This is a genomic window from Hyphobacterium marinum (genome assembly GCF_036330325.1).
Lineage (GTDB): Bacteria > Pseudomonadota > Alphaproteobacteria > Caulobacterales > Maricaulaceae > Hyphobacterium > Hyphobacterium marinum.
Genome location: NZ_JAZDRO010000009.1, coordinates 1 through 46918, shown reverse-complemented (window position 1 = coordinate 46918; position 46918 = coordinate 1). Strand labels below are relative to the sequence as shown.

Here is a 46918-nt window from a genome sequence, read left to right as displayed (position 1 = left end):
TCCTCATCGACCTCAACTAGTCTGCACCAACAGACAACGCATAAAAGTGAAGCGGCCCGGGGAAACCCGGGCCGTTTTGCTTTGCTGAGGGTCAGATCGGGTGAACACGCACCGGTGACATGCCTTGACCGCGGACGGGCGGGGTATCAGAAACAGGCGCAGGAAATTACCCGTCCCCGAACAGTCCGGAGCCCGCCATGAGCAAACCCGAAAAGCCGTATCGCAAGCGTGAGATCGGGGGGCATGCCCTGTCGCCGGAAACCCTGATGATGAGCTATGGCTTCGATCCGAAACTGTCGGAGAATTCGATCAAGGCCCCGGTCTTCCTGACGTCCACCTTTGCCTTTGATACAGCCGAGGACGGGGCGGCCTTCTTCCGCATCATGGGCGGCAAGCGCCGGGACGGGGATCCGGAAGCGGCCGGCCTGATGTATTCGCGGTTCAACAACCCGAATGTCGAGGTGCTCGAAGACCGGCTGACCCTGTTTGACGGTGCGGAGGAAGCGGCTGTCTTTTCCTCGGGCATGGCCGCGATCTCGACCTCGATCCTGGCGCACGCGAAAACCGGGTCGGTCATCCTGCATTCCTCGCCGCTCTATGGAGCGACCGAAAATTTCATCCGCAAATACATGCCCAGCATCGGTGTGAAGAATGTTGAATTCTTCGCCAGTGCCGGTGAGGCGGAGATTCGCAAGGCCGCCGAAGAGGCCATGGCCCTCGGCCCGGTATCGGTCATCTATACCGAGACGCCGACCAACCCGACCAACAATCTCGTGGACCTGGTGGCGTGCGTCGCTATGGCCGGCGAGATCGAGAAGAAACAGGGCAGCCGTCCGGTCATCATGACCGACAACACCTTCCTGGGACCGATCGGTCAAACACCGCTCAGCCTGGGCGTCGATATCGTCATCTATTCCCTGACCAAATATGTAGGCGGTCACAGTGACCTGATTGCCGGCGGGGCGCTGGGATCGACCGCGGCGCTGGCCCCGGTTCGCGCGCTGCGTTCCATGATCGGTACCAATCTCGATCCGCATACGGCCTGGATGCTGATGCGCTCCCTCGAAACCGTGAAGCTGCGCATGACAGCCGCCTTCGACAACGCCCGGTCGGTCGCCGAATTCCTGCGCGATCACCCCAAGGTCGACAATGTCCGCTATCTCGGCTTCCTCGAAGAGGGCTCACGCGACGCGACCGTACATGCCCGTCAGTCAAGCGGTGACGGGTCGACCTTTGCCTTTGATGTCGAGGGTGGCGAGGCGGGAGCCTTCCGCATGCTCAATGCGCTGAAAGTGATCAAGCTGGCCGTGTCGCTCGGCGGGACGGAGAGCCTGATCTGCCATCCCGGATCGACGACCCACGCCGCTGTTGACGAGGATTTGCGCGAGCGCCTCGGTTTCACGGCAGGCCTGGTGCGCATGTCGATCGGGCTGGAAAACCCCGACGACCTGATCGCTGACCTCGCACAGGCGCTCGACGCGGTCTGAACCACTCACCCGGCCCCACCCCGATCACGACAGGCAGGAGGCATCCGTGCCGCAGGCCCTTGATTTAAACCCGGACGAACGAGCCGCGCTCGACTGGATCGACACACGCGCTGACGGCATGATTGCGACCGTTAAGGACTGGGTGCGGATCAATTCCGGCAGCCGCAATGCCGAGGGACTCGAGGCGATGCGGCGCGAGCTGGAACGGGTGTTCGCCGAGACCGGCGGTACGATCCGGGCCGTTGAACTCGATCCCGTCACGTCGGTCAGCCCTGAGGGCGTCGTCGGCGAGCAGCGTTTTACACCTTCCTTCCATTTGAGTGTGCGTCCGGAGGCACCGGTGAAGATTGTCCTGACCGGGCATCACGACACCGTGTTTCCGGTATCCGACAGCTTCCAGGACTGGCGGATGCTGGATGATGACACGATCAACGGGCCGGGTGCGGCGGACATGAAGGGCGGGATACTGGTGATGCTGCATGCCCTGCTGGCGCTGGAGCGATCCCCGCATGCGAAACAGATCGGCTATGACGTGCTGATCAGCCCCGACGAGGAGATCGGTTCGCTTGGTTCCGGCCCGGTGATTCATGCGCTCGGGTCGAAAGCCCATGTCGGCATGACCTATGAACCGGCTCTGGCCGACGGCTCACTCGCCGGCGCGCGCAAGGGATCGGGCAACTGGTCGCTGAAGGTCAGCGGCAAGGCCGCCCATGCGGGCCGGGAACACCATTTGGGGCGCAATGCAATCACCGCCGCGAGCGCGTTCGCGCTCGGGCTGGACGATCTCAACCGCCAGCGCGAAGGCGTGACATTCAATGTCGCGCGCATTGATGGCGGTGGCCCGCCCAATGTCGTGCCGGCCAATGCCGTCGTCCGTTTCAATGTTCGGGTCGGTGACACGCAGGACCAGGCCTGGGTAAGCCACGAGCTCGACCGCCTGACACAGGAAACCGGTCAGCGCGATGGCATTGCCGCCGAGCTCCATGGCGGTTTTACCCGGCCCGCCAAGCCGATGACGCCGGCCAATGCCAGGATGTTCGAATGGACACGGGCGGCCGGATCGGCGCTCGGTCTCGACATTCGCTGGAACGATACGGGCGGGGTCTGTGAAGGCAATAATCTGTGGGCGGCCGGATGCCCGAATGTCGACACGCTCGGCGTGCGCGGCGCGGCCATTCATTCCCACGAGGAAATCGCCATTCTTTCAAGCTTTCCCGAACGCGCGAAGCTGTCGGCCGTGATGCTGATGAAGTTCGCTTCGGGACAATTCGATGCGCGCGAGGCCCGTTCTCTCGCCGCGTCGGTTTAGGGGACCCACATGCTGATTGTCCGCGCGGCGCGCCGCGACGATATCGACGATTTTGTCTCTCTGGCCGCTGCGGCCGGGACCGGTTTCACCAGCCTGTCGCTCAGCCGGGACGACCTGGCCGAACGCCTGGAAAAGTCGGCTGTGGCGTTCGAAACTTCGCCCGATGGCCCGGGCGAGGAAATCTATCAGCTGATGCTGGAAGACAGCGAGAGCGGCCGGATTCTGGGGTGCGCGGCGGTCAAGGCGGCGGTCGGCATTTCCAAGCCCTATTTCGACTTCAAGATTCTGACGATGGCGCAGGCTTCAAAGGAAGCCGATCGGCGCTTCGACATGGATTTCATGATGCTGGTCAACGATTTCGCTGGCGCGACCGAAGTCGGCTCTCTGTTTGTGAGTGAAGCCGCGCGGGGGACCGGTGCCGGGCGGCTCGTGGCCCAGACGCGGTACCTCCTCATGGCGGCGGACTACGGCCGCTTCGGTGACAAGGTGCTGGCCGAATTGCGCGGCGTGGTCCGCGAGGACGGGTCGTCACCCTTCTTCGATCATGTCACGCGGCCCTTCTTCCGCATGACGTTCGACGAAGCCGACCGGATGAGTGCGGCGACGGACAACCAGTTTATCCTCGATCTCATGCCCAATCATCCGATCTATCTCGACCTGCTGCCGAAGGAGGCGCGCGAGGTGATCGGCATCACCCACGACCAGGGCGTCGGGGCTCGCAAACTGCTGGAATGGGAAGGCTTCACCTATGACCGCTATATCGACATTTTCGATGGCGGTCCGCTGATGTCGGTTCCGACCCGCCAGGCCCGCACGGCGCGCGAGAGCCGCCGGGTGACGGTACATGCGGCGACAGCGATCGACGAACCGGTCCAGGCCATTGTCTCCAATGACTTAGTGGACGGGTTCAAGACCACCGCGGTTCTGATCGAGGCGGATGCCGAGACCGCCCGAATTCCGGCCCCGGCCATGGCCGCGCTTGGCCTTTCTGACGGGGACCAGGCCCGTATCTGGACACGCGAAGGATAAATCATGCTCACCGGACAATGCTTCATCGCAGGACGCTGGCAGACGGGCAGGGGAGAGGCGCTGGTCTCGTCCGACCCATCAAGCGGTGCCGAGGTCTGGTCCGGGGCGATGGCGGACAGTGGCGATGTGGACGCCGCCTTTACGGCAGCGCGCGCGGCCTTCCCCGGCTGGGCGCGGCGTCCCTTTTCCGAGCGCCGCGATATCGTGGAACGCTTTGGAGCACTTCTGGCCGACCGCAAGGACGATCTGGCGCAACTGATCGCGCGGGAAACCGGGAAACTGCTTTGGGATTCGCAAGGCGAGGCCGCGGCGATGGCCGGCAAGATCGCCATATCGCTCAAGGCCTATGATGACCGGACCGGAAGCAGCGAAAGCGACACCGCATTCGGTCATGCGCAACTGCGCCACAAGCCGCTGGGCGTCATGTTCGTCCTCGGCCCGTACAATTTTCCGGGGCACCTGCCGAACGGTCATATCGTTCCGGCCCTGATCGCGGGGAATACTGCCGTCTTCAAGCCGTCCGAACTTACACCGGGTGTCGGGGAATACATGGTCCGGCTATGGGAAGAGGCAGGGCTGCCCGCGGGCGTTCTCAACTTTATTCCCGGCGGGCGCGACGCGGGGGGCGCGGCACTCGACCATTCCGATCTCGACGGCGTCCTGTTCACCGGCTCGCATGCGACCGGGCAGTTCATCCATCGCAAGTTCGCCGGCCGCACGGGCATCCAGCTGGCGCTGGAAATGGGCGGGAATAATCCGCTCATCATCTGGTCCGCCGGAGACAGTGATGCGGCGGCGCGCATGGCCGTGCATTCGGCTTACATCACCACCGGCCAGCGCTGTTCCTGCGCCCGGCGCCTGATCATTCCGGGCGGCGCGCCCGGAGACGCGATCGTCGACGCGCTGGCGGACTATGCGCGCCGCCTGCCGGTCGCGGCCTGGAATGATCCGGGCGAGGCCTTCATGGGGCCGCTGGTTTCCGCGCAGGCCGCGCGAACCGTTCTGGCGGCGCAGGCTTCACTGATCGCCAAGGGCGCACGCCCCATTGTCGAAGCGGAACGGCTCGAGCAAGGAGAGGCCTTTGTCAGCGCCGGTCTCGTCGATGCGACCGGTCTTGATCTGCCGGACGAAGAAGTCTTCGGGCCGCTGCTGACCGTTTACCGCGCTCCGGATTTCGACGCGGCGATCGAGCTGGCGAATGATACGGCCTATGGCCTGTCGGCGGGACTGGTCAGCGAAGAAAGCCGGCTCTGGGACGAATTCTGGACCCGGTCACGGGCCGGGATCGTCAACTGGAACCGTCCGACGCCGGGGGCGGCCAGTACCATGCCCTTTGGCGGGCCCGGCCAGTCCGGCAATCTGCGCCCCAGCGCCTATTACGCGGCGGATTATTGTGCCTATCCGGTGGCAACCCAGGCCGCCGACACGGTCGAAAGCCTGCCGATCAAGGGGCTCGAATGAGCGCCGTCGAAGCCAATTTTGACGGCCTTGTTGGACCGACCCACAATTATGGTGGCCTGTCGGACGGCAATCTCGCCAGCGCGAAGAACAAGGGGCTGATCTCCTCGCCGCGCGCTGCGGTGATCGAGGGCATCGTCAAGGCCCAACGCCTGTCCGAGGCCGGACTTGTTCAGGGTTTCCTGCCACCGCATGAGCGGCCCTTCCTGCCCTTCCTGCGTCAGGCGGGTTTCAGCGGGAGCGATACGCAGGTTCTTGAAAAAGCGTGGAAAACCGTACCGGGCCTGGTCCGGAATGCCTATGCCGCCTCGCCGATGTGGGCGGCGAATGCGGCGATGGTGTCGCCCTCGGCCGATACCGGCGACGGACGGCTGCATTTCACGCCAGCCAATTTGCACACCACGCTGCACCGCTCGCTGGAGGGCCCGCAAACCCGCCGGTCGCTGCAATGGGCGTTCGGCGATAAGGATCGCTTCGCGGTGCATGATCTGTTGCCCGCCCAGCCCGCCTTTGCCGATGAAGGCGCGGCGAACCATGTCCGCCTGTGCCGGGCGCATGGGGAGGCGGGCGTCGAGATATTCGTTTATGGACGCGAAGCCAGTGAAGCCTGGAGCGGGGCCTTCCCCGCGCGCCAGACGCTGGAAAGCTGTCAGGCGATTGCCCGCTCGCACGGGCTGGATCCGAAGCGGACGGTGTTCATCCGCCAGTCACAGGACGCGATTGATGCCGGGGCGTTTCACAATGACGTCGTCTGTGTCGGCACGCGCGAAACGCTGTTCTTCCATGAAAAGGCTTTCGCCGACCGCGAAGGCGCGATGGACGCGATCCGCCGCGCAGCCGACGGCCTGTTCGATCCGGTCTTCGCTGAAGTGCGCGAGGAGGACGTGCCGATCCGCGACGCTGTGACGAGCTATCTCTTCAATTCCCAACTCCTCGTCTGGCCGAATGAAGACCGGCTGGTGCTGGTCGCCCCGGTCGAGACCGAAGAGACGGAAACGACACGGGCGTATTGCGAGGCGCTGGTCTCAGGTAATGGCCCTGTCGGCAAGGTGGATTTCGTTGATGTGCGTCAATCCATGCGCAATGGCGGCGGGCCGGCCTGTCTGCGGCTGCGTGTCGTGCTGACCGCGGCCGAACAGGCGGCGGTCAAGCCACAGGCTTACATCACGGCGGACCGGGCCGATGCCCTGATTGCCTGGGCGGAACGCCATTACCGCGAAAGCCTGGCACCGGACGAATTGCGCGACCCCGCCCTGATGGAAGAAAGCCGCGCGGCGCTGGATGCGCTCACGCGGCTTCTCGATCTGGGCGACGACTTCTATCCCTTCCAGCGGAGCTAGAGCGCGGCGGCCTGGATCACTCGCTTGTCGTATCGTCGGCCGTCACTGAAAAGCGGATTTGTTCAGAATTGGCTTCGTAGACCTGGATGACGATGTCACGGAAGCGGATGGTCTGAGACGAGGCCGGATAAGTCAAATCCTGGAAGAATGACTGCCTCGCCAAATTGGCATCGGTGTATTCGCGGTAACTCATCCGGATCGAGTTTTCGTCACGACCGGAATAGATAATTTCGTAATTTTGCCCTTCAGCCTCGATGTTTGTTCGTTCGTCGACGACGGGCTGCACCGAGCCCGGACCTCCGTCTGTCTCATAGCTGTAGACCAGATATACGGGTGGATATGCAGAGAGATTCAGGACGCTGTCTTGCAGTGCACCCGATTGATCAAACAATATCCCGTACATGCCAAATACGAAGAATTGATGCTCTTCGCCATCGAGAATCGTCCGTCCGCCAAGCCGGTAGCGTTCGCCGGCGCGGAAATTCGTATTTATACCAAATCCATTATAATAAAAGTCATTTACAATTTCAACTTCGGATGAGGAAAATCGATCTATTCTATAATCTTGGACGCGTATCATTGGATTTCCGACGAACGCGCTTGTTTCTTCATTAATGGTGTAATTTCTTTCGGAATGCTGCTCACTGCCCAAAAAGGCCGGGCCAGCGTCGTACTGGACACTGGCACATGCTGAAACCAGGCCCATCGACAGGCCTGCAATGATTGCTGACGTCCGCATAATTTCCTCCCCGAGCGGCGTTGTTAATCTGGAATTCTATAAAAGGATTTCGGGCTTATGCCACTAGAGCGCGGCGGCTTTCTTCGTCAGCCCGCCGCCATCGGCATATTCCTGCGTGCCCTTGGAATAGACCTTGTCGCCATCGAGGATATCGCGCGGGCGATTTTCGGTCAGCTTGGGCAGGCGTTCGTAGAGCGGCGCAAAGTCGGCATAAGTCGCTTCCATCAATTCGTCGAAGGAATCGATGACGAAATAGGTCTGCTGGAAATCGTCGTAGCGGTAGTCGGTGCGCATCACCCGCTCCAGATCGAAATGGATCCGGTTGGGGGAGCGGGCTTCCAGCGAGAAGATCGATTCGGCCTTGGACGAGACGATCCCCGCGCCGTAGATCCGCCGGCCCTCGGGCGTGTTGATGAGGCCGAATTCGACCGTGTACCAGTAGAGCCGCGCCATGTTCTTGATGGCGTCGAATTCCAGCGAGCGCAGCCCGCCCTTGCCATAGGCCTCCATATAGTCGGCGAAAACCGGCTGGGTCAGCAGCGGCACATGGCCGAAGACATCGTGGAAGATGTCAGGTTCGGGCAGGTAGTCGAGCTTCTCCGCGTCGCGGATAAATCGCCCGGAGACAAAGCGCCGGTTGGCGAGGTGTTCGTAGAATTCCTTTTCCGGGATCAGACCCGGCACGGTGATCACCGTCCAGCCGGTCAGCTTTTCCAGCTTCTCGTTGATCCGCCGGAAGTCGGGGATACCGCCATCATTGAGATTCAAGAGTTCGAGCCCCTTGAAGAACTCGTTGCAGGCCCGGCCCTTCAGAACGCCCATCTGGCGTTCGTAGAGCGTGGTCCAGACGCCGTGTTCCTCTTCGGAATAGAGGTCCCATTTCTGGTCGATGGAAAAATCGGCAGCGGGCGTCTGTTCGGCGACGACCGGATCATTGACCGGCATGTCAGTCTCCCAAACTGGTTACATTTGAAACTATCCTAGCGCGTTCCGGGGCGGCTGGCGAGACGTCAGGGAGTCGCGGCAGGTAGTATGATTTTAGACTACTCGCGGGAAAGCGCATTGTTCCGGCACGGGCCTTGGGGCAGAAGAATAGGCGGGCGGGGAAACACTCCGGGAGACCCGATTCATGCTCAGACCTGTTGTTCTCGCGCTGGCCGTCCTGCTGCCAGCCCTGACCGGTATCGCGGAGGCGCAAAATCGCGACCTTCGAACCGTTTTCACTGCACCGATCGCGATCGAACGGAGCGAGCCGGTCACGGAAATCCCGATAGATTTCAGGTTCGGAAAGCTGTTCATCGCGGCGCGCGTCAATGGCGAGGACAGCGAATTCATCTTCGACACGGGCTCTCCGACAATCCTGTCGCGTGCCTTAGCCGATACGCTGGATCTGGTCACCATCGGGCAGAATACCGGCGTTGATGCCAACGGAACGGCGGTGACGATGGACGTTGCCATTGCGGCATCCATCGAGCTGGGCGGCGTGCGTTTCATCGACGTGCCGGTACTGGTGTTCGACTATTCCGGCGTCGATCCCGGAGGCTGCATTTTCACGGGCGGTGTGATCGGCTCGGAAATTCTTCCCGGAAGCGCCTGGCGGATCGATATGCAGCGGATGACGCTCGGCATTGCCGAAAGCACTGATGTCTGGCCGGCGGCAGAGGATGGTATCCGGACACCGCTTCATGATTTCGGCTACCCTCACGCACCCGTCATCGACTATTCGGTCGGCGACATCTCCGACCGGGCCCTGTTCGATACCGGCAGTCCCGATCAGGTCGCGCTGTTTGCCCGCGTTGCCGAACACGAAAGTGTCCTGGACGGTTTCGTTGACGGTTCGGTGATGCGGGGACGCGGGTATGAAGGGGTGTCGGCTGGCGGAAGCGGTGATCTGGAACCACTCATCCGCGCAACGCTGAGTGATTTCCGTGCCGGGAGCCATCAGCTCGGACCAGTTCGCGCGTCCGTGCGCGGTGTTCCGCCGACCCTTCTGGGTGCCGGTATTCTTGATCGGCAAATTGTCACGCTGGACTATCCCGCCGGGCAGGTCTTGCTCGCGGCGAGATCAGAACCAGCCGAAGCCCGTCGCGAGGCCGGTTACGGGGTCCAGGCCATCGGCGGCGAGGTCCGGATCATGCGCGTCTTTGACGGGTCACACGCCGCGTCTGCAGGGCTTGAACCCGGTGCCCGGGTCCTTGCGATTGGTGACCGGTCGCTGACGAGCGAAACGCCGGAGACGCAGTGTGACACCGTGCGATGGCTGCTGGACGGTTTTGATCCAGCGGACGCCCAGTCCCTGCTCGTCGACGGGGAGGAGGGTCCGGTTGTTATCAACGTGCCGGCAACCGAGTAGAAAAATGCCGCCCCGGACAGGCCCGGTGCGGCATTCTTCAGATCGTGTACTGACGGGGTCTATTCGTTGACGCAGGTCAGATTCAGGATCGCCTCACAGCGGCCCGTCCGGCAGATGTCGTTCTCGCCGATATGGATCGTGCGATAGCGGCGTCCACGGTCAACCGTGAAGTATGCGGCCTGGCGGTAGCCCGCTTCGCGGCAGATATAGTCGGCCGCTGCCGTATCACAGTCGCGACCGCCCGAACCCAGGCACCGGTCAATGGCATAGCCACGGATTTCCGGAACCGGGAAGAAGGCCGCGCCGATCCCTTCGACTTCGCCATCAATCGGGCCCCGATAGCCGCCGCCCGGACGTCCCGGTCCGCCGGGGCCACCCGGACCTCCCGGATAACCGCCGCCAACGCGGCGCATCGAGGAGATCGTATTGTCGAAGCGGTAGGCACCCAGATCCGCGATGGATTCGGAGAAGGTCCGGCACTGGCTGCGGAAGTTGGAGTCCATGCAGAACTCCCACGTCTCGCCGCGCGCGATAGCGATGGACTCGGCACGATCATTGAAGCCGGTCCGGTTCAGGTCATAGGTGTCGGACTGGACGTCATAGCGCTGACCGGAGAAGTTGCGGCCGTCGAACAGGCGCACGCCGTCGCGCGGCTCATAGCCACTGCCCGGACCACCAGGGCCACCTGGGCCTCCGGGACCACCCGGGCCACGTCCCCCCGGTGCCGCCGAGCTGATCTCACCGGCCAGACGGATGACCGACAGGTCGCGCACGTCGCCCGTGATATCGCTGCAATTGCCGCCAAAGTTGGCGTGCTGGCAGACCCGCCAGGACCCGCGGCCGTCGAAGCGGGCCGAGCGCGCGCGATCATTGAAGCCGATGGTGTTGAAATTGCCGACAGCAGTGTCGAGCGTCACGGACTGGCCAGTATAGTTCGGCCCGGCATAGAAGGTGATCGAACCGTCGCGGCCGCCATAGCCACCGCCGCCACCACCGCCGCCACGTTGCACACGCACCGAGCTGATCTGGTTGTCGAAGCGGCCCAGATTGCGCTCATCGGACGTCACATCCAAGCACTGGCTGCGGAAATTGGCGTCCATGCAGACTTCCCAGTTTCCGGAGACAACGCGGATCGACGAGGTGCGGTCGTTGAAATTCTGGCGCTGCAGGTTTTCCGCATCGGCATTGAGCGTCAGCTCCTGCCCGCCAAAGCCGGGATAATCATAAAGGACGATTTCGGGGGGACCGGCGTAAAATTCGGCTGTCTCTGGCGGCTCCTGGGCCTGCGCCGCACCGGCGGCAAGGCAGATGGCAAGGACGCTTGTTACCGCGCCGAAGCATGTTGTCTTGTGGCTCATACTGGTCTCCCTGACTCCTTCGTGTACTGTATCCCGTGCATGGTCTGACACGGCGACATTGAATGCGGGCCAAGCCGGTCAGTCACCCGGCATTCATCCCTGTAGGGTTAATTTCCATCCCCGCCTTCCGGTTCCGAATTCTGCCGTCGTCCAAAGAGACCCCGCAACAGGGTCTCGGCCGGATCTTCAGGCTCGTCGGTTTCCTCGCCGCCGGTGCCGTCGTCATCGTCATTGCTGCCCCCCAGACCCAGCGCCGCGCCGAGTGCACCGCGTAACGCGTCTTCAGGATCCTCGCCGCCGATGGCCCCTTGCACCGCGCCCTGCAGCAGGGCGCGCCCGACAGCCTCGGTATCGATGCCGATGGACGGGTTGTTGAAGCTGCCGCGGATTCGGATCGGAACGGTAATGCCCTGCATGTCTCGGCTGCCGCCCTGGCCCTGCAGGCTGGCGACGGCGCGCGGGCGCAGGCGGTAGTCGAGTGTCTGGTCGCCGATATCGACGGTGCCATTGCCCTCAACCCGGATCAGGGGTGACAGCATCAGGAAATCGTTATTCGTCGCGACTCCGTTGGCGATGGTCACGCTGCCTTCCAGTGAGGAGAAATCGGTCTCTTCCTGGTCACCAAATCCCTGCGGCAGGCTGCCGGAGGTGAGTGAGGCCTGAACCGTTCGCAGGGCCTGGGCGAGATTGACGCCGCGGATGGCTCCGTCGGCGAAATTGAAGCGCGCCGAGCCGCCAAGCCCGTCCATGATGGTCCGTGTCGTTGCGCCGGACGTCAGCAGATCAATTTCCATACGCCCCGTGCCGGTGAGGCGGTCGAAGCCTGCGGCGGCTTCGAGGAAGGGACCGGCGGCCAGCGATGACAGATCGGCGTCGAGCGAGAAGGACGGCGTCGCGCCGCGCCCGTTGGCGACCACGACGGCGGAGCCATTGCCTTCATAGAGCGCAAAGCGCGTCAGGGTCGCCTCCAGCCGGCCATTGTCGAGCACGGCGGTCAGGGCGGCGTCCGTCACCTCGATCTCGTGAACGACGAGGCGGCCCGTTTCGACCCTCAGGTTGGCGTCAATGACGCGGAGTCCGGAGAGGTCGATTGGCGTGTCCGGCCACGGCGCGAGCCCGCCGCCACCACTGCCTTGCGACGGCGCAGGCAAGTAAGGGTTGATGTCGAGTTCGGGGATGGAAACATTCCCCGTCACGCGCGGGCGCGCCCGGTCAAGCGCGACAGCGAGATCGCCCGTCGCGGTCAAATCATCAAGGCGAACGGTGGCCCCGCTAAGGGCGATATTCGCCATCGAACCGGACAGCGTCCCGCCCGCTTCCAGCCGGTTGAGATTATCACCGGCGGGCAGGGGCGAGCCGAGGAAGCTGGCAAGCGCCCTCAGTGAGGGGACGGTCAGGTCCAGCCTGCCGTCAGCGGCGAAATTCTCGCCCTCGCGCAGCGCCCCGTCGAGTTCGAGGTCGATCAGCCGCCCGCCGAGGCGCAGGCGCAAATCGGTCTGCTGGCCCTCGAATACGCCGCGCAGCGAGCCAAGGCGCGCGTCGAACGTCAGGGCTTCGCCTTCGGCCGTCAGTGAACCGTCGATCTCGAGTGGTTCGTCCACGCCGGGCATGGCGATGGCGAGGTCGAGCCCCTCGATCCGTTTGGTCTCGCCGCCATCGGTAAAGAGGACCAGCCCGTCCTCAATGCGGATATCCCCCAGCGAGGCCTCCAGCGGCAGAGCGCCCGGGCGGCGCACGAAGCCTTCGGACGGGGGCGGGGTTTCGGCGTCCTCGCGCACCGGGCCGAGTGTCCAGTTATTCGCGCCGTTGCGCTGTTCGAGCCGGATGACCGGTTCGACCAGGACGAATTCATCGACGATGACATTGCGCGACAGGAGCGGCATCAGTTGCACCGCGATGCGCATCTCGCCCATTTCGGCAAACGGGTCGTCACCGAATCCGTCCGCATTGGCGATGGAAACGTTTTCCGCGCCGATCTCGACGCGCGGAATGAAGCGGATCGAGACGTCGCCGCCGAGTGTGACCTGGCGGCCGAGCTGGGCGCTGGCGGCCTGCTGGGCCCGGTCGCGATAGACGCTGTCGGGGATCAGGAAGGGCGCGAAGAGGGCAATGCCCACGACCAGAACGATGACGGCAATGATGATGGTCAGGATACGGCGCACGGTGAGTGTCTCCGTCGAGTCGGTTGTCAGGCCCCCGCCCGCTGGAGTCGATCCTACACCGGGCGCGCGCGAATTTCACGGCGTGACCTTGGGGGGGTGCGCCTTTATCATGCCACCCCGCCGGAGCGGCAATATATCAAGGGGGAGGAAGATATGAGCCATCCAGTCGTCCACATGGACCGGCGCAGCGTGATCATGGGGCTGGCGGCCGGGACCGTCATCCCTTTAAGCGGCTGTACCGGCGGATCGAGCGGCCTGTTTTATTCCGAGGCCGATATCATCACCCTGTCCGATCAGGCCTGGGCCGACGCGCTGCGCCGCGAGCGCCAGCTGCGCGACCCCTATTATCTATCCCGCGTCGAGCGGGTGGGGCGGGCCATGGTGCCGGCTTCGGGACAGACCCATCTCAACTGGGAATTCGTCGTCCTCGACAATGACTCGGTCAATGCCTGGGTCCTGCCCAACGGCAAGGTCGCCTTCCATAAGGGCCTGCTCGACCTGATGGACGAGGACGGTCATGTCGCCGCCGTCATGGGTCACGAAATGGGCCATGTCGCCGGCCGCCACGCGCAGGCGCGTGCCAACCAGCAGCGCGGAGCCGATATCGGCATGCAGATCGCGACCATCGCGCTGCAAAGCCAGGGCGTGGATATCGATCGCAACACCGCCGCCATCCTCGGCGCGGGCGTGACCTATGGCGTCATCCTGCCTTATTCGCGTCAGCACGAATTCGAGGCGGACCAGCGCGGTATCGACTTCATGGTCGCCTCGGGCTACCGCGCCAGCGACGCGGTCGATGTGTGGATGGCGCTTTCGACCATGCACGAGCAATCGAACTTCGAGTTCATGTCGACCCACCCGTCCGACGATGCCCGCATCGCGGCCATGCGCGAGCACATCGCCGCGCGCGGATATGCCTGACCTGTCATTCGAGTGCGCGCGGTGCCGCAACCATCTTGCCGGATGGCAAAGCGGACGCTAGTTTCCCGCGCCTTGTCCAAGGGCCGCCTTAGCTCAGTTGGTTAGAGCGCTAGATTGTGGATCTAGAGGTCCCCCGTTCGAACCGGGGAGGCGGTACCATTTTCCTATTTGAATGATCCCGATTCTTTGGGCTCCTACCCGCTAGTATTTCAGCCAACGGTCATAATCCGTTGATCGCTCCCGGTACCGAGCGAGGATCGTCATTGCTGTTTCGTAGGGTAGTATCATCCGGCGTTCGATACCGGTGCCGTAGACCTCAAAGTCAAGTTTTTCGTAAAAGGCTTCCGAGCCGCCAATTGGTTGAAGAACGATGGCATACCCGCCATTGCTCTCCAAGGCGAGCGATGCCCGTAGAACCGCATCAAGCAGTGCTTGGGAACCCAGTCCCTGCCTTTGCCTGGTTTCTGTTACGCCTAGGTATTGAAGGCGAATGCATGGGAATCCGGCGGCTCGGCCGTGCGGAAACTTCTGGCGATGTTCGCCTTGAAGATTTTTTGTGTCTTCAATCGCCAATTGCAGCGAGTAAAAGGCCTCAACGCGATTGCTGTCTCCGGGACAGGTTACACGAACCCGGCTATCGAAACGTTTGTGACGTTTTATGGCTTCGTTTCGAATCCACCGGTTGATGTCGCGCTCACCGCAATCGAATCGGCTTAAATCGTGTGTGTCATCGAGAAGCGTAAAGTCAGGCAAGCGCTAGGCAGCTTCTGTTCTTGCCTTTTCAGCGGCCAGGCGCTCATCAAGCGTATCCATTAGCGCCAAGTGCCGGGTGCGATTTTTCTTGGAGGCACGACGCACGAACTCAAAGGCTTCCTGCCGGTCGGCAAAATAGCCATGAGTGCGGTCGGTCACAAACCCGATGAGGCGTAGAAGTCTTGTCATGCAGCCTATATAAGTACCCACCGCTTTAAACTCAAATCACAAATTGGGAAGGATCGCGCCACGGGTCGCCAAGTTTCCCGCAAAGAGAATGCTTTTCAGGCTTCATGTGGCGAGATCAAAGCTGAGCCAACCGCTCCTTATCTCACCCACACCTCGTCCAGCTCACAGTTGAAGTCGGCAGTGATGTTCGAGGTTTCGCGGGCGAGGACGTTGGCGTTTTCCTGGCGCGAATTGACGTAGGCGGTATGGCAGGTGCGGCCCTCGCCGAGATTGGTCACAACAAGATATTGCAGGTTCTCGCTCGTTTCGGGGTCGGTGACATTCCAGCGCAGAACGGTCGCGAAGGGCCGGGGTGAGTCATACTCCTCCGGATAGTCCTGCCCCATGGCGGCGTGGACCATGTCGTATTTGGCAAGCCGCCACTCGATGGTGAACGGGTCGGGGATTCCATTGAAGCCGATAGGCGTTTGTTGCCAGGCCATCTCATCGCGGCCCTTCTCGCCATAGCTGACATACATGCGCAGGTGCCGCTCGGCGACCCAGACCGGGATGCCGTCATGGCCCTCGCAGCGCCAGACAAAGTCGCCGGTTTCAGGCTGGCCCTCGATGACGTCGCAATCGGTGATGGAGATGCGGGTGTAGGCGCTCGACACGCCATTGCCGTTTCCGTCGACCATCTGTGCCGCGGCCGGCGCAGCCAGGGCGGTCAGCCCGGCCAGAATCAGAGCGTGGGTTCTTATCAGTGCGTGCGTTTTCATGGATCCCGTCTCCCCTTTGCCCGGCATTCAGTATCGGGCGAAGGGGAGGGGATTGTAAAATAATATCCGGGAGTTGGCCGTCAGTCCGCGCCGTTTTCGCGTGCGGCTTCCTCGGCCGCGACGCGTTCGGCAACGATCTGTTCGGCGGCCTCGATGCTCTCGACTTCCTCGATCGTGTCGACGCCACAGCGCATGCCGTCATCGGGCATGATGTATTCAAAGCCCGGTGAGCAGATGGTGCGCGGCCCGTCGATGGAGGTCGCCACACGAACGCCGAAACGCAGGCCGCGGCATTGCTGGCGCGTCGTGACGAGATAATGCCGGCTGACGCCGCCATTGAGGACGACATGCCGGTCATCAATGACCGAATAACCGTCAACACCACGCACGCGGACGCAGTCGCCGAAGGCGGGTGCGGCGAGGGCTCCGGCGACGATACCGGCGGCGAGTAGGGTATGGAATGCGGAAACAGGCCTGAATCGGGTCATGATTTTATTCCTTTGGTGACGTAGGAACTCCCCTGATGTCCCGCGCGCATTCTACACGATTTTCCATGACAGCAGGCTGAATAAGGCTGAACCGATGCAGACTGACGCCAAATCCCAGCGGATCGCGATAGCCGGCGGCGGCGTGACGGGCCTCTCCTGTGCGCTCGAACTCGCCCGGCGCGGGGCGCGCGTGACGGTGTTCGAAGCAACCGCCAAGGCCGGAGAGGGTGCGATGGCACGCTCCGGCGGCATGCTGGCCCAGGGGTTTGAAAGCGCGAACGAGGCGCTGGGGACGGTCTTTACCGGTCTGTCGGCACAGGCCCTGTCGCTGTGGCCGGACTGGGCCGCCGGGATCGAGGAGGCGTCTGGCCTCACAACCGGTTTTCGCCAGGCCGGGTCGATTGCCCCGGCAATGAAGCCGGACGACGACGCTTGGCTCGCCGGGCTTGCCGCCCGCGCTGAAGCGCAGGGCATCGAGGCCGCCCGGCTCGATGCGCTGGAAGCCCGCCAGCTGGAGCCCGGTCTGGGTGATGGCCTGACCAGTGCGCTGCACTTCCCCGGCGATGGCGAGGTCGACAACCGCGCGCTCGGTCCAGCGCTTGTTGCCGCCTGCGAGGCGGAAGGCGTGGAGATCGTCACCAATGCCCGCTTCGACGATCCGGCGGACGTTGCGGCCGACCGTATCATCCTCGCGACAGGCTGGTTTGCGAGCCTCGCTTCGGATCGCCTGCCCGAACTCGCGGCCATCCAGCCGGTGAAAGGCGAGATGATTGCCTTTGGCGGAGGCGGGCTGACGCTCGGCCAAAGCCTGCGCGGCTCGGAAATCTATCTCTCGCAAAAGGCCGATGGGCGCATTGTCGCCGGAGCGACCAGCGAGCCAGGAGCCACAAGTCTCGACGTCACGACCCGCGCCCGCACCAGGCTCCAGACGGCTGCGGCGCGCATGCTGCCCGCGCTTGGGCGGCAGGCGGTGATCGACCAGTGGGCCGGACATCGCCCGGGTACGCCCGACGGACTGCCCCTCATGGGGGCGTCGTCCGATCCGAAAATCGCGCTGGCGCTGGGCGTATTCCGCAACGGCGTTCTGCTGGCACCGGCAGTGGCGAAAGTCATGGCCGATTATGTGCTCGATGGTATTGAGCCGGACCCGGCCTTCGCGCCGGTGCGTTTCGGTCGTTAACCATGGATTAGCGCGGCGGGTTCAGCTTGGGGGCTGATTCCAGCTTTACCGGTGCGCGCAATCCCATGAGCACGATCTCTCCCGTCAATGAACGGCCCGACGCCCTGATTGCCCAGGCCGCGCGGGAGACCGGGGCCGATTTCGACTTCATGGTCCGAACCGCTGCGCGTGAAAGCGGCTTCGATCCGCGCGCGCAGGCCCGCACGTCGAGTGCGGCGGGGCTCTATCAATTCCTGGAGCAGACCTGGCTGGGGATGATGCATACGCGCGGCGCGCAGCATGGTTATGCGGCCGAAGCCTCCGCGATTACGCGTGGGTCTGACGGGCGCTATGCCGTCACCGATCCGGCGCGCCGCCAGGACATTCTCGACATGCGGTTCGATCCGCGTGCGGCGGCACTGATGGCCGGCGAGCTGGCTTCGGCAAACTCGGCAATCCTGGAAAACCGGATCGGGCGGACGCCGACTTCAGGCGAGCTTTATGCCGCGCATTTCCTCGGGGCCGGCGGGGCTGGCGACCTTATTGAGGCCGCCGCCAGTCAGCCAACGGGCCGCGCCGATGCGCTGTTCCCGGCGGCCGCCCGGGCCAACCGGCCGATCTTCTATGATGGCGGTCGTCCACGCAGTGCCAGCGAAGTGCTGGATGTGCTGACCGGCGGCGAGGCGGCGCGTCCGCCCCAGGCCTGGCCGGTGGACGACTCGCCGCAGCGCGACCTGCCAGCGCAACGATGGGTCTTTAACGATGTGGGCGGGCAGGGCGGTGCGCGCAGCTTCTCGGCGCGGTCTTCGGTCAGCGCCACGCCGGCTGGAGCCATCCTGTCGCCGGCGGTCGTGGAAATACTCGCCTCGCTCGACGCCCCCGCCCGTGGTGAACGCGAAACGTAAACGCTTTCGGGGCTTTTAAAGACTTCGTTAAAGCACCCGGTTGATCCTGTTCCAGAAGGCGAAATCCGATTCGGGGTTCCGCAAGCTGCGAGGGATGATCCATGAGCGTCGTCGCGATGCGCGCCCATTTATCCGAGGCCGACATCCGCCGTCTCGTGAAGGGGGAAAACCCCGAGGAGCGCGCGCTCGCGGCCCGCAAGATCTGCCAGCGTGTCGATGCGCCGACCCTGTCGCGCGAGGAGCGCGAGGCGGCCAATGCCATTATCGCCATGATTGCCGACGATGCCGTGGCGTTGGTACGCCGGGCGTTGGCGGTGACGTTGCGACGGTCGCAGCACCTGCCGCGTGATATCGCCAAGAAGCTGGCCGCCGACATCGACTCCATCGCCGTACCCGTCATTTCCGGAAGCCCGGTGTTTGATGACGCTGACCTGATCGAGATCATCAAGACGCAAGGCGCGTCCAAACAATGCGCCGTCGGTGCACGCGAACATGTCTCCGGAACAGTTGTGACCGAGATTGTCGCCCATGCCTGCGAGCAGGCGGTGGGGATCACCGCAGCGAATGATGGCGCGGAGTTTTCCGAAGAGAATTACGAGGCCGCTTTTGTGCGCTTCTGCGAGTCCCAGCCGGTCATGGATGCCTTCGTCGCCCGGTCCAGCTTGCCGGTCGAATTCACCGAGAAGCTGATTTCGCGGGTCAGCGCGCAAGCGATGGATCGTCTCGTGCGCGAACACGCCCTGCCGGCCCAGCTGGCGGTGGAACTGGCCGAAGGCACACGCGAACGCGCGACGGTCGATCTCGTGGACCAGGCCGGCGTTGCCGTCGACATGCGCCGCTTCGTGCAGCAATTGCAGATGAATGGCCGACTGACGCCCTCCCTGATCGTGCGGGCGGTCCTGCGCGGCCATATCGCCTTCTTCGAGCATACGGTCGCGGAAATGGCGGCGATCCCGCACTCGAAGGCCTGGCTGCTGATCCATGATTCCGGGCCGCTGGGCCTGAAGGCTGTCTTTGACCGGACCGGTCTGCCGCCGCGCATCTATCCGGCGATCCGAGCCGCGATCGATACGTTCCATTCGCTCGACATGAATGACAGCCGCGAGGCGCGCATCACCTTCCGCCGGCGTCTGGCCGAGCGTTCACTGACGCGGTTTCAGGGGCTTCCCGAAGAGGATATGGAATACATCCTCGCCCGGCTGGACGAGGACCGGATCGAGCCTCAGCCCGCCGCGCGCATGGCCGGCTGATCTTCCCACGGGGCGGCAAAGGCCGCGACCTGGGCTTCGAGTTCCTCGACCAGCGTTTTCCCGACAGCATTGTCGACCGTCTTGATGTTCTGGCGCAGGGCTGCACGGATCGCGTGGGCATGTGCAACGGCCAGAGGTGCGGGCGCAGCGGCGCGCTTGTCCTCGGTCTCGATCATCTTGCACAGCGAGGCCGCCATGCGGGTGATGATGGGATAATTGTATGTCGTGCCAAGGCCGCGCAGATCATGCGCGACGGCGAAGAGCTTGGCTCCGGCTTCACCTTTCACGCCCTCGGCCATGACAGCCTTGCCAGCTGCTTCCAGCTTGACGACCTCGGCTTCGAGCCATTCGGTGAAGTCATCGCGCATGTTGTCGAGCGCGGCTTCGGCGCGGGCAATGGCGGCGTCATCGATCGGGCCGACACGGCCACCGACCTTCACGCGCAGCATGTTCGGCGGGGTGATGACTTCGATGGGTTGTTGCTTGGCCATGGTTCTAATGTCCCTTTCAGGCCTGAGCGGCCGTGACGGTGCCGTCGATGGTTTCGGCATTCGGGCGTATCGGTTGGGAGCGGACCGTCTTCACGGCCTCGAGCGCCTCGACCAGGGTCGCGGCGGTAAACGGTTTGGGCAGGAAGACCGATGCGCCGGCGCGCGCGGCCTCGGCCTGATAGCGCGGGTCGGAATAGGCGGTGAGCATGATGACGGGCATGTCGGCATTCGGACCGACTGCGCCCTGGCGGATCGCCTTGATCAAGGTCAGCCCATCCATCGGTTCCATCTTCCAGTCGGTGATGGTCAACGTGATTTCGCCCGAGCGCAGGATCTCGATGGCCTGAAGCGCGTCGGCCGCTTCGGCGATGCGGGAAATCCCCAGGCTCGACAGAACGGCGCGCAGGGCACCGCGCAGCGCGGCACTGTCATCCACGACGAGTACGGAAAGTCCGCCCCCAACTGCCTGATTTGTTTCGGTTTTGGCGTTCACTGGTCCACCCGCCTTTTCTATCCTTGGCCGGGAAGATAGGGCAGGATGCTTAACATGCGGCTAAACGCTCAGGACTGAAATTGCTCGATCAGGATGCGCTCGCCCAGGGCTCGGCCCTGATCAAAGAGCATGGTCAGCTGACGCCCGGATTCTTCGCGAACCTCGACCCAGGTCACGTGGCGGAATTCCTGGCTGTCCGCGACGGCGGAAACCGGCCGGTTCTCGGGGTCGACGACATCAAAGCGCACCTCGCTGCCCTGTGGCAGCAAAGCGCCGCGCCAGCGGCGGGGACGGAATGCGCTGATCGGGGTCAGGGCCAGCACGCGGGAGCTGAGCGGCAGGATCGGCCCGTGGGCTGACGCGTTGTAGGCAGTGGAGCCAGCGGGTGTCGCGACCATAATGCCGTCAGCGGCCAGCTCGGCCAGCCGTTCGCGGCCATCCACGCTGATCCTGATCTTCGCCGTCTGGTGGGATTGACGCAGCATCGACACTTCGTTGATGGCCAGGGCTTCGAACGGGTGACCGTCTATGGTCTCGCCGCGTGCTCTCAGGGGCCGGATTTCCGCGCGTTCTGCCGTGGCCAGCCGGTCCAGCAGGCCATCCTCGGCATAGTCATTCATCAGGAAACCGACCGAGCCGAAATTCATGCCATAGACCGGGATTTCGCGCGGCATGGCGGCGTGAAGGGCGGCCAGCATCGCGCCATCCCCGCCCAGCGTGACCAGGATGTCGGCCTCGTCGACCGCGACGGCACCATAGCGCCGCTCCAGTGCAGCTTTCGCGGCCTGTGCATCGGCACGCGGGCTCGCCATGAAGGCAAGGGCCGGTGTGAAGTCTCGGGTCATGGGGTGCTGACAGGTCCGCCTTGGTTCACGCGGACCATTCAAGCGCTGTCCGCCATGCGGCGCAAGGAATCGTGTGCCTTGCCGGGCGTGTAGTCCCGGAAAATGCGTGCGGCACCGGCCATCGCCTGGTCCTCGATACCGTCATGGATTCGTCCGGATTTCTGCATAGCACGAAGGACAGTCGGATAGATTGATCGGTCTATGCGTGCAGCACGGCAGGCGAGGGCGAGAGTGCGGGCACCGGACAATGCCAGGACCTTGCGCCAGTCGTCGACCGAAAGGCCGCACAGGGCGGCGATCGCATGGTCAAAGACGATCTCCCGTCCTTCAGACAGGGTTTTCACGGCAAAGCCCGGATTGAGCTTGCCGGCGAATTGCAGCTTTTCGATCAGGCTTGCAGCACTCGTATCGCCGTCATCCGCGCGGGCGGCTTCAGCGGCGAATTCCGCTACCGGAGCAATTTTCGCCGGGTCAAGATTGAACCGGTCCAACAATTGGTCGCGTACCGTTGCGGACACCGTCGCGTAGAGTTTGCGTGCAATGGCTTCGGGCAGGTCGTGACGCCGGCTCAGGGTCTCGCCGCAGTCTGAATCGCAAATGGCGAATTCGGCACATCGAGTGAAACCGGTCTCGGTCAGGCTCGCCGTGGCGTTGTTGATCAGCGCGCGCATGACGTCAGGCTCGACCCGGTGGCAGAGCGCATCGCTGACAGCACCGGAAATACCGGGGCGCTCGGCGATCAGACAGCGGTGTGCCAGGCTTCTCGTTTCGGTCAGCTCGACCAGATCGGCCTCGGTCAGTCGCAGGCTGCGCAGGATGATGTCCCGCGCAACCGCCGGCGCATCAAAGGCGAGAAACCGGACAATGCCATGGGGGGCCCAGTCGCATTCGGCGAGTGCCGCGGCCATGGCGATGCGGACTTTCTCCTCGGCTTTGCGGGCCAAGGTAACGAGGATTTCGCCAGCAAGCGGCTCGGCCCGTTCTGACAGGGGGTTGGCGATGCAGATGTCGGTGATCGACAGGGCCAGGCGGCCATGGCTTTCGGGGTCGCGCAAGCGCGCCAATCCTGCCAGTGCTATCGCTGCATTGCCCATGACAAGGAACCGTCCGTCCCGTGAACCGTTTCGCGAATCATTGGTGAGTCGCTATGGTTTACGGCCCGTTAAGTTTCGCCGTCGGGAGGGCAATCCGTGCTGACTAATTCTCCGCCCGCAGCCCGGCTGCTAGACGCATTCGAGACGGTGCGGGCCCGGACGGAAGCCTTGGCCGCGCCGCTGAGCCCGGAAGACCAGTGTGTTCAGACCATGCCCGATGTCAGCCCGACCAAATGGCACCGGGCGCACACGACCTGGTTCTGGGAGACCTTCCTGCTCGGGGAGTTCAACAAGGATTACAAACCGTTCGATCCGGATTTCTGTTACCTGTTCAACTCCTATTACGAGCAGGTCGGCGAGCGCCATCCGCGCGCCGAGCGGGGGCAGATCACACGGCCCTCTTGCAGTGATGTTGCGGCCTACCGGGTATACGTGGACGCGGCTGTCCGGAACTTCCTGTCCAACGCCCCGGACGACCTGATCAGCGCCGTGACTCCAATCATCGAGCTGGGCGTAGGTCATGAGGAGCAGCACCAGGAATTGCTGCTGACCGACATCAAGCATGTGTTGTCACGCAATCCCCTGTCGCCCGCGGCCTATCCCGCGCCGGATTCCGCGCCGCGTGAAAACCCGGACCTGACTTTTACGGCGGTCGACGGCGGACTGGTCGAGACTGGTCATGCCGACGATGGATTTGCCTATGACAATGAAAGCCCGCGTCACAAGGTCTGGCTGGAGCCGTTCGCTCTTGCTGACCGACCCGTGACCAATGGGGATTGGCTGGACTTCGTGCAGGCCGGCGGATACCGGACCGCGACGCTGTGGCTGTCCGATGGCTGGGCGACGGTCCAGGCCGATGAATGGAGGGCCCCGCTGCACTGGCGTGAACGCGACGGTGTCTGGCGCGAATTCACGCTGCACGGGGAAACAGACCTCGATCCTGCTGCCCCGGTCTGCCACATCAGCTTCTATGAGGCGCAGGCCTATGCCGAATGGGCCGGGCTTCGTCTGCCCACAGAACATGAATGGGAACACGCCGCGGCGGAAAAGGCCGGGCTGGACGGACGCTTCATGGACGCTGGCCAGTCAGCGCACCCGGGGCCCGTCCCAGGCGGCAAATCGCTGGCGCAGATGTTCGGGGGTGTTTGGGAATGGACGCGATCGGACTACGCACCTTATCCGGGTTTCCGGACACCGGACGGTGCGGTGGGCGAGTACAACGGCAAGTTCATGTGTGGCCAGTATGTCCTGCGCGGCGGCTCATGCGCCACGCCGCCCGGCCATGTCCGGCGGACCTATCGCAATTTCTTCCCGCCCGATGCCCGCTGGCAGTTTTCCGGCGTCCGGATGGCACGGGACGCCTGACAGGTTTGCCTGAACGGATTTGACAGTGAACGCTGTTCAATCCGATGCTGAGGCCCGCACGCCAGCCAGGGAGAGCGCCATGGATGATCAGGCCGCCGTCAAGGATATCGTCAGTGCCGAAGAGTGGAAGGCGCGCTGCGACCTGGCCGCCCTCTACCGCCTGGTGCGGATGCACGAATGGGACGATCTGTTTTTCACCCACATTTCCATGCGCGTGCCCGGACCGGAGGAGCATTTCCTCCTCAACCCGTTCGGCCTTCTTTATGAGGACGTGACCGCGTCAAACCTCGTGAAGATCGACCTGGAGGGGAATGTCCTGCCGCCCTCGCGCTATGGCATCAATCCGGCGGGTTTCACCATCCACTCGGCGATCCATGCCGCCCGCGAGGACGTCATGGTCGCCATGCATCTGCACAGTGATGCCGGCGTTGCGGTCGCCGCGCAGAAGGGTGGTCTGCGCCCGATCTCCCAGCTGGCCATGAACGTAATGAATGATGTCGCCTATCACGACTATGAGGGCATCGCCCTGATCGAGGACGAAAAAGTCCGTCTCGTGGCCGATCTGGGCGACAAGAATTTGATGATATTGCGCAACCACGGGACGCTGTCTGTAGGCGATCATCCGTTTTCCGCGTATATAAGGTTGTATTTGCTGGAGCGCGCCTGCCGGATTCAAACCATGGCGCAAGCCGGGGGGGAGCTTCTGGAATGGGACCAGTCCATGCAGGACAAGGTGTTCGGCCAGAGCTCGGAAATCGCCGGCAACGAGTTCTTCAAGGAGATCGCCTGGGCCGCACTGCTCGATCGCGTGAGGCGGGAGTCGCCGGGCTTCGATACCTGATCGCCATTGCGGTCGGCGCAGGGGCTTCCACGCCTGTCCATGCCGGGGCCTGGCCCCAGCCCAAGGGCGAAGGCCTGGTCATCTCCTCGATCCTCTACGACCGGGCCGAGGGGTATTTCGACGATACTGGCCAGCATTTTGACGGCGGCTATTACGAGAAGCGCGAATACGCCACCTATGCCGAATACGGGCTGAGCGACCGGATCACGCTCGTGGGCCGGGTGGCCTGGCAAGACGTCGCCCTGACCGAGGCCGGTATTCCTGACACGGCGCAGGGCTTCGCCGCCAGCGAACTGGGTGCCCGGCTACTGGTTGGACGCAGCGGCCCGGCCGTCCTGTCCGTGCAGCTGTCGGGCATCCTGCCCGGTGGCGGTGAGAACGTCGCCGACCGGCCCTTGGGTGATGGCGGGCTGGGAGCGGAAATCCGGGTTCTCACTGGTATGGCCATGGGAGAGGCCATCTTCGTCGAATTGCAGCCGGCCTATCGCTGGCGCGATGACGGGTTTCTGGATGAAGCCCGCCTTGACCTGACGGCCGGATGGCGGCCGCGTCCGGACATGACGGTCATGGTGCAGAGTTTTTCGACCTGGAGCGTTTCCGATCCGGTCGCCGGGCAGAGGCATTTCTCCCAGCACAAGGTTCAGGCGTCGCTGGGCTTTTCAACCCGGTTTGGTGAACTCCATGTGGGGGGCTGGTTCACTCCCGCGGGCCGCAATGCCATCGACGAACGCGCGGTATTTGCGGCGATCTGGCAGCGCTTCTAGGCTCGCTGATTTATTTGTGCATTTCCGATCACAAGTAATTTTCTTTGATTGATGGCGCTTTCGGGCCTATCTCGCCCGCAAACAGGAGTCTGAAGTCCATGCGCCGCGCTGCTTTTCTGATCGTCATCATTGTTATTTTTGCGGCCATGGCCGCCTTCGTTGTCGTCCGCGAGATCACGCGAGGCGATGGCGGCAATCAGGGATTCGGCGGGTTCTCGACGCCTGTTGCGGTCGCGACAGTGGAACCGATGGAGTTTGCCGATGTGGTCTCGGCCCTCGGGACCGCGCGGGCAAATGAGTCGGTGACGGTAACGGCGAAAGTGTCCGACACGATTTCGCGCATCGCCTTTGATTCCGGCCAACGGGTAGAAGCAGGCCAAATTCTTGTCGAACAGACAGACCGCGAGGAAGCGGCTTCGCTGAACGAAGCGCGGGCAACCCTGCGTGAGGCGCAACAGGAGCACGAGCGGTTCCAGGATCTTGCCGCGCGCGGTATCGCGCCGACCCAGCGTTCCCAGGAAACCCAGGCGGAACTGGACCGGGCGTCGGCCCGTGTGCGTGCTGTCGAGGCGCGTATGGCCGACCGCATCATCCGCGCCCCCTTTGCCGGTCGGGTCGGTCTGCGCAATGTCAGTCCCGGCGAACTGGTCGGGCCCGGCGATGTGATTGCCACGCTCGACGATGACAGCGTGATCAAGCTGGATTTCACGATCCCGGAGCGCTTCTTCTCGGCTGTGGAAACGGGGCTGGAAATTCGGGCACGTTCGGATGCCTATCCCGGCGCGGATTTCACTGGCGAGATCACGGAAGTGGAATCGCGGATTGATCCTGTCACGCGCGCGGTCACGGTTCGCGCGGAGATCGCCAATGAAGACGGCCGGCTACGTCCGGGCATGCTGCTGACGGTTGAAATCCGCCGCGGCGAGCGAACCCGCCCCGCCATCCCTGAAGGTGCGCTGATCCGCGTTGCTGAAGACGCTTTCGTCTATGTGATTGCGCAGGGCGACAACGGCACGACAGCCCGCCGTCAGCCCGTCGAGGTGGGAATGCGGACCGGTGGCATGCTGGAAATCCTCTCCGGTCTCGAGACCGGCGAACGGGTCATCTCGGAGGGCACGCACCGGGTCCAGCCCGGCGCGCCGGTCCAGGTTGTGGGGGATACGGGCCCGGACGGGCCGGGAGGTGAGGCATGACGCTCTCCGACATCGCCGTAAAACGCCCGGTCATGGCCGGGGTGTTCAGCGCGCTCATTGTTGTCATCGGCATTCTGGGTTTTCGCAGCCTTCCGCTGCGCGAACTGCCCAATGTCGACCAGCCGGTTGTCTCGGTCTCGACCAGCTATCCCGGTGCCAATGCCGAAGTGGTCGAGAACCGGATCACGCAGGTGATCGAGGACCAGCTGTCGGGGATTGAGGGCGTCGAACTGATCAGCTCGTCAAGCCGCGACGGGCGGTCGAACATCTCGATCACTTTCAACCTGTCGCGCAACATGGAAGCCGCGGCGAACGATGTCCGGGACGCGGTATCCCGTGTCTCGTCCCAGCTGCCGCAGAACATCGATGCACCGCGGGTGGCCAAGCAGGATTCCGACGCCCAGCCGATCATCTGGTATTCACTGATCGGCGACGGCATGTCGATGGAAGAGCTTTCCGACTATGCCGACCGCTTCATCGTCGATCGTCTGTCGACCATTGACGGCGTTGCCAATGTCCGGATTGGCGGTCAACGGCGCTATGCCATGCGCATCTGGCTCGATCCGCAGGCGCTCGCGGCGCGGCGGCTGACCGTCGACGATATCGAACGGGCGCTGCGATCCCAGAATATTGAACTGCCTGGCGGTGCGCTGGAGGCCCAGGATGTCGACCTGACGGTGCGCGTCGAGCGCAGCTACGCCAACGAGGACAGCTTCCGCCGTCTGCCTGTTGGCAGCTCTACGGACGGGCACGTCATTCGTCTTGGCGAAGTCGCCGATGTCGAGGTCGGTCCGCAGGAGGAACGCGCCCTGTTCCGCGGTAATGGCGTCACCCGCATCGGGTTGGGCGTGGTGCGTCAGAGCCAGGCCAATGCACTGGATGTCGCCAATGGTGTCCGCGCGGAAATGGATCGGATCCGCCCGGGCCTGCCGGAGGGCATGGATATCATTGTCACCTATGACTCCACGGTCTTCATATCCGAATCCATTCGCGAGGTCTGGCGCACGCTAATAGTGGCCGCGCTGCTCGTGGTCGCGGTTATCTATCTCTTCCTGGGGACATTCAGGGCTGCTGCCATTCCCGCCATCGTCGTGCCGGTCTGCCTGATTGGCGCGTTCGGTGTGCTGGCGTTGTTCGGCCTTTCGATCAACATCATCACGCTGCTGGCGCTGGTCCTGTGTATCGGCCTGGTGGTCGACGATTCCATCGTGGTTCTGGAGAATATCCAGCGCCGGGTGGATCTCGGCGAACGCCCGGCACTGGCCGCCTACAACGGCGCACGCCAGGTCTTCTTCGCGGTGATCGCGACGACCGCCGTTGTTGTGGCGGTGTTCGCACCATTGGTCGTGCTGCCGGGCATAATCGGGCGCATCTTCACGGAACTGGCCATCACGATGAGCGGGGCGGTGATCCTCTCCAGCCTGGTGGCCCTGACCCTGTCGCCGATGATGGCGTCGAAGATGATCCGCCCGGCCTCGAAATCGTCCGGCGTAGCGAAATATGTCGATCACGCCTTTACCCGTCTGCGCAAGGCGTACCGGGACTCGCTCGAAATTGTTCTCAAAGCGCCATGGGTTGCGATCCCGCTGATTGTCGCTGCGCTGGCTGGCTCGCTCTTCCTGCTCAACCGGCTGCCCAATGAACTGACGCCGTCGGAAGATCGCGGCTTCTTCTTTGCCTTCTTCCAGGGACCTGAAGGGGCGGGCTTTGACTACATGGCCGAGCAGGCCGAAGAGATTGAGGCCATCCTTGCCGACTTCGTTGAACGTGACGAGATCCGCCAGGCCGTGGTCGTCGTGCCCGGTTTTGGCGGGGGCGGCTTTAACAGCGGCGTGACCTTCGGAGCCATGGCCCCCTGGGATGAGCGGGACCGGTCGGGACAGGAAATCATCGGCGAGATCAATGGCCGTTTCGGCATGCTCACCGGTGTGCGGGCCTTTGCCGGCGGCGGGTCGTCGCTGGGACGGGGCGTCTCAGGCAACGAGATCGATTTCGTGCTGGGCGGCTCTGACTATGAGGAGCTGAACCGCTGGGCCGATGAAATCCTGCAGCGGGCGCGGGAGACCAATCCGAACCTGTTGCGGGCGCGCAAGAGCTATGAGCCGAATTCGCCGCGCCTCGTGGTCGACATCAACCGCGAACGAGCCGCCGCGCTGGGCGTGTCGGTGGAATCCATCGGCCGTGCCCTGGAAGCGCATCTCGGCTCACGCCGCGTTGGCACCTATGTCGATCGGGGCGAGGACTACGACGTCATTCTGCAGAACCGCCGCGAGGACCGGTCGAGCCAGAGCGACCTGGCGATCCTGACCGTGCGGGCCGATTCCGGCGCTCTGATCCCCCTGTCCAACCTGGTTTCGCTAAGCGAGATCGGGGAATCCTCGGACCGGCCGCGTGTTGACCGCCTGCGAGCGGTGACGATCAGCGCGACGCTGGCCGAGGGCTATACGATAGGCGAGGCCATCGAGTGGTTCAGCCAGGCCGGCGCAGAGATGCTGCCGCCGACGATCCAGACCGATTTCATCGGTTCGGCGAAGGATTTCATGGACTCCAACTCGGCGACGCTGTTCGCCTTTACCATGGCGCTGCTCATCGTCTTCCTGGTCTTGGCCGCCCAGTTCGAGAGCCTGATTCAGCCCTTCGTCATCATGTTGACCGTGCCGCTCGCCGTCGCCGGCGGGCTGTTCGGCCTCTACATCGTCGGCTCCTCGCTGAACGTCTACAGCCAGATCGGCCTGATCGTGCTGGTGGGGCTGGCGGCCAAGAACGGCATTCTGATCGCTGAATTCGCCAATCAGTTGCGCGATGAGGGGATGAGTGTGCGCGATGCGACATTGGAAGCTGCGGACACGCGGCTCCGCCCGATCCTGATGACCGGTATCTCGACCGCCATCGGTGCCCTGCCACTGGTCCTCGCCTCCGGGGCCGGAGCGGAAAGCCGGGTGACGATCGGCATCGTCATCTTCACCGGCGTGATGGTGGCGACCTTGTTTACGCTGCTGGTGGTTCCCGCTGCCTATAGCGTGCTTGGCCGCTTTACCAAGACGCCAAACTGGGTGTCCCGCCAGATCGAACGTCAGCAGGCGGCGTCCACCGTGGTGGACCCGCACGAGACCGGGCATCCGGCCGAATAGGATTTGGGTTAGAGTTCGGTTTCGAGCAGCAGGTAGGCGATGACGTCGCGGCGGTCGTCCGCGTCCCGCAGGCCAACAAAGGACATGCGGTTGCCCGGGATGTAGCCGCGCGGGTCGGCCAGCCAGGCGTCGAGATGGTCCGGTGTCCAGTCAAAACCCGCTTCGCGGAGCGCTGGCGAGTAATTGAAGCCTTCGGCTTCGCCCGCCGTTCGCCGGAACAGGCCGTGCAGGTTCGGTCCGACCCGGTGCGGACCGCCTTCGCCGATCGTGTGGCAGGACGTGCAACGGCGAAACTGCCGTGCGCCGTTGGCCAGGTCGGCTTCCGAATAGGGGGCGGGCAGGGCGGCCAGGCGTGTGGCCATGTCCTGGGCGGCATCCTCAACAAGCGGATCGCTTTCGAGTGTGCCTTGCGGTGCCTGTGTCTCCGACCCGCTTTCGCCAGTCGGCAATTGCGGCGTTTCGACCTCAGACCCCGATGAGGGATCCCCGCAGGCAGCAAGGAAGAGACAGGAAGCCAGCAGGGCAGACCGCGTCATGAAACACTCTCCGGATCGCGAAGGACTCAGATGCGATGCGGACCATAACGAAGCCGGCCGACAATGCCAGCCCTCGCAAGAATACCCGTCAGGGTTGAGCAATTTTTCCAACCCTGACAGGTGTTCTGGCGCGGTCTATTGCAACCGGTCGGCGATGCCCGTTAGCGTGTCACGCAGAGACCTTGCCCGCATGGCCGCCTGGCCGGACCCCTCTGCGGGCAGCCCTGTGGCGATCCCGGCGAGCATGCCGGCCAGCGCCGGATCGGATGTTCCCGACGCGATATGATCTTCAGCGGTGGCGAGTGCCTCTAACAGGGAATCGGCCATGGCTTCCGGCATCGCGTCATCGCGGCGCAGCTGGTCGATGTAGGCCCGGGCGACTGCCGGATGAGCCGGCCAACTGACCGGATGCTGGGTCTGCGGGTTGAACGTCCCGCCCTGGTCGGCGAGGCCCGCGGCTGCGATCTCGTTTTCGGTCAGGAAATTGCTGGGCACCAGTTCGAAAACGTCGAGCCCTCGCGAAATCTCGGTCGCGTAGATCCGGCCATCATACCAGTAGCTGGACCAGTAGCCGCCGGTCGTCAGGACATCGGCGCTGATGGGGCCGCGGTCAAAATAGGCGATCTCGACGACATTGGACGGATCGGTGAAATCGATGACCGAGAGACCGCCCTGATACCAGGCCTGGGCGAAGATATCCCGGCCGGGCACTGGAATGATTGATCCGTTGTGCGCGACGCAGTTTTCGGTATCGGTCTGGGCCGCCGGCAGCTTGTAATAGCCGCGGAATTCCAGTTGGCCGTCGACAATGTCGTAAAAGGCGTTGGCTCCCCAGTTGCGCGGGTCCTGCGCCAGGCAACGCGGTCGTCCACCGCCGCCCCACTCGTCGGTGAAGAGGACGCGCGTCCCGTCATTGTTGAACGTCGCGGAGTGCCAGTAGGCGAAGCCGTCATCGCTGACCGCGTCGATGCGGCGCGGGTCGCGCGGATCGGTGATATCGAAGATGATGCCGTTGCCCGAGCAGGCCCCGGCCGCGAGGTTGGCCGACGGGAAGACGGTAATGTCATGGCATTCGTCAGTGCGACTGGTGGTCTGTGTGCCGTCACCATGATCTCCGCCGGTCCACAAGCCCGCGATCGCACCGGTTTCCTCGTCGGCAAAGACGGTCGGGCTGTGCACGATCCGGGCTTGTGACGGGTCCGCGACCGGGATTTCGATCACGTCGATACGGAAGAGCGCGGTGCGTTCGTCACCGAGGTCATCATCGACGCAGCCGACGAGTTCCTCTTCGTCCCGCACCGAAGCTGTCCCGGAGTTGTAGACGACCAGGATGCCGTCCTCGTCCGGGCCGGAGACAATGGAATGGGTGTGCGAGCCGCGGCAAGTCTGAACCTGGCCGACCTGAACAGGTGCCCGCGGGTCGGAAATGTCGAAGATGCGCAGGCCGCGGAACCGGTCCGGGCTGGCATCGCGACCAACACCTTCCAGGCCGCAATCAACGCGGCCGCGCGTCTGTTCAACCGACATCAGCAACAGATTGCCGCTGATGGACACGTCGCCCTGACCACCGGGGCAGACAACCGAACTGATCAGTTGCGGAACCGGGTCTTCACCCAGCCGATAGAGGTTGAACCCGTGATAATTGCCCGCCGCCATCAGGTCGCCGGAGAAGGCCATGTCGGTATTGGAGAAGCTGAGGAAGGGCGAGCGCTGGCCAAAGCGCGGACGGTCATCACCGTCTGCGGCTTCGTTCTCCGGGGCCTCGTCGCTGTCCTCGTCCTCGTCCTCGATCAGGGGCGGCAACCCGGCCGGGTTTTCAACATCGAAGAAGCCGGTTGGCTTGGGCAGGGTGGCGACGTGTTCGAGATTGCTGATTGCTTCGCCCGCATCACGGAAGCCGGGCGACAGAGTCGAGCGCGGATCGTCCCACAGCGTGCGGATGATCGCGCCCATGCGGCGGATCTCGGCTTGCTGTTCGTTCTTCACGTCGCTGGCAAACTCGTAGAGCACCGGGTCATAGGCGGATCCGGACTGATCGAACAGATGGTCCACCATCTCCACCGCGCCTTCGTGGTGGGCAATCATCAGCTCCAGGAACATGCGGTCGAAGGCCGGTCCCTCCAGCGTGGCGAGTTCAGCCATCTGCTCGGGCGTCGCCATGCCTTCCATCATGCCGTGTCCACCGTGCATGGCGTGGGGATCATTGGCCGGGTCCGGCGCATCGCGGCCGCGTTCGGTCAGCCAGGACTGCATGAAGGCGATCTCGTCTTCCTGTGAGGCGTCGATCCGTCCCGCCGCCGTCAGGACGTCAGGGTGATTGGTCCGGTCGGGCACCAGGGCCGACATTTGCACCGCCTGATAATGGTGCAGGATCATGTCCTGCATGAAGCGGACATCATCGGCCGAGTAACGGTTTTCCGCGACGCGAACCGCGTCTTCGGCGGTCAGCGTGCGCGATTGCTGTCCGGGCGCACCGGGCTGGACGATGGGCGCGTCCTGCGCGCCAGCCTGGCCAGCAACGGCGAGTGCGAGAACGGAAGCGCCCTGAATGAGTTGAACGCGCAAAGAGGCACGAGACCACATGGCAATTCCCCGACAACCAGCAGAAAACAAAGAAACTAGCACGGGGAAGGAGTGCGGCAAGCACTCCTGCGCCCGCGCAAGCCATTGTTCGCACGATTTTCCGGCTGGCAGATCGGATCGGCCGGTGGCCTGTCCCCGTCGAAGCGGTGTTTAGCCGCCCGAACCCTGTGCCTGTCCTGTCCCGACGGCCGTTGTGTCCACGGTAACACCAATGCCGCAAGTCCCGGTGCATCCTCCCGTACCCGGTGCAAAGCAGGAAAGACTACCCGCTTCGACTACCGGGTTGCATTTGCCTTCGCCGCCGGTGCAAGCGCATTCCCAACGCCCGCCGATCGCGCGGGTCGCCGTGATGCGGTCGATCTGGTCTGACGTCAGGGACTGCAGCGGCACCTCGCCGCCGTCTTGTCGGACCGCCGGGCGGACACGAATGTCGCCATCGCGCGTCCGGCACTGTTCACCGGCTTCTGCGTCGCGGCACATTGGTAAGGTCTGGTCGCCTGCTCGGCCCGTGTCCTGGGCCTGGAGGGATGGTGAAATCGTGACGGCGAAGAGCGCCGCGACAGCCAATATGGTTGCAAAAATTCTCATGAGTTTCTCCCCGGCTTGTGGGGGGAACCTATCATATTTCAGCCAAGCGGTCCCGGCTGGGATGCCAACGGGTCTTTTTCCACGGGTCCGGCATGACGTTACGAAACGGTCGGGAGCCGCGCAGAAGCCGTGCCCGGGACGCGAAGACGGCCTCGCGATATGGTGCCGGCTGAGGGACTCGAACCCCCGACCCCCTGATTACAAATCAGGTGCTCTACCAGCTGAGCTAAGCCGGCGTCTGGATAGTGCGCGCGCTTGATAGGGCCAAGGCACCGCGCGGCGCAAGCGCGCGGTGCCGTCAGGGTCCTAGAAGAAGGAGAGGATCGCGCCCGCGAGCAACATGCCGACGAGATGGTTCCCCCAGTTGATGAGGGTCAGCTCAAACGGCTGCTTCTCATAGATGTGCGCCAGAAGCTGGGTCGTCGCCGAGAAGAACAGCCAGAGCAGGCCCGCCGTGACGAGGGCCGGGGCGATGCCGTCCACACCGCGCCAGCCGAACACCACCGCGATGCCGATGGCGGTGACGAGGGAATTGGTCAGGCCCTTGGCCATGACGACGCCCATGTTGACGCCCTTCATCGACTCCTCGGTGAAGCCGTGCAGCGCCATCCAGCGTTTGCCGAAAAGCGGGCCGTACCAGATAAAGCCGACGACCATGAAGCCGAGCGTCGCCAGGACGACGCCGAGAATGTTGATGCCGTAGAGTTCCATGAGGTGTCTCTCCCCTAGATGTACCTATTTGCGGCCGAAGCTGAGAATTACGGCACCCAGCGGAAGTATGACCAATTGGTGGGCCACATCCACGAGCGTCAAGGCAGTCGTATAACGGGCATCGTAGGCGAAATCCGCCAACTCGGTGGCGATGGTGAAGCCGACGGCGCAAACCAGCCCGAGTTTTGCGTAGGCCATGAGGCCGGCTGCGCCGGCTTTCGAAGCGATCGCGGCCAGGCCAAGCGCATACAGCACGGGTGTGAGCGGCCCGACACCGAACATTCGCCAGTCTGCTGTCGCGGTGTCACCGACGCCAGCATCGCCCATCGCTCCGGCAAAAAGGAGCATGTACCAGACGAAACCGACCAGATAGATCGCGATGGCCGCAAGCAGGACGAAGAGAAGATTGTGTCCGAATATGCGTGGCATGAGTTTCCTCCCCAGGAATCGGGCTGTATGTGTCAGCCCTCAAGTCCGGTGGCGGTCTGATCGCCCCTGACGCGAGCACACTACAGGCAATACCCCTCACGGCAGAAGATAAAAAAATGGCCCGGATCCTGATCACCAGCGCGCTGCCCTATATCAATGGGGTCAAACACCTCGGCAATTTGGCCGGGTCGATGCTGCCCGCCGACGTCTATGCGCGCTTCAACCGCCTTATCGGCCATGAGGTTTTGTATATTTGCGCGACTGACGAACACGGCACGCCCGCCGAACTGGCCGCGGCGGAGGCCGGCGTGGATGTGCGCGCCTATTGCGATGCCGAACACGCCGTCCAGCGCGCGGCGGGCGAGGGGTTCGCGCTGTCCTATGATCATTTCGGGCGTACCTCGCACCCGGCGACGGCGAAGCTGACCCAGCACTTCGCGCATGTGCTGGAAGAGAAAGGTCTTATCGAGGAACGCGCCGACGAGCAGGTCTATTCGGTCGACGATGCCCGCTTCCTGCCGGATCGCTATGTCGAAGGGACCTGTCCGCACTGCGAGTTCGAGCGCGCGCGGGGCGACCAGTGCGACAATTGCGGGCGGCTGCTCGAACCGACCGATCTCATCGCGCCCTATTCGAAGATCTCCGGCTCGAAGAATCTTGAAGTGCGCGAGACGCGCCATCTCTACCTCCTCCAGACGAAGATGGAGGGGCGGATTCGCGAGTGGGTCGATGCGGCTGATGGTTGGCCATCACTGGCAGTGTCCATCGCCAACAAATGGCTGGACGAAGGCCTGCGCGACCGTTCGATCACGCGCGATCTTTCCTGGGGTGTACCGGTCGCCCATGAGGGCGAGGTCCGCGACGGGTTCGAGGGCAAGGTCTTCTATGTCTGGTTCGACGCGCCCATCGGCTATATCGGCGCGACGGTGGAATGGGCGCAGGCCACCGGCGGCGACTGGGAAAGCTGGTGGCGCACCGACAAGGGCGCGGACGACGTCACCTATGTCCAGTTCATGGGCAAGGACAATGTCGCCTTCCACACGGTCAGTTTTCCGGCGACGATTTTGGGCTCGGAAGAACCCTGGAAAACGGTCGACAAGCTGAAAGCCTTCAACTGGCTGAACTGGTATGGCGGGAAATTCTCCACCAGCGAGAAGCGCGGCGTCTTCATGGATACTGCGCTGGAGCTTCTGCCCGCTGATTACTGGCGCTGGTATCTGACGGCGAATGCGCCGGAAGGCTCGGACACGCAATTCACCTGGGAGCATTTCCAGGCCTGCGTAAACAAGGACCTTGCCGACGTGCTGGGCAATTTCGTCAACCGGATCCTGAAATTCACCGGCTCGCGCTTTGACGGCGTTGTGCCTGAGGGCGGCGAGCCAGGGGAGCATGAAGCCTGGCTGGCGGGCGAGGTCGATACGCGCCTCGCCGCTATCGTGGAAAACTATGAAGCGATGCGTTTCCGTCAGGCCGCCGCCGAGACGCGCGCGCTCTGGGCCGCCGGCAATGAGTATCTGACCCGTGCCGAGCCGTGGTCGCACTTCAAGACCGACCGCGATCGCGCCGCGGTGGGTGTGCGTACCGCGCTCAATCTCTGCGCCCTCATGGGCATTGCCGCGCAGCCGGTCATTCCATCATCGGCGGCGATAATCCTCGATGCGCTCAACATCCCGGACGGCAACCGGCGCTGGCCGAGTGAAGCGGCCACGGTCCTTCTCGACGCCATGCCGCACGGCACACCGGTCACGCCGCCGGACGTGCTTTTCGCGAAGGTCGAGGACGAACAGGTGGCAGAATGGAAAGCCCGATTTGGGGGTGAGGGGTAGCTACTTCCAGTCGCGCCGGGCGAGCCAGTCTATTGGATCATCGGCTCAAGTCAGCCCGATTTGAAGCTCGCGGCCTAGCGCGCGCGCAGCCCGCCCCAGCGTAGCAAGTTCAATGCGGTCATTGTCGGGATCAAGCAGGCGGTCAAGCTGGCTGCGGCTTGTCTGCATCCGCCGGGCCATCTCCACCTTGGTGATGGATTGCTTCCTCATTTCCTCGGCAAGTTGCCAAGCCACGACGCGCTTGATCGCGGCGGACTGGACCTCCTCGTAGATTTCCTCATCGCGCAGGAAGTCATCGAAATCCGACCCGAACGCTGCCTTGGTGTGTTTTGTTACCTTTGCCATCACTCGCACTCTTTCATCCGTTTGGCGGCCTTGTCGATTTCGCTCTGCGGCGTCTTCTGCGACTTCTTGATAAAGCCGTTCAACAGCACCATGCGGCTGTCGATGATGCAGAACAGAACCCGGGCAATCCGTCCGCCGGGCAGGGATGACCTCACCTCACGCAGCCCGTTGCCCAGTGGCCGGCACACGGGCATCCCGACAGGCCAACCATACTCCACCGTTGCGATGTCGACGCCGACAATTCGGCGGTCTTCCGCATTCAGGTCGGTCTTGAGCCAGTCGCGGACCGGTTCGGCACCCGATGCCGTACGGTAGAACACCGCCTTGAGCTTTTTTGCGGTAGGGCTCAATCGCGATCCTTTCCCGAAACCGAAATGTACGCCATACGGTACATTCAATCAAGGAAATTCGGACTACTTCCAGTCGCGCCGGGCGAACCAGATTGTCAGTACGGCGAGAACGATGAACCCGCCCGCCACGCCATAGGTCAGCGCGAATTGCGCGCGCTCCGGCTCGCTCGCCAGCATGTTCACCGGCAACAGCCAGGGGAAGTAGGCCCCGTATTGTGACGAGGTCGCGGCTACCGCCACGAAAGTACCGCCAACGCCAATCGAAATAGGCAGCGCGAAGCTGGCATAGCGCAGGGCGATGGCAAGCTGGACCGCGATCAGGAGGATTGAGGCGGCGAACATCTTCGCCAGCAGTTTTGCGGCATCCCAATAGGGCACCGGACCTTGCAGCGCGTGGTCGGGCGCGAGGAGGTTGGCCGTGTGCCCGGCGGCAAATATGGACGCCCAGGCAAGGCCGCTCGCCACCGCCATCAGGAGGAGGGCAAGCACGCATTTCGCTGCGAAGATCGTCCATTTTGCCGGCGGCAAAGCGAGGATGTGCGACCACATGCCAGTGGAGTGTTCGAGCTGGGCGAGGAGCGCCGTCATGCCCGTCGCCGTCATCGGCAAAAGAAAATAGGCCCAGACCGCCGAAGTTGCCATCGACTGCACCAGCCACAGATCCGGGCCGTTTCCGGTCAAGCGGGTCAGGACGCTCAGGAGGAAGATCATCACCGGCGGCACGGCGAGGACCAGCACAACGAGCGAGCGGCGGAGCTTCAATAGTTCGGCGCGGAATATTCCGATCATGACTGATCTCCGAGGCGGCGGGTCAGCTTCATGAAGAGGTCCTCCAGCGACGGCTTCAGGGTCCGCAGACCGGAGATGTCGAATTCGGCCTCGACCAGTTCGCGGTTGAGTGCGGCAATCTCCGTCGCGTCATGCGCCCCAGGCAGGATGACCCGGCCCTCTTCGGCGCGGGCATCGGCGTGACGGGTTTTGAGCCGTTCGGCGGCCTCTGCAGCGCGGTCGGTCCGGATTTCCAGTCCGCCGGGATGGGCGGCGTGGAGATTGTCGAGCGTGTCCTGAAACAAGAGCCGCCCGCGATCCATCAGCGCGACATGGTCGGCGGTCTGTTCCACTTCACCGAGGAGGTGGCTGGAGACCAGCACAGTCGCGCCGAAGCGGTCGGGGGCTTCGCGAATGAGATTGCGCATCTCGTGGATGCCGGCCGGGTCGAGGCCATTGGTCGGTTCATCGAGGATGAGGAGTTTCGGCGTATCGATCAGCGCGCGGGCAAGACCGAGCCGCTGGCGCATGCCAAGCGAATACCCCTTCACCTTGCGGTTTGCCGCTTCGGTGAGGCCGACCTGCTCGAGCGCGCGGTCGGTCGCTGTCTTCGGCAGGCCGAGCAGGTGGCGAGTAATCTCCAGATTTTCCCGGCCCGTCAGGTTGAGATAATGGGCTGGCGTCTCGACCAGAGACCCCACGCCGGTCAGTGCGGCCCGGCGCGCCTTGCGCACGTCATGGCCGAAGATCGCGCTGTTTCCCCGATCAGGACGGATGAGGCCGAGGAGGATGCGGATCGTCGTGGTCTTGCCTGCGCCATTGGGTCCCAAGAATCCGCACACGCGCCCCGCCGGAACCTCGAGGCCGAGATCAGACACGGCGGTCACGCGTCCGAATCGGCGCGACAGATTTTCGGTGCGGATGGCAGTCTGGCTCATGGCGGCGATCAAATCGCGGGCCTCGCCCCGCCGCCAGCGGCATTGGCTGCGGGGCAGTCCCCCCTTACTGGCACCGTCAAGCGCATTTCTTTACCGTCTCCGGCCCGCTTTCCGTTGACGGCGGGAACGGGGAGGGCTGGTATGGGCGGCGACACACACTCACATGCCCGAAGGGGGGCCTTGTTCCATGAAATTCCGTCTGCTTGCGGCCTGCGCCGCCATCGCCTTTGCCGGACCGACTCTCGCCCAGGAAGACCTGCGGCCCGCGATCGAGGCCGATTACGTGGCCAACCTGGAAAGCCTCTACCAGCACTTTCATTCAAACCCCGAACTCTCGCTGATGGAGGTCGAGACCGCCGCGCGCCTGGCCCAGGAGCTGCGTGATCTCGGCTATGAGGTCACAGAAGGCGTCGGCGGGACAGGCCTCGTCGCGGTGCTGGAAAACGGCGACGGTCCGACGCTGATGATGCGGGCCGACATGGATGGCTTGCCCGTGCCGGAAGACACCGGGCTTTCCTACGCCTCCACCGCGACCGGTGTTGACCGCAATGGCGATGAGTTTCCCGTCATGCACGCCTGCGCCCACGACACGCACATGACCGCGCTCGTTGGCGCGGCCCGCCAGATGATGGATCGCCGTGACCAGTGGTCGGGGACGCTGGTCCTCATTGGTCAGCCGGCCGAAGAGCTGGGTCTTGGCGCGGGCATGATGATCGCGGACGGCCTCTACGAGCGGTTCCCGGTGCCGGACTCCGTGATTGCCTTCCACACCTTCTCGGGCATCCCGACCGGCACGATCACCTACGTCCCGGGTTATGCAATGGCGAATGTGGATTCGGTCGATATCACGGTACGGGGCCGGGGCGGGCACGGGGCCTATCCCCATGCGACGAAGGACCCGGTCTATCTCGCCGCGCAGATCATTATCGGTTTGCAAGGCCTGATCTCGCGCGAACTCAACCCGCTCGACCCGGGCGTCATCACGGTCGGAGCCATCAATGGCGGGCGCAAGCACAACATCATCAGCGACGAGGTTCACCTCCAGCTGACGGTGCGGTCTTATACCGACGAGGTCCGCGAACACCTGCTGACCGGGATCGAGCGCATCGCCCATGCCCAGGCCGCCTCCTATGGTCTGACCGAGGAGGAATATCCCGAAGTCGTGGTGGAGGAGCCCTATACGCCGGCCCTCTACAACAACCCGGAGCTCGCCGAACGCGCCGTCGCAGCCATGCAGGACCGTTTCGGTCCGTTGGCTGTGGTCGAAGCCTCACCGGTCATGGGCGGCGAGGATTTCGCCATGTTCCACCGGACCGAGGAGCAGGTCCCGGCCTTCATGTTCTGGGTCGGCGGCACCACGCAGGAAAGGCTCGACAGCTTCACCAGCCGCGGCGTTCCGGCCCCATCGAACCACTCGCCCTTCTTTGCGCCGGATGATCCCGAAACGACAATCACCATGGCGGTGGAAGGCATGACCGCGATCGCGCTCGATTACCTCGCGCCGCAGGACTGACACACGGTGAGCGGCGTCCAGCGGGTTTCGACCGGCGCACCATGGGAGGCCCGTGTGGGCTATTGCCGCGCGGTGCGTTCCGGTCCGCATGTCTGGGTTGCCGGAACCGTGGCCGTCGGTGGGGACGGACAGGTCCACGGGCCGGGCGATATCGAGGCGCAGGCCCGGCGCTGTATCGCCATCATCGCCGGTGCGCTGGAACAGGTTGGAGCGGATCTCAGCCATGTCGTGAGAACCCGCGCCTTTGCCACAGACATGAGTGCGGACGCGCAGGCCGCGTTCGCCCGGGCGCACAGCGCGGCCTTCGGCGCGCATCCGCCGGTGGCCACGCTTGTGGGTGTTGCCGCACTCGCCGCGCCCGAATACCTCATCGAAATCGAAGCCGACGCCTTCGTATCCGGCTCCTGAAAGGACACATGCAATGATCCGCACCGCTGCCGCGCTGGCGCTCGCTTTTGTTGGCATTGAAGCCGCCGCCGCGCAGGGCCTGCCTGCGACCTCGGTCTGGGAGAACCAGAGCGGATCGGTTCTCTACATCGATGATGTTCGCGAGAACGGACATTTCCACGGCCGCTATGTGAACAATGCGGCGGGCTATGCCTGCCAGGGCGTGGAATACCGCGTCGTTGGCGACGTGTTCGATCCCCTGATCGCCTTTTCCGTTGTGTGGCGCGCGGAAGCGGAGACTTGCCACACGATCACGTCGTGGACGGGCGAGGTCGATGGCGGCACGATCCGCACCGAATGGTCACTGGTACGCGAGGGCGAGGACGGTTTCGCCCGCTATTCCGGCGAGAGTGTCTTCATCCAGCGCGAGGAGGAGTAGCCCCATGGAATCGCTCATTCCGGCGGACAATAATATCGCGGTCATGGCCGCGCTTTTCACGATTGCAGCCATTGGCTTCTTCGCCGAGCGAACGCGGATCGGGGCCCTGGTTACCGGTGCGGTCGTGGCGATTTTCCTGGCTATCCTGGCGTCCAATCTCCGGATCATCCCCAGTTCCGCGCCAGCCTATGACTTCGTCTGGACCTATTTCGTCCCGATCCTGATCCCGCTCTTCCTGATGAAAGCGGACCTGAAGAAAATCATCTTCGAGACAACCCGCATGTTCGGGGCCTTCATGCTGGCTGCGCTGGGCACGGTCCTTGGCGTAATCGCAGCCTTCGCCTTCATCGATATTGGCGGCTATCCTGAAGGCACGGCTGCAGCCGAAATCGGCACGCGCGAGGCGGCTGTCGTCGGGTCGTTCGTGGCCACCTATATTGGCGGCTCGGTCAATTACGGAGCACTGCTGAGTTCGACCGGCCTGGGGGAAGCCGACCCCAGTTACGCGTCGGCGATGACGGCGGTCGACAATCTCTATTCCGGCTTCTTCCTGGCGATGCTGGCGGTCATCCCGGGCTGGGCGTGGCTGGCCCGGCGTTTCAAGGTTATCGATCACAGCGAAGAGGATACGCCGGCGATTGAGGAGGGTCCGATCACCGCGGCCTCCATGGCGTTTTCCATGGCCTATGCGCTGATTGTCGTGACGATCGGTACACTCATCGCGGACTGGATAGACACGCTGGTCGAAGACGGTGGAAGGAAGTGGCGGTTCGCGATCATCAGCGGTCTGGCGCTGATCCCTGCAACGGCGTTTCCCAGGACGATGGCGCGGATGCGCGGCGGCTATGAAATGGGCATAGCGATCAGTTTTGTCTTCTTCGCAATGATCGCGGCGGGGGCCGATGTCGTCTCGCTGGTCCAGATCGCACCGCTTCTGATGCTCCTCATTGGCATCATGCTCCTGGTTCACGCGATCGTCGTGTTCGGGCTAGGCAGCGTGTGCCGCCTGTCCCTGCCAGAGCTCATTACTGCGTCCAATGCGGCGGTGCTGGGCGCGACCACGGCCCCGGCGCTGGCAGCAGCCAAGGGATGGCGAAATCTGGTGACGCCAGGCGTGCTGGTGGGTGTGCTGGGCTATGCCATCGGAACGCCTATCGCCAATCTCGTCTTCGAGTTCTGGCCCGGCTGATTCTCGCCTTCCGTTTCCCGCGCCGTTGATTTCGGCTAGAATTCGCCTGCGAGGGGAAACGGGAGGAAACGCCATGATGCGATTAATGATCGTTCTCGCCGGGTTTGTGCTGGCCGTATCCGCCGCCGATGCCCAGCAGCGCGCGGTGATACGTGCCCAGACCGCCAACGACACAAACTTTACCGCCGAATTCCAGGCGGCCATGGAAAATGGCGACTATGGCGCGGCTGCGACCATGGTCCGCGAAGGCACCGCGACCGGCTCGGGCCGGGCCACTGGCCGCCGCCAGCACGGAGCCGCGAGCGCGTCTGGCGCGAGCAGCGCGATGAGCGTTGCGGCGAATACGCCGCCGCCGGACACCGCCGAATACACGTGTAATTCGGGCAATTGTGCTTGTGCGGGCGCGTCGGACTGCGTGGCGATGGCTCCGATCTGTGCGGAAGGCACGATCGGCTGCAATGACTATGGCTGTACGTGTCAGGAAGCCGAGTAGCGATCCGTCCCGGGTGAAGCCTGCCGGGCCTAGTCGTCCGGTTTCGACCAGGGCAGGGCCTCGTCCGCGAAGACATGCCCTGTCGGGATGAACGCTTCGGGTTGATCGAAGGCCCCAATCAATAAGTGGGTCTCGCCCGGCCATTTCTCGCCCTGATAAGTGAGCGGGCTGCCGCAAGCCGCGCAGAAACCACGGCTCACGCCGGGGGAGCTTTGGAAGACGGTCCGTTCGCCGGTCCAGCGTACCTGATCGTTGCGATAGCCCACCCAGGTCGAGAACGCCGCTCCGGTCGCCTTCCTGCAGTCTCCGCAATGACAATTGGCGACAAACTTGGGTGGGCCTTCGGTCACGAAGCTGACCGCACCGCAGCCGCATCGGCCTGAGCCGGCCGGGTCGCTGTATTGGCTCATCTCTGACTGCTCCCTTCCGTGGCTACCGAACTATGCCGGAAATAGCCGCCGTTGGCATTCCAACGCTTGGGGCGGCGCGCCCGGATAAATTTGTCAAAATCTTCCTCAATTCGCTTTGAGAGAGAAATTGGACTATATTGTTCAATTGTGAGGAGAGTTGATAAAAAACGGGAGGGTGATGAAGTGGCGATAAAGACAACCGGAATTCTGGCAGCTGCAGGATTATTTATTCTGGCCGCCGGATCGAGTGCCTATGCTCAGGCAAACTGCCGGCTGGGCGAAGAAACCCGCTGGACGGAGTGGACCGGTCACAACAATGACTTCCAGGATACGCTGTCCCTGCCCAATTCCGACTGGCACGGGTTGAAACGGATTGCGAATTACGAGCGCAGTAATGAACCTTGCAGGACCGAGGCGGTATTCGGGCGTATGCCGGGGGCCACGCGCGCGGCCAGCGAAGTCGAGCGTGCCAGTGATACGTGCAATGGTAATCCGCGTGACGAAATTCTGGTGGGGTTTGATGACCGGATGGAAGGCGGATTTATTTCCGGAGTCCGGGCATGGACGTCCAACCAGAACAATGTGGAGCGTCGGCGATTGAAAGGGCTGCGGGTTCGCGTCCAGGTAATCAATGATGACTGCAGCCTATCCGGATTTAACTGGGAGGCCTATCGCGAGCAGGTCGATACCGGCAGCCATGATGCGACACTGACCGCGCTTACGCCCCTGACCGAGCAGGATACCCGGACAAATGCCAACCGGGAGCATCGATTCGTTGTCTGTCCGGATGGCTGGATTGCCTCGGGGCTGCAACTTGCGCACGGTGCCCGGGGCGTTTCCGGATTGAGACTTCAGTGCCGCGAGGTTATCCCGCGATAGCGGGTTCTGCCACTTGCTCTACGAGGTGCGGCAAAGCGGCCAGCAGGCGGTCCTTGCCAAAGCGTAATGTCCCGGTCTGCATCCGGTTGGACAACTCCGTGCATCCTGCCTTCAATCGGCCATGCCGGAAAGTATCCAGGAGGGACCACCCATGACACGCACACTTTTGCTTGCAACCGCCTGCCTCGCCACGGGCCTGACGGCCTCGGCCGCGATCGGCCAGTCAACCCTGGCCGGCGGCGGCAGCAGCCACTCCTTCGGGGCTGATGCCGTCTCCATCGAGGACTTCATCGGCCGGGTTGAAGTCCGGACGGTCAGCGGTTCTGAGGTGACCGTGTCGGTTCGTCCCGGCAGCGGTGATCATGCCGCGCCATCCATCACGCAGGAGGGTGACCGCGTCCTTGTCGATGGCGGGCAGGAGTTGCGCCGTTTGCAATGCCGTAACCGGAACAATGAAATGCGCGTGGGCTGGCGTGGCCGCGGCCTGGAAGCGATCGACGCCTATCCGACCCTGATCATCGAGGCCCCGGCTTCGCTCGATTTCCATATCGAGGACAGCGCCTTTACCGGTGAAGCCGGTGAGCTCGGGCGAGCGCGTATCGCGATCAATCATTGCGGCGATTTTGCCGTTCGCAGTGTCTCAGGCGATGCCAGCCTGTCCATCAACGGCTCGGGTGATCTGTCTGTCGGCGAAATTGGCGGTGCCTCGCAATTCTCGATCAACGGGTCGGGCGATATCGGTGTGGCCTCGGTCGGCGATCTTGACCTGTCGATCAACGGGTCGGGTGATGTCGAGATCGACCGGCACAACGGTGCGTTCGATATGTCAATCAACGGATCGGGCGATGTGCTCATCACCGCAGGAATGGCCACCGGGTTTGACCTCTCGATCAACGGATCGGGTGATGTCGACTATCGCGGCGAGGCAGCGGATGTGGACATTTCCGTGAATGGATCCGGTGACATCACCCTCGCGGCTGCCGGGGATTTCCGGGCGAGCCTGCGCGGGTCAGGCGATATCGAGGTCGGGACCCAGACCGGCCGGTTCGAGGTCGACAATGACGGTTCGGGCGATGTCCGGATCCGCGCAGGCCGGGCCATGCCCTTCCTCGTCGAAACGTCAGGGTCCGGTGATGTCCGCCATGGCGGTGAAGCGGTCGACGCCGATGTCGATATCCGTGGGTCGGGCAATGTCTCGGCCGCGAGCTACAGCGGCAGCTACCGCTGGCGGTCGCGCAATGGCCGGGTCCACATCGAACGTCCCGCGGGCGGGGGGCGCTAACCGCCTTTCCCGGCCTGTGCCGACAGCCGCTTCATGTGCGCGGAATAAAGCGCCACGGCGGCGGCATTCGAGACGTTGAGGCTTTCCACCTTGCCCGTGGTCGGGATGCGTCCGAGCGCGTCGCAATGATCCGCGACGCGCGGGCGCAGCCCCTTGTCTTCGGCTCCTAGCACGATGACGAGTCCTGGACCGCCATGGGCTTCGATCAGGTCGGGCAGGCTGTCTTCGGCTTCCCCGGCCAACCCAATGACGAAACGGCCCGCGTCACGCAGTTCGGCCAGCGCATTGGCGATATTGACCACCCGTATCGCCGGGACGACTTCTGCGGCCCCGACAGCGGCCTTGGCCATCGCGCCGAAGAGGGGCGGGGACTTGCGGTCCTGCATGATCACGGCGCGCGCCCCAAAGGCGGCGGCGGAGCGGAAGATCGCGCCAGCATTGTGCGGGTCGGTGATCTGGTCAAAGACCAGCAGTACGCCATGGGTCGGATCTGCCACTGACGACAGGCGATCCTCCTCAGGTGCGCGGGCGCGGATCGCGAATCCCTGGTGCACCGCGCCATCGGGCAAGAGCCGGTCGATGTCTTTCGGATCGGTCTCGTCGAACGCGGTTCCTTCAGGCAGGTCGCGGGCCGCGTTTCGGGTCGCGAGAACTTTCAGCACCTTGCGGCGCGGATTCGCCAGCGCGGCGAGCACGGCGTGGCGACCCCAAATCCAGCCCTCTTCGGGTGAGGCCGACTTGTCCGAATGCCCTTTATTATAAGGCGTTCTCGAGCGGTTGCGCTGCTCTGGCTTCGTCATTATAGTCCGCGCTCCGTTTCACCACGGTCTTCCGGATATGACGGGTTGCGAACTGCAACGCAATGCGGCGTAACGGCGAGGTTTTGTTGCAAACGGGGTTCAAGCGGGGATAAGACCCGCTCGCATTGAAGGACTTCCCTTGGAGGGGTGGTCGAGTGGTTAAAGGCACCAGACTGTAAATCTGGCGACGAGAGTCTACGCTGGTTCGAATCCAGCCCCCTCCACCATCCTTCGCTGACGACGACAGCGAAGGACCACAGTGACAGGCGGGTATAGCTCAATGGTAGAGCAGCAGCCTTCCAAGCTGAATATGCGGGTTCGATTCCCGCTACCCGCTCCAGCCTTCTGATCTCTCCTGTGTTGCATACACGTCAAGACGCCCGGCAGGGCTTGCCATTCCGGCAGCGTGACGCTATCCCGCGCCATCACGTTTTGGCGCGCCGAGCGTCTTGAGTTCCCCAGCCTTCTGATGAGGACATTGCACGATGGGCAAGGAAAAGTTTGAGCGTACGAAGCCGCACGCGAACATTGGCACGATTGGTCACGTTGACCACGGCAAGACGACGCTGACGGCTGC

Annotated in this window: 45 protein-coding genes, 4 tRNA genes and 1 pseudogene; 26 read left to right on the top strand and 24 right to left on the bottom strand. The window is 63.3% G+C overall.

The window, feature by feature from the left end; genetic code table 11:
• Nucleotides 1–197 precede the first annotated feature (197 nt).
• The 5 genes from V0U35_RS13825 to astB are packed head-to-tail and all read left to right on the top strand — an operon-like array spanning nt 198 to nt 6623.
• Nucleotides 198–1487, top strand: coding sequence for a cystathionine gamma-synthase family protein (locus tag V0U35_RS13825; protein WP_330197354.1), 1290 nt, complete (start codon nt 198–200; stop codon nt 1485–1487).
• A 46-nt stretch (nt 1488–1533) separates the two neighbouring features.
• Nucleotides 1534–2796, top strand: a complete 1263-nt coding sequence (locus V0U35_RS13820) for a hydrolase (protein WP_330197353.1) — start codon at nt 1534–1536, stop codon at nt 2794–2796.
• A 9-nt stretch (nt 2797–2805) separates the two neighbouring features.
• Nucleotides 2806–3825 carry an arginine N-succinyltransferase gene (astA, locus tag V0U35_RS13815; RefSeq protein ID WP_330197351.1) on the top strand — a complete coding sequence of 340 codons (1020 nt, stop codon included), beginning with the start codon at nt 2806–2808 and terminating at the stop codon, nt 3823–3825.
• 3 nt (nt 3826–3828) lie between these two features.
• Nucleotides 3829–5286 (top strand): succinylglutamate-semialdehyde dehydrogenase, encoded by a 1458-nt coding sequence (astD, locus tag V0U35_RS13810; protein ID WP_330197349.1) that lies wholly within the window; start codon nt 3829–3831, stop codon nt 5284–5286.
• Nucleotides 5283–6623, top strand: a complete 1341-nt coding sequence (gene astB / locus V0U35_RS13805) for an N-succinylarginine dihydrolase (protein ID WP_330197347.1) — start codon at nt 5283–5285, stop codon at nt 6621–6623. The genes astD and astB overlap by 4 nt, the downstream gene beginning before the upstream one ends.
• A 16-nt stretch (nt 6624–6639) precedes the next feature.
• On the opposite strand, the gene V0U35_RS13800 is transcribed toward astB, so the two are convergent.
• Together V0U35_RS13800 and phhA are read right to left on the bottom strand one after the other, a co-directional pair.
• Nucleotides 6640–7362, bottom strand: a complete 723-nt coding sequence (locus V0U35_RS13800; RefSeq protein ID WP_330197345.1) for a hypothetical protein — start codon at nt 7360–7362, stop codon at nt 6640–6642.
• A 63-nt stretch (nt 7363–7425) separates the two neighbouring features.
• Nucleotides 7426–8307, bottom strand: coding sequence for a phenylalanine 4-monooxygenase (phhA, locus tag V0U35_RS13795; RefSeq protein ID WP_330197343.1), 882 nt, complete (start codon nt 8305–8307; stop codon nt 7426–7428).
• A 184-nt stretch (nt 8308–8491) separates the two neighbouring features.
• On the opposite strand from phhA, the gene V0U35_RS13790 reads away from it, so the two are divergent.
• On the top strand, nt 8492–9715 hold the full coding sequence (locus V0U35_RS13790) for a retropepsin-like aspartic protease (RefSeq protein WP_330197342.1): 1224 nt from the start codon (nt 8492–8494) through the stop codon (nt 9713–9715).
• 59 nt (nt 9716–9774) lie between these two features.
• Here the strand turns inward: V0U35_RS13790 and V0U35_RS13785 are convergent, their stop codons facing one another.
• The gene (locus tag V0U35_RS13785) at nt 9775–11073 is read right to left on the bottom strand and encodes a beta/gamma crystallin-related protein (protein ID WP_330197340.1); all 1299 of its coding nucleotides are present in this window, start codon (nt 11071–11073) and stop codon (nt 9775–9777) included.
• Between the two features lie 107 nt (nt 11074–11180).
• Complete coding sequence (locus tag V0U35_RS13780; protein WP_330197339.1) at nt 11181–13235, bottom strand: AsmA family protein; 2055 nt, start codon at nt 13233–13235, stop codon at nt 11181–11183.
• Between the two features lie 153 nt (nt 13236–13388).
• On the opposite strand from V0U35_RS13780, the gene V0U35_RS13775 reads away from it, so the two are divergent.
• On the top strand, nt 13389–14156 hold the full coding sequence (locus V0U35_RS13775; RefSeq protein ID WP_330197338.1) for a M48 family metallopeptidase: 768 nt from the start codon (nt 13389–13391) through the stop codon (nt 14154–14156).
• 82 nt (nt 14157–14238) lie between these two features.
• Nucleotides 14239–14315 (top strand) — tRNA-His (locus V0U35_RS13770).
• A gap of 42 nt (nt 14316–14357) precedes the next feature.
• Here the strand turns inward: V0U35_RS13770 and V0U35_RS13765 are convergent.
• The 4 genes from V0U35_RS13765 to V0U35_RS13750 form a co-directional block, all read right to left on the bottom strand.
• Nucleotides 14358–14909, bottom strand: a complete 552-nt coding sequence (locus tag V0U35_RS13765) for a GNAT family N-acetyltransferase (protein WP_330197336.1) — start codon at nt 14907–14909, stop codon at nt 14358–14360.
• A gap of 3 nt (nt 14910–14912) precedes the next feature.
• On the bottom strand, nt 14913–15098 hold the full coding sequence (locus tag V0U35_RS13760) for a hypothetical protein (RefSeq protein ID WP_330197334.1): 186 nt from the start codon (nt 15096–15098) through the stop codon (nt 14913–14915).
• Nucleotides 15099–15235: 137 nt separating this feature from the next.
• Nucleotides 15236–15856, bottom strand: a complete 621-nt coding sequence (locus V0U35_RS13755; RefSeq protein WP_330197332.1) for a hypothetical protein — start codon at nt 15854–15856, stop codon at nt 15236–15238.
• Nucleotides 15857–15936: 80 nt separating this feature from the next.
• Entirely contained in the window at nt 15937–16344 is a 408-nt protein-coding gene (locus V0U35_RS13750; protein WP_330197331.1) for a DUF6491 family protein, read from the bottom strand.
• A gap of 43 nt (nt 16345–16387) precedes the next feature.
• Here V0U35_RS13750 and V0U35_RS13745 point away from each other — a divergent pair.
• The 3 genes and pseudogenes from V0U35_RS13745 to spbR form a co-directional block, all read left to right on the top strand.
• Nucleotides 16388–17524: pseudogene (locus V0U35_RS13745) on the top strand (NAD(P)/FAD-dependent oxidoreductase); the annotation flags it as partial.
• A 65-nt stretch (nt 17525–17589) separates the two neighbouring features.
• The gene (locus V0U35_RS13740) at nt 17590–18408 is read left to right on the top strand and encodes a hypothetical protein (RefSeq protein ID WP_330197330.1); all 819 of its coding nucleotides are present in this window, start codon (nt 17590–17592) and stop codon (nt 18406–18408) included.
• A gap of 101 nt (nt 18409–18509) precedes the next feature.
• Nucleotides 18510–19658, top strand: coding sequence for a SpbR family protein (spbR, locus tag V0U35_RS13735; RefSeq protein WP_330197329.1), 1149 nt, complete (start codon nt 18510–18512; stop codon nt 19656–19658).
• On the opposite strand, the gene V0U35_RS13730 is transcribed toward spbR, so the two are convergent.
• From V0U35_RS13730 to V0U35_RS13715, 4 genes are all read right to left on the bottom strand, one after another.
• Nucleotides 19631–20149 (bottom strand): Hpt domain-containing protein, encoded by a 519-nt coding sequence (locus tag V0U35_RS13730; RefSeq protein ID WP_330197328.1) that lies wholly within the window; start codon nt 20147–20149, stop codon nt 19631–19633. The genes spbR and V0U35_RS13730 overlap by 28 nt on opposite strands.
• 16 nt (nt 20150–20165) lie before the next feature.
• Nucleotides 20166–20642, bottom strand: a complete 477-nt coding sequence (locus V0U35_RS13725; RefSeq protein WP_330197326.1) for a response regulator — start codon at nt 20640–20642, stop codon at nt 20166–20168.
• Between the two features lie 68 nt (nt 20643–20710).
• Entirely contained in the window at nt 20711–21487 is a 777-nt protein-coding gene (locus V0U35_RS13720; RefSeq protein ID WP_330197325.1) for an NAD kinase, read from the bottom strand.
• A 38-nt stretch (nt 21488–21525) separates the two neighbouring features.
• On the bottom strand, nt 21526–22581 hold the full coding sequence (locus tag V0U35_RS13715; protein WP_330197324.1) for a DUF2336 domain-containing protein: 1056 nt from the start codon (nt 22579–22581) through the stop codon (nt 21526–21528).
• A gap of 96 nt (nt 22582–22677) precedes the next feature.
• Between V0U35_RS13715 and egtB the strand changes: the two genes are divergently transcribed.
• The 4 genes from egtB (at nt 22678) to V0U35_RS13695 (ending at nt 29875) form a co-directional block, all read left to right on the top strand.
• Complete coding sequence (gene egtB, locus V0U35_RS13710; RefSeq protein ID WP_330197323.1) at nt 22678–23946, top strand: ergothioneine biosynthesis protein EgtB; 1269 nt, start codon at nt 22678–22680, stop codon at nt 23944–23946.
• A gap of 79 nt (nt 23947–24025) precedes the next feature.
• Nucleotides 24026–24787, top strand: coding sequence for a class II aldolase/adducin family protein (locus V0U35_RS13705; RefSeq protein ID WP_330197321.1), 762 nt, complete (start codon nt 24026–24028; stop codon nt 24785–24787).
• An 862-nt stretch (nt 24788–25649) separates the two neighbouring features.
• Complete coding sequence (locus tag V0U35_RS13700; RefSeq protein WP_330197320.1) at nt 25650–26744, top strand: efflux RND transporter periplasmic adaptor subunit; 1095 nt, start codon at nt 25650–25652, stop codon at nt 26742–26744.
• Nucleotides 26741–29875 (top strand): efflux RND transporter permease subunit, encoded by a 3135-nt coding sequence (locus tag V0U35_RS13695; protein WP_330197318.1) that lies wholly within the window; start codon nt 26741–26743, stop codon nt 29873–29875. The genes V0U35_RS13700 and V0U35_RS13695 overlap by 4 nt, the downstream gene beginning before the upstream one ends.
• 8 nt (nt 29876–29883) lie before the next feature.
• Here V0U35_RS13695 and V0U35_RS13690 read toward each other — a convergent pair whose 3' ends face one another.
• The 6 genes from V0U35_RS13690 to V0U35_RS13665 all read right to left on the bottom strand — a co-directional run bounded on the left by V0U35_RS13690 (nt 29884) and on the right by V0U35_RS13665 (nt 34722).
• A complete protein-coding gene (locus V0U35_RS13690) occupies nt 29884–30411 on the bottom strand; it encodes a c-type cytochrome (RefSeq protein ID WP_330197317.1) in 528 nt (175 codons plus the stop codon).
• A gap of 135 nt (nt 30412–30546) precedes the next feature.
• Nucleotides 30547–32994: a DUF305 domain-containing protein gene (locus tag V0U35_RS13685; protein ID WP_330197316.1), complete on the bottom strand. Its 2448-nt coding sequence runs from the start codon at nt 32992–32994 to the stop codon at nt 30547–30549.
• A 150-nt stretch (nt 32995–33144) separates the two neighbouring features.
• Nucleotides 33145–33582, bottom strand: coding sequence for a hypothetical protein (locus tag V0U35_RS13680; RefSeq protein ID WP_330197315.1), 438 nt, complete (start codon nt 33580–33582; stop codon nt 33145–33147).
• A gap of 160 nt (nt 33583–33742) precedes the next feature.
• Nucleotides 33743–33818, bottom strand: a tRNA-Thr gene (locus V0U35_RS13675).
• A 70-nt stretch (nt 33819–33888) separates the two neighbouring features.
• Entirely contained in the window at nt 33889–34293 is a 405-nt protein-coding gene (locus V0U35_RS13670) for a DUF1761 domain-containing protein (RefSeq protein ID WP_330197314.1), read from the bottom strand.
• A gap of 24 nt (nt 34294–34317) precedes the next feature.
• Nucleotides 34318–34722 (bottom strand): DUF1761 family protein, encoded by a 405-nt coding sequence (locus tag V0U35_RS13665; protein WP_330197313.1) that lies wholly within the window; start codon nt 34720–34722, stop codon nt 34318–34320.
• A gap of 116 nt (nt 34723–34838) precedes the next feature.
• On the opposite strand from V0U35_RS13665, the gene metG reads away from it, so the two are divergent.
• Nucleotides 34839–36548: a methionine--tRNA ligase gene (gene metG, locus V0U35_RS13660; RefSeq protein ID WP_330197312.1), complete on the top strand. Its 1710-nt coding sequence runs from the start codon at nt 34839–34841 to the stop codon at nt 36546–36548.
• 45 nt (nt 36549–36593) lie between these two features.
• On the opposite strand, the gene V0U35_RS13655 is transcribed toward metG, so the two are convergent.
• From V0U35_RS13655 to V0U35_RS13640, 4 genes are all read right to left on the bottom strand, one after another.
• A complete protein-coding gene (locus V0U35_RS13655; protein ID WP_330197310.1) occupies nt 36594–36893 on the bottom strand; it encodes a helix-turn-helix domain-containing protein in 300 nt (99 codons plus the stop codon).
• Nucleotides 36893–37243 carry a type II toxin-antitoxin system RelE/ParE family toxin gene (locus V0U35_RS13650; protein ID WP_330197308.1) on the bottom strand — a complete coding sequence of 117 codons (351 nt, stop codon included), beginning with the start codon at nt 37241–37243 and terminating at the stop codon, nt 36893–36895. Before V0U35_RS13650 ends, V0U35_RS13655 begins: the two co-directional genes overlap by 1 nt.
• A 63-nt stretch (nt 37244–37306) precedes the next feature.
• Entirely contained in the window at nt 37307–38032 is a 726-nt protein-coding gene (locus V0U35_RS13645) for an ABC transporter permease (protein ID WP_330197307.1), read from the bottom strand.
• Entirely contained in the window at nt 38029–38949 is a 921-nt protein-coding gene (locus V0U35_RS13640; protein WP_330197306.1) for an ABC transporter ATP-binding protein, read from the bottom strand. The genes V0U35_RS13645 and V0U35_RS13640 overlap by 4 nt, the downstream gene beginning before the upstream one ends.
• A 187-nt stretch (nt 38950–39136) precedes the next feature.
• Between V0U35_RS13640 and V0U35_RS13635 the strand changes: the two genes are divergently transcribed.
• From V0U35_RS13635 to V0U35_RS13615, 5 genes are all read left to right on the top strand, one after another.
• Nucleotides 39137–40462, top strand: coding sequence for a M20 metallopeptidase family protein (locus V0U35_RS13635; RefSeq protein WP_330197305.1), 1326 nt, complete (start codon nt 39137–39139; stop codon nt 40460–40462).
• Nucleotides 40463–40468: 6 nt separating this feature from the next.
• Entirely contained in the window at nt 40469–40870 is a 402-nt protein-coding gene (locus V0U35_RS13630) for a Rid family hydrolase (protein WP_330197304.1), read from the top strand.
• 13 nt (nt 40871–40883) lie between these two features.
• A complete protein-coding gene (locus V0U35_RS13625) occupies nt 40884–41288 on the top strand; it encodes an avidin/streptavidin family protein (protein ID WP_330197302.1) in 405 nt (134 codons plus the stop codon).
• A 4-nt stretch (nt 41289–41292) separates the two neighbouring features.
• Nucleotides 41293–42477, top strand: a complete 1185-nt coding sequence (locus tag V0U35_RS13620; protein ID WP_330197300.1) for a DUF819 family protein — start codon at nt 41293–41295, stop codon at nt 42475–42477.
• 73 nt (nt 42478–42550) lie between these two features.
• Nucleotides 42551–42970 (top strand): hypothetical protein, encoded by a 420-nt coding sequence (locus V0U35_RS13615; RefSeq protein ID WP_330197299.1) that lies wholly within the window; start codon nt 42551–42553, stop codon nt 42968–42970.
• Nucleotides 42971–42999: 29 nt separating this feature from the next.
• On the opposite strand, the gene V0U35_RS13610 is transcribed toward V0U35_RS13615, so the two are convergent.
• The gene (locus V0U35_RS13610; RefSeq protein ID WP_330197297.1) at nt 43000–43380 is read right to left on the bottom strand and encodes a GFA family protein; all 381 of its coding nucleotides are present in this window, start codon (nt 43378–43380) and stop codon (nt 43000–43002) included.
• A gap of 183 nt (nt 43381–43563) precedes the next feature.
• Between V0U35_RS13610 and V0U35_RS13605 the strand changes: the two genes are divergently transcribed.
• Entirely contained in the window at nt 43564–44259 is a 696-nt protein-coding gene (locus tag V0U35_RS13605; RefSeq protein WP_330197296.1) for a hypothetical protein, read from the top strand.
• A gap of 151 nt (nt 44260–44410) precedes the next feature.
• Entirely contained in the window at nt 44411–45541 is a 1131-nt protein-coding gene (locus V0U35_RS13600) for a GIN domain-containing protein (RefSeq protein ID WP_330197295.1), read from the top strand.
• Here V0U35_RS13600 and V0U35_RS13595 read toward each other — a convergent pair.
• Entirely contained in the window at nt 45538–46341 is an 804-nt protein-coding gene (locus V0U35_RS13595; protein WP_330197293.1) for a TrmH family RNA methyltransferase, read from the bottom strand. The two genes, V0U35_RS13600 and V0U35_RS13595, sit on opposite strands and share 4 nt — an antisense overlap.
• A 141-nt stretch (nt 46342–46482) precedes the next feature.
• On the opposite strand from V0U35_RS13595, the gene V0U35_RS13590 reads away from it, so the two are divergent.
• From V0U35_RS13590 to V0U35_RS13580, 3 genes are all read left to right on the top strand, one after another.
• Nucleotides 46483–46568: transfer RNA gene (locus V0U35_RS13590), tRNA-Tyr, on the top strand.
• A gap of 39 nt (nt 46569–46607) precedes the next feature.
• Nucleotides 46608–46681, top strand: a tRNA-Gly gene (locus V0U35_RS13585).
• Nucleotides 46682–46826: 145 nt separating this feature from the next.
• Nucleotides 46827–46918, top strand: a 92-nt coding sequence (locus V0U35_RS13580) for a GTP-binding protein (RefSeq protein WP_330197355.1), incomplete at its 3' end; no start/stop codon positions are given.

Bases quoted from the DNA above. Each gene is read 5' to 3' on its own strand.
- V0U35_RS13825 (WP_330197354.1), top strand. From the start codon at position 198: ATGAGCAAACCCGAAAAGCCGTATCGCAAGCGTGAGATCGGGGGGCAT.
- astA (WP_330197351.1), top strand. From the start codon at position 2,806: ATGCTGATTGTCCGCGCGGCGCGCCGCGACGATATCGACGATTTTGTC.
- astD (WP_330197349.1), top strand. From the start codon at position 3,829: ATGCTCACCGGACAATGCTTCATCGCAGGACGCTGGCAGACGGGCAGG.
- astB (WP_330197347.1), top strand. From the start codon at position 5,283: ATGAGCGCCGTCGAAGCCAATTTTGACGGCCTTGTTGGACCGACCCAC.
- V0U35_RS13800 (WP_330197345.1), bottom strand. From the start codon at position 7,362: ATGCGGACGTCAGCAATCATTGCAGGCCTGTCGATGGGCCTGGTTTCA.
- phhA (WP_330197343.1), bottom strand. From the start codon at position 8,307: ATGCCGGTCAATGATCCGGTCGTCGCCGAACAGACGCCCGCTGCCGAT.
- V0U35_RS13790 (WP_330197342.1), top strand. From the start codon at position 8,492: ATGCTCAGACCTGTTGTTCTCGCGCTGGCCGTCCTGCTGCCAGCCCTG.
- V0U35_RS13785 (WP_330197340.1), bottom strand. From the start codon at position 11,073: ATGAGCCACAAGACAACATGCTTCGGCGCGGTAACAAGCGTCCTTGCC.
- V0U35_RS13775 (WP_330197338.1), top strand. From the start codon at position 13,389: ATGAGCCATCCAGTCGTCCACATGGACCGGCGCAGCGTGATCATGGGG.
- V0U35_RS13760 (WP_330197334.1), bottom strand. From the start codon at position 15,098: ATGACAAGACTTCTACGCCTCATCGGGTTTGTGACCGACCGCACTCAT.
- V0U35_RS13755 (WP_330197332.1), bottom strand. From the start codon at position 15,856: ATGAAAACGCACGCACTGATAAGAACCCACGCTCTGATTCTGGCCGGG.
- V0U35_RS13750 (WP_330197331.1), bottom strand. From the start codon at position 16,344: ATGACCCGATTCAGGCCTGTTTCCGCATTCCATACCCTACTCGCCGCC.
- V0U35_RS13740 (WP_330197330.1), top strand. From the start codon at position 17,590: ATGAGCACGATCTCTCCCGTCAATGAACGGCCCGACGCCCTGATTGCC.
- spbR (WP_330197329.1), top strand. From the start codon at position 18,510: ATGAGCGTCGTCGCGATGCGCGCCCATTTATCCGAGGCCGACATCCGC.
- V0U35_RS13730 (WP_330197328.1), bottom strand. From the start codon at position 20,149: ATGGCCAAGCAACAACCCATCGAAGTCATCACCCCGCCGAACATGCTG.
- V0U35_RS13720 (WP_330197325.1), bottom strand. From the start codon at position 21,487: ATGACCCGAGACTTCACACCGGCCCTTGCCTTCATGGCGAGCCCGCGT.
- V0U35_RS13715 (WP_330197324.1), bottom strand. From the start codon at position 22,581: ATGGGCAATGCAGCGATAGCACTGGCAGGATTGGCGCGCTTGCGCGAC.
- V0U35_RS13705 (WP_330197321.1), top strand. From the start codon at position 24,026: ATGGATGATCAGGCCGCCGTCAAGGATATCGTCAGTGCCGAAGAGTGG.
- V0U35_RS13700 (WP_330197320.1), top strand. From the start codon at position 25,650: ATGCGCCGCGCTGCTTTTCTGATCGTCATCATTGTTATTTTTGCGGCC.
- V0U35_RS13695 (WP_330197318.1), top strand. From the start codon at position 26,741: ATGACGCTCTCCGACATCGCCGTAAAACGCCCGGTCATGGCCGGGGTG.
- V0U35_RS13690 (WP_330197317.1), bottom strand. From the start codon at position 30,411: ATGACGCGGTCTGCCCTGCTGGCTTCCTGTCTCTTCCTTGCTGCCTGC.
- V0U35_RS13685 (WP_330197316.1), bottom strand. From the start codon at position 32,994: ATGTGGTCTCGTGCCTCTTTGCGCGTTCAACTCATTCAGGGCGCTTCC.
- V0U35_RS13680 (WP_330197315.1), bottom strand. From the start codon at position 33,582: ATGAGAATTTTTGCAACCATATTGGCTGTCGCGGCGCTCTTCGCCGTC.
- V0U35_RS13670 (WP_330197314.1), bottom strand. From the start codon at position 34,293: ATGGAACTCTACGGCATCAACATTCTCGGCGTCGTCCTGGCGACGCTC.
- V0U35_RS13665 (WP_330197313.1), bottom strand. From the start codon at position 34,722: ATGCCACGCATATTCGGACACAATCTTCTCTTCGTCCTGCTTGCGGCC.
- metG (WP_330197312.1), top strand. From the start codon at position 34,839: ATGGCCCGGATCCTGATCACCAGCGCGCTGCCCTATATCAATGGGGTC.
- V0U35_RS13655 (WP_330197310.1), bottom strand. From the start codon at position 36,893: ATGGCAAAGGTAACAAAACACACCAAGGCAGCGTTCGGGTCGGATTTC.
- V0U35_RS13645 (WP_330197307.1), bottom strand. From the start codon at position 38,032: ATGATCGGAATATTCCGCGCCGAACTATTGAAGCTCCGCCGCTCGCTC.
- V0U35_RS13640 (WP_330197306.1), bottom strand. From the start codon at position 38,949: ATGAGCCAGACTGCCATCCGCACCGAAAATCTGTCGCGCCGATTCGGA.
- V0U35_RS13635 (WP_330197305.1), top strand. From the start codon at position 39,137: ATGAAATTCCGTCTGCTTGCGGCCTGCGCCGCCATCGCCTTTGCCGGA.
- V0U35_RS13625 (WP_330197302.1), top strand. From the start codon at position 40,884: ATGATCCGCACCGCTGCCGCGCTGGCGCTCGCTTTTGTTGGCATTGAA.
- V0U35_RS13620 (WP_330197300.1), top strand. From the start codon at position 41,293: ATGGAATCGCTCATTCCGGCGGACAATAATATCGCGGTCATGGCCGCG.
- V0U35_RS13615 (WP_330197299.1), top strand. From the start codon at position 42,551: ATGATGCGATTAATGATCGTTCTCGCCGGGTTTGTGCTGGCCGTATCC.
- V0U35_RS13610 (WP_330197297.1), bottom strand. From the start codon at position 43,380: ATGAGCCAATACAGCGACCCGGCCGGCTCAGGCCGATGCGGCTGCGGT.
- V0U35_RS13600 (WP_330197295.1), top strand. From the start codon at position 44,411: ATGACACGCACACTTTTGCTTGCAACCGCCTGCCTCGCCACGGGCCTG.
- V0U35_RS13595 (WP_330197293.1), bottom strand. From the start codon at position 46,341: ATGACGAAGCCAGAGCAGCGCAACCGCTCGAGAACGCCTTATAATAAA.